This window comes from Microbacterium sp. KR10-403, assembly GCF_040196215.1.
In the GTDB taxonomy this organism is placed as follows: domain Bacteria; phylum Actinomycetota; class Actinomycetes; order Actinomycetales; family Microbacteriaceae; genus Microbacterium.
Genome location: NZ_JBEGDC010000002.1, coordinates 512,601 through 569,676 on the forward strand (window position 1 = coordinate 512,601; position 57,076 = coordinate 569,676).

General features: G+C 70.1%; 49 protein-coding genes and 1 tRNA gene (1 of these 50 running past the window's edge). 15 read left to right on the forward strand and 35 right to left on the reverse strand.

Annotated features, from left to right (window positions below; genetic code table 11):
- On the reverse strand, window positions 1-132 hold the 5' portion of the coding sequence (locus tag ABMQ42_RS06000) for a LacI family DNA-binding transcriptional regulator (protein WP_349721946.1). It extends 909 nt beyond the left edge of the window; only the first 132 of its 1,041 coding nucleotides appear in the window; the start codon lies at window positions 130-132; its stop codon lies beyond the left edge, outside the window.
- A gap of 389 nt (window positions 133-521) precedes the next feature.
- On the opposite strand from ABMQ42_RS06000, the gene ABMQ42_RS06005 reads away from it, so the two are divergent.
- From ABMQ42_RS06005 to ABMQ42_RS06020, 4 genes are read left to right on the forward strand one after another with little or no spacing between them, the layout of a single operon-like run.
- Window positions 522-2,393, forward strand: coding sequence for a sigma-70 family RNA polymerase sigma factor (locus ABMQ42_RS06005; protein ID WP_349721947.1), 1,872 nt, complete (start codon window positions 522-524; stop codon window positions 2,391-2,393).
- Window positions 2,394-2,444: 51 nt separating this feature from the next.
- On the forward strand, window positions 2,445-2,819 hold the full coding sequence (locus ABMQ42_RS06010; RefSeq protein ID WP_349721948.1) for a YrdB family protein: 375 nt from the start codon (window positions 2,445-2,447) through the stop codon (window positions 2,817-2,819).
- Window positions 2,816-4,207, forward strand: coding sequence for an FAD-binding oxidoreductase (locus ABMQ42_RS06015; protein WP_349721949.1), 1,392 nt, complete (start codon window positions 2,816-2,818; stop codon window positions 4,205-4,207). Before ABMQ42_RS06010 ends, ABMQ42_RS06015 begins: the two co-directional genes overlap by 4 nt.
- On the forward strand, window positions 4,204-4,644 hold the full coding sequence (locus ABMQ42_RS06020) for an NUDIX hydrolase (RefSeq protein ID WP_349721950.1): 441 nt from the start codon (window positions 4,204-4,206) through the stop codon (window positions 4,642-4,644). The genes ABMQ42_RS06015 and ABMQ42_RS06020 overlap by 4 nt, the downstream gene beginning before the upstream one ends.
- Window positions 4,645-4,771: 127 nt before the next feature.
- Here the strand turns inward: ABMQ42_RS06020 and ABMQ42_RS06025 are convergent, their stop codons facing one another.
- From ABMQ42_RS06025 to ABMQ42_RS06050, 6 genes are all read right to left on the reverse strand, one after another.
- Entirely contained in the window at window positions 4,772-5,551 is a 780-nt protein-coding gene (locus ABMQ42_RS06025) for a glucosamine-6-phosphate deaminase (RefSeq protein ID WP_349721951.1), read from the reverse strand.
- Window positions 5,544-6,476 (reverse strand): ROK family protein, encoded by a 933-nt coding sequence (locus ABMQ42_RS06030; protein WP_349721952.1) that lies wholly within the window; start codon window positions 6,474-6,476, stop codon window positions 5,544-5,546. The genes ABMQ42_RS06025 and ABMQ42_RS06030 overlap by 8 nt, the downstream gene beginning before the upstream one ends.
- Window positions 6,477-6,519: 43 nt before the next feature.
- The gene (locus tag ABMQ42_RS06035) at window positions 6,520-7,410 is read right to left on the reverse strand and encodes a carbohydrate ABC transporter permease (RefSeq protein WP_349721953.1); all 891 of its coding nucleotides are present in this window, start codon (window positions 7,408-7,410) and stop codon (window positions 6,520-6,522) included.
- The gene (locus ABMQ42_RS06040) at window positions 7,407-8,390 is read right to left on the reverse strand and encodes a carbohydrate ABC transporter permease (RefSeq protein WP_349721954.1); all 984 of its coding nucleotides are present in this window, start codon (window positions 8,388-8,390) and stop codon (window positions 7,407-7,409) included. Before ABMQ42_RS06040 ends, ABMQ42_RS06035 begins: the two co-directional genes overlap by 4 nt.
- A 30-nt stretch (window positions 8,391-8,420) precedes the next feature.
- On the reverse strand, window positions 8,421-9,752 hold the full coding sequence (locus ABMQ42_RS06045; RefSeq protein ID WP_349721955.1) for an extracellular solute-binding protein: 1,332 nt from the start codon (window positions 9,750-9,752) through the stop codon (window positions 8,421-8,423).
- Between the two features lie 92 nt (window positions 9,753-9,844).
- Window positions 9,845-11,029 carry an ROK family transcriptional regulator gene (locus ABMQ42_RS06050; RefSeq protein ID WP_349721956.1) on the reverse strand — a complete coding sequence of 395 codons (1,185 nt, stop codon included), beginning with the start codon at window positions 11,027-11,029 and terminating at the stop codon, window positions 9,845-9,847.
- 184 nt (window positions 11,030-11,213) lie between these two features.
- Between ABMQ42_RS06050 and ABMQ42_RS06055 the strand changes: the two genes are divergently transcribed.
- Entirely contained in the window at window positions 11,214-12,626 is a 1,413-nt protein-coding gene (locus tag ABMQ42_RS06055) for a L,D-transpeptidase (protein ID WP_349721957.1), read from the forward strand.
- A gap of 72 nt (window positions 12,627-12,698) precedes the next feature.
- Here ABMQ42_RS06055 and ABMQ42_RS06060 read toward each other — a convergent pair whose 3' ends face one another.
- A complete protein-coding gene (locus ABMQ42_RS06060; protein ID WP_349721958.1) occupies window positions 12,699-14,918 on the reverse strand; it encodes an NADP-dependent isocitrate dehydrogenase in 2,220 nt (739 codons plus the stop codon).
- 156 nt (window positions 14,919-15,074) lie between these two features.
- Here ABMQ42_RS06060 and ABMQ42_RS06065 point away from each other — a divergent pair, with 156 nt between their 5' ends.
- Window positions 15,075-15,527: a GNAT family N-acetyltransferase gene (locus tag ABMQ42_RS06065; RefSeq protein WP_349721959.1), complete on the forward strand. Its 453-nt coding sequence runs from the start codon at window positions 15,075-15,077 to the stop codon at window positions 15,525-15,527.
- 144 nt (window positions 15,528-15,671) lie between these two features.
- Here the strand turns inward: ABMQ42_RS06065 and ABMQ42_RS06070 are convergent, their stop codons facing one another.
- From ABMQ42_RS06070 to ABMQ42_RS06085, 4 genes are all read right to left on the reverse strand, one after another.
- On the reverse strand, window positions 15,672-17,480 hold the full coding sequence (locus tag ABMQ42_RS06070) for an ABC transporter ATP-binding protein (RefSeq protein WP_349721960.1): 1,809 nt from the start codon (window positions 17,478-17,480) through the stop codon (window positions 15,672-15,674).
- On the reverse strand, window positions 17,477-19,291 hold the full coding sequence (locus ABMQ42_RS06075) for an ABC transporter ATP-binding protein (RefSeq protein WP_349721961.1): 1,815 nt from the start codon (window positions 19,289-19,291) through the stop codon (window positions 17,477-17,479). The genes ABMQ42_RS06070 and ABMQ42_RS06075 overlap by 4 nt, the downstream gene beginning before the upstream one ends.
- 303 nt (window positions 19,292-19,594) lie before the next feature.
- Window positions 19,595-20,089, reverse strand: a complete 495-nt coding sequence (locus tag ABMQ42_RS06080) for a methylated-DNA--[protein]-cysteine S-methyltransferase (protein ID WP_349721962.1) — start codon at window positions 20,087-20,089, stop codon at window positions 19,595-19,597.
- Window positions 20,086-21,567 (reverse strand): AlkA N-terminal domain-containing protein, encoded by a 1,482-nt coding sequence (locus tag ABMQ42_RS06085; RefSeq protein WP_349721963.1) that lies wholly within the window; start codon window positions 21,565-21,567, stop codon window positions 20,086-20,088. The genes ABMQ42_RS06080 and ABMQ42_RS06085 overlap by 4 nt, the downstream gene beginning before the upstream one ends.
- A 278-nt stretch (window positions 21,568-21,845) precedes the next feature.
- On the opposite strand from ABMQ42_RS06085, the gene ABMQ42_RS06090 reads away from it, so the two are divergent.
- On the forward strand, window positions 21,846-23,264 hold the full coding sequence (locus tag ABMQ42_RS06090) for a dihydrolipoyl dehydrogenase family protein (protein WP_349721964.1): 1,419 nt from the start codon (window positions 21,846-21,848) through the stop codon (window positions 23,262-23,264).
- 3 nt (window positions 23,265-23,267) lie between these two features.
- On the opposite strand, the gene purH is transcribed toward ABMQ42_RS06090, so the two are convergent.
- The 3 genes from purH to ABMQ42_RS06105 are packed head-to-tail and all read right to left on the reverse strand — an operon-like array spanning window position 23,268 to window position 27,011.
- Window positions 23,268-24,878 (reverse strand): bifunctional phosphoribosylaminoimidazolecarboxamide formyltransferase/IMP cyclohydrolase, encoded by a 1,611-nt coding sequence (gene purH, locus ABMQ42_RS06095; RefSeq protein ID WP_349721965.1) that lies wholly within the window; start codon window positions 24,876-24,878, stop codon window positions 23,268-23,270.
- Window positions 24,879-24,900: 22 nt separating this feature from the next.
- Entirely contained in the window at window positions 24,901-25,509 is a 609-nt protein-coding gene (gene purN, locus ABMQ42_RS06100; RefSeq protein WP_349721966.1) for a phosphoribosylglycinamide formyltransferase, read from the reverse strand.
- Window positions 25,510-25,544: 35 nt separating this feature from the next.
- The gene (locus ABMQ42_RS06105) at window positions 25,545-27,011 is read right to left on the reverse strand and encodes a cell division protein PerM (protein WP_349721967.1); all 1,467 of its coding nucleotides are present in this window, start codon (window positions 27,009-27,011) and stop codon (window positions 25,545-25,547) included.
- Between the two features lie 161 nt (window positions 27,012-27,172).
- Between ABMQ42_RS06105 and ABMQ42_RS06110 the strand changes: the two genes are divergently transcribed.
- A complete protein-coding gene (locus ABMQ42_RS06110; protein WP_349721968.1) occupies window positions 27,173-28,636 on the forward strand; it encodes an NCS2 family permease in 1,464 nt (487 codons plus the stop codon).
- Here ABMQ42_RS06110 and ABMQ42_RS06115 read toward each other — a convergent pair.
- The 4 genes from ABMQ42_RS06115 to sucC form a co-directional block, all read right to left on the reverse strand.
- Window positions 28,594-29,904, reverse strand: coding sequence for a hypothetical protein (locus ABMQ42_RS06115; RefSeq protein ID WP_349721969.1), 1,311 nt, complete (start codon window positions 29,902-29,904; stop codon window positions 28,594-28,596). The two genes, ABMQ42_RS06110 and ABMQ42_RS06115, sit on opposite strands and share 43 nt — an antisense overlap.
- A 78-nt stretch (window positions 29,905-29,982) precedes the next feature.
- Window positions 29,983-30,423, reverse strand: a complete 441-nt coding sequence (locus tag ABMQ42_RS06120; RefSeq protein ID WP_349721970.1) for a nitroreductase family deazaflavin-dependent oxidoreductase — start codon at window positions 30,421-30,423, stop codon at window positions 29,983-29,985.
- A gap of 78 nt (window positions 30,424-30,501) precedes the next feature.
- Entirely contained in the window at window positions 30,502-31,404 is a 903-nt protein-coding gene (sucD, locus tag ABMQ42_RS06125) for a succinate--CoA ligase subunit alpha (protein WP_349721971.1), read from the reverse strand.
- A gap of 27 nt (window positions 31,405-31,431) precedes the next feature.
- Complete coding sequence (gene sucC, locus ABMQ42_RS06130) at window positions 31,432-32,595, reverse strand: ADP-forming succinate--CoA ligase subunit beta (protein WP_349721972.1); 1,164 nt, start codon at window positions 32,593-32,595, stop codon at window positions 31,432-31,434.
- A 159-nt stretch (window positions 32,596-32,754) separates the two neighbouring features.
- Between sucC and ABMQ42_RS06135 the strand changes: the two genes are divergently transcribed.
- Window positions 32,755-33,420, forward strand: coding sequence for a TetR/AcrR family transcriptional regulator (locus ABMQ42_RS06135; protein WP_349721973.1), 666 nt, complete (start codon window positions 32,755-32,757; stop codon window positions 33,418-33,420).
- An 86-nt stretch (window positions 33,421-33,506) separates the two neighbouring features.
- Window positions 33,507-34,850, forward strand: a complete 1,344-nt coding sequence (locus ABMQ42_RS06140) for a D-alanyl-D-alanine carboxypeptidase family protein (RefSeq protein ID WP_349721974.1) — start codon at window positions 33,507-33,509, stop codon at window positions 34,848-34,850.
- 82 nt (window positions 34,851-34,932) lie between these two features.
- On the opposite strand, the gene ABMQ42_RS06145 is transcribed toward ABMQ42_RS06140, so the two are convergent.
- From ABMQ42_RS06145 to ABMQ42_RS06185, 9 genes are all read right to left on the reverse strand, one after another.
- Window positions 34,933-35,667, reverse strand: a complete 735-nt coding sequence (locus ABMQ42_RS06145; protein ID WP_349721975.1) for a hypothetical protein — start codon at window positions 35,665-35,667, stop codon at window positions 34,933-34,935.
- 113 nt (window positions 35,668-35,780) lie between these two features.
- Window positions 35,781-36,323 (reverse strand): hypothetical protein, encoded by a 543-nt coding sequence (locus ABMQ42_RS06150; protein ID WP_349721976.1) that lies wholly within the window; start codon window positions 36,321-36,323, stop codon window positions 35,781-35,783.
- 217 nt (window positions 36,324-36,540) lie between these two features.
- Window positions 36,541-37,593 carry an ATP-dependent DNA ligase gene (locus tag ABMQ42_RS06155; protein WP_349721977.1) on the reverse strand — a complete coding sequence of 351 codons (1,053 nt, stop codon included), beginning with the start codon at window positions 37,591-37,593 and terminating at the stop codon, window positions 36,541-36,543.
- Between the two features lie 3 nt (window positions 37,594-37,596).
- Window positions 37,597-38,064 (reverse strand): nitroreductase family deazaflavin-dependent oxidoreductase, encoded by a 468-nt coding sequence (locus tag ABMQ42_RS06160; RefSeq protein ID WP_349721978.1) that lies wholly within the window; start codon window positions 38,062-38,064, stop codon window positions 37,597-37,599.
- Entirely contained in the window at window positions 38,057-39,085 is a 1,029-nt protein-coding gene (gene ligD / locus ABMQ42_RS06165) for a non-homologous end-joining DNA ligase (RefSeq protein WP_349721979.1), read from the reverse strand. The genes ABMQ42_RS06160 and ligD overlap by 8 nt, the downstream gene beginning before the upstream one ends.
- A gap of 40 nt (window positions 39,086-39,125) precedes the next feature.
- Window positions 39,126-40,493, reverse strand: a complete 1,368-nt coding sequence (locus ABMQ42_RS06170; RefSeq protein ID WP_349721980.1) for an MFS transporter — start codon at window positions 40,491-40,493, stop codon at window positions 39,126-39,128.
- Between the two features lie 16 nt (window positions 40,494-40,509).
- The gene (locus ABMQ42_RS06175) at window positions 40,510-41,664 is read right to left on the reverse strand and encodes an SseB family protein (protein WP_349721981.1); all 1,155 of its coding nucleotides are present in this window, start codon (window positions 41,662-41,664) and stop codon (window positions 40,510-40,512) included.
- A gap of 42 nt (window positions 41,665-41,706) precedes the next feature.
- Complete coding sequence (locus ABMQ42_RS06180) at window positions 41,707-42,261, reverse strand: sunset domain-containing protein (protein ID WP_349721982.1); 555 nt, start codon at window positions 42,259-42,261, stop codon at window positions 41,707-41,709.
- Window positions 42,262-42,396: 135 nt separating this feature from the next.
- Window positions 42,397-44,814, reverse strand: coding sequence for an ATP-dependent helicase (locus ABMQ42_RS06185; protein ID WP_349721983.1), 2,418 nt, complete (start codon window positions 44,812-44,814; stop codon window positions 42,397-42,399).
- Window positions 44,815-44,880: 66 nt separating this feature from the next.
- Here ABMQ42_RS06185 and ABMQ42_RS06190 point away from each other — a divergent pair, with 66 nt between their 5' ends.
- On the forward strand, window positions 44,881-45,312 hold the full coding sequence (locus ABMQ42_RS06190; RefSeq protein ID WP_349721984.1) for a VOC family protein: 432 nt from the start codon (window positions 44,881-44,883) through the stop codon (window positions 45,310-45,312).
- Between the two features lie 9 nt (window positions 45,313-45,321).
- On the opposite strand, the gene ABMQ42_RS06195 is transcribed toward ABMQ42_RS06190, so the two are convergent.
- Window positions 45,322-46,488: a hypothetical protein gene (locus ABMQ42_RS06195; RefSeq protein WP_349721985.1), complete on the reverse strand. Its 1,167-nt coding sequence runs from the start codon at window positions 46,486-46,488 to the stop codon at window positions 45,322-45,324.
- 101 nt (window positions 46,489-46,589) lie between these two features.
- Between ABMQ42_RS06195 and ABMQ42_RS06200 the strand changes: the two genes are divergently transcribed.
- The 3 genes from ABMQ42_RS06200 to ABMQ42_RS06210 all read left to right on the forward strand — a co-directional run bounded on the left by ABMQ42_RS06200 (window position 46,590) and on the right by ABMQ42_RS06210 (window position 48,104).
- The gene (locus ABMQ42_RS06200) at window positions 46,590-47,006 is read left to right on the forward strand and encodes a DUF8738 domain-containing protein (RefSeq protein WP_349721986.1); all 417 of its coding nucleotides are present in this window, start codon (window positions 46,590-46,592) and stop codon (window positions 47,004-47,006) included.
- A gap of 108 nt (window positions 47,007-47,114) precedes the next feature.
- Window positions 47,115-47,187, forward strand: a tRNA-Met gene (locus ABMQ42_RS06205).
- Between the two features lie 83 nt (window positions 47,188-47,270).
- Window positions 47,271-48,104, forward strand: coding sequence for an LLM class F420-dependent oxidoreductase (locus ABMQ42_RS06210; protein ID WP_349721987.1), 834 nt, complete (start codon window positions 47,271-47,273; stop codon window positions 48,102-48,104).
- A gap of 26 nt (window positions 48,105-48,130) precedes the next feature.
- Here ABMQ42_RS06210 and ABMQ42_RS06215 read toward each other — a convergent pair whose 3' ends face one another.
- The gene (locus tag ABMQ42_RS06215; RefSeq protein ID WP_349721988.1) at window positions 48,131-49,090 is read right to left on the reverse strand and encodes a patatin-like phospholipase family protein; all 960 of its coding nucleotides are present in this window, start codon (window positions 49,088-49,090) and stop codon (window positions 48,131-48,133) included.
- A gap of 49 nt (window positions 49,091-49,139) precedes the next feature.
- On the opposite strand from ABMQ42_RS06215, the gene ABMQ42_RS06220 reads away from it, so the two are divergent.
- Window positions 49,140-50,069, forward strand: a complete 930-nt coding sequence (locus ABMQ42_RS06220; protein ID WP_349721989.1) for a hypothetical protein — start codon at window positions 49,140-49,142, stop codon at window positions 50,067-50,069.
- Here the strand turns inward: ABMQ42_RS06220 and ABMQ42_RS06225 are convergent.
- The 5 genes from ABMQ42_RS06225 to ABMQ42_RS06245 all read right to left on the reverse strand — a co-directional run bounded on the left by ABMQ42_RS06225 (window position 50,038) and on the right by ABMQ42_RS06245 (window position 56,956).
- Window positions 50,038-50,811 (reverse strand): thioesterase family protein, encoded by a 774-nt coding sequence (locus ABMQ42_RS06225; RefSeq protein ID WP_349721990.1) that lies wholly within the window; start codon window positions 50,809-50,811, stop codon window positions 50,038-50,040. The two genes, ABMQ42_RS06220 and ABMQ42_RS06225, sit on opposite strands and share 32 nt — an antisense overlap.
- Entirely contained in the window at window positions 50,811-52,529 is a 1,719-nt protein-coding gene (locus tag ABMQ42_RS06230; protein WP_349721991.1) for an AMP-binding protein, read from the reverse strand. The genes ABMQ42_RS06225 and ABMQ42_RS06230 overlap by 1 nt, the downstream gene beginning before the upstream one ends.
- 42 nt (window positions 52,530-52,571) lie before the next feature.
- Complete coding sequence (locus tag ABMQ42_RS06235; protein ID WP_349721992.1) at window positions 52,572-53,639, reverse strand: WxL protein peptidoglycan domain-containing protein; 1,068 nt, start codon at window positions 53,637-53,639, stop codon at window positions 52,572-52,574.
- 63 nt (window positions 53,640-53,702) lie between these two features.
- A complete protein-coding gene (locus tag ABMQ42_RS06240) occupies window positions 53,703-55,616 on the reverse strand; it encodes a purple acid phosphatase family protein (RefSeq protein ID WP_349721993.1) in 1,914 nt (637 codons plus the stop codon).
- A gap of 137 nt (window positions 55,617-55,753) precedes the next feature.
- The gene (locus ABMQ42_RS06245; protein WP_349721994.1) at window positions 55,754-56,956 is read right to left on the reverse strand and encodes a HupE/UreJ family protein; all 1,203 of its coding nucleotides are present in this window, start codon (window positions 56,954-56,956) and stop codon (window positions 55,754-55,756) included.
- Window positions 56,957-57,076: the final 120 nt, after the last annotated feature.

Below are 57,076 nucleotides of genomic sequence, written 5' to 3' on the forward strand. Positions count from 1 at the left end.
GGTGCGCGTCTGCTCGGACACGCCCTTGCGGCCGTTGAGCGCGAACGAGACCGCGCTGATCGACACGCCGACGCGCTCGGCGATGTCCGAGATGGTGACCCGGCCCGAGGAGCGCGACGAAGTGGATGGCACATTGGCACCCTAGCCGCGCTGCGCGATGTCGGGGACCCGCCCCTCCGGGTCCCCGACACGCAGTCCCCCGGCATCCTTCCCCAGCGAATGCGTCGACCGAGGAGGCGGAAGCTGAACCCCCCTGGTGCGCTTCCGCCTCCTCTTGACTGTCTTCGGGTGACAGTCACCTGGACTCCGCCCCCCGGAAGAGAACAGGTTTGTCACCTGGAGAGACGCACATGCCGGCAGATCATGACGCGACTTTCCGAAAAAAGTTCTGCAGCCTCAGAGAACACCGAAAGACACGGGATTCCACCGCTCAGGGGATGGCGTCTCACGCGTCTCTGGGTGACAATGGAGGTTGCGCCGCGCTGCCCGAGCCGGCGCGCAGACACCGCCCAGGAGAGACGATGAGATCTCGTCGCAGCGGCGCGCATCGCCCTGCGCTCGATGAGACGGCAGACGCCGAGCTCGTCGAGCGTTCCCGCGCGGGCGATGCCGACGCCTACGGCGAGCTGTGGCGACGGCACTATCCCTCGGGCATCGCGGTGGCGCGCTCGGTCACCTCGTCGATCGACGCCGACGACATCGTGCAAGAGGCCTACACCCGCATCTACCGTTCGCTGCAGCGCGGCAACGGGCCCACCGGCGCCTTCCGGCCCTATCTGTTCACCAGCATCCGCAACACCGCCGCCGCCTGGGGACGCACGCGTCGCGAGACGGCGACGGACGAGTGGGATGCCGTGCCCGACCCCACGTCGGAAGAGCAGGCCGCCGATGAGGCTCTCGACCGCGGCCTGACCCATCGCGCGTTCCGCAGCCTGCCCACCCGCTGGCAGGAGGTGCTCTGGTACACCGAGATCGAGCAGATGAAACCGGCCGAGGTCGCACCGCTGCTCGGCATGAAGGCCAATGCGGTGGCGCAGCTGGCCGTGCGCGCACGCGAGGGACTGCGGGCCGCGTGGATCCAGGCCCACCTGCAGTCGGTCGCCGACGGCTCCGACTGCCAGTGGACGATCGAACGTCTCGGTGCGTACTCGCGCGGCACTCTCGGCAAGCGCGATCGGGGAAAGATCGACGCCCACCTGCACGACTGCGCGCGCTGCGCCATCGTGGCGGCCGAGGCGAAGGACGTGTCCGACCGGCTCGCACTCGTGCTGCTGCCGCTCGTGCTCGGCGCCGGTGCGACGGGGTATGCCGCGTGGCTGCAGCTGGGCGCGCCGGTCGTCGCGGTGGCCGGGATGCCGTCGGCCGTGGTGCAGGGTGCGGTCGTCGTCGGTGCGGGCGCCGCCGGCGGGGCCGGCGCGGCCGGTACGGGGTCGTCGGCTGGAGCGAGTACGGGCGCATCGAGCGGAGGCGGTCTGTTCGCCGGGGCCGGCGCGATGGCGGGGCTCGTGACCGCCGGGGTGCTGGTGGCCGGAACCCTCGCCGTGGCGGCCATCGTCGTGCCGCGGGCCCTGACCACTCCGGCAGGGAGCACGGGGGCCGAGGCGTCCTCGGCGTTGACGCTGCCCGACACGTCGGACGCGAACGTCGTCGGCAAGGCGCCCGACCCCGACAATCTGCCGTCCGCCCCCGAGGAGAAGAAGCCCAAGACCCCGACGCCGCCGGCACCGCGCGTGACGCCGGACCCGGCGCCCACACCTACGCCGGAGCCCCCGGTCGCCGACGAGCCCGAGACGCCGTCGACACCGATCGCGCAGCATCCCGTCGTCGTCGCACCCGCCGCGCCCGTCGAGGACGATTCCGACACGACCACACCGACCGAGCCCGCGGCGCCGGCCGCCCCGACGCCGACACCCACGCCGAGCGAGACGGCCGAGCCCACCCCGACGCCGAGCGAGACGGCGGAGCCCTCGCCCGCCCCCTCACAGTCGGCCGAGCCGACGCCCGCCCCGAGCGAGACGGCGACGCCGGAGCCCACGCCCACTCCCACACCGGATCCGGGTGAGACGACCCCGCCCGATGACGGCGACGATGATGCCGTGATCGAGGGCACGCCCACCCTCGTCGGTGCGAAGATCCACAAGCTCGTCGATGACGGCGTTCTCGTCAGGGTGGCCGTCACCGGCATGTCGGGAGCCGACGTGCGCATCCTCGTCGACGGGACCGCGGCGGATGAGCACGCGCTCGACGCGACGGACGGCAGCTCCACGTTCGACGTGACCGTTCCCGCACGACGACTCATCTCGGCGACCGTCGCGGCTCAGTACGTCGACGGCGAGCAGAGCGGAGAGATCGCAGAGGAGTCGCTCCTCACGCTCCTGGCGCGCGGCTACTAGCGGATAGACCGCCCGGCGAAACCCCGATCCGGCCCCGGGTAGACTGGGGGCATGTCCTCCCCCGACCATGCCGCGCCCACTCCCGGCGTGCGCACTCCGTTGACGGCGGTCGACATCCTCGCTCTCGTGTGCGAGCTGTTCGCGTTCTTCACCCTGGCTTTCTGGGGCTTCGCCGGTTGGGCGTTCCCCTGGAACATCGTGTTCGGGCTCGGGCTTCCGATCGTCGCGATCCTGCTGTGGGCGCTGTTCGTGTCGCCCCGCGCCGTGATCCGCGTGCATCCGTTCGTCCGTGCGATCGTCGAACTGCTCGTCTATCTGAGCGCCACGGTCGCGTGGTGGGATATGGGCCAGGCCTGGATCGGGCTGGTCTTCGCCGTGGTGGCCGTCACCGCCGGAGTCATCGCAGGGCGCCGTCGCTTCGTATGACGTCCGCGGGCGGGGCCGACGGTGCGCAGAGCACCGAGACCCTCGCCCGCCTGCATGACGCCCTGGGCGACCGGGTCGACACCTCCCCCGACGCCCTGAACGCGGCACGAGCCGACAAGTCCGGGCACGGCGCCCCGGGCACTCCGCTGGCCGTCGTGCACGCGGCATCCATCGACGATGTCCAGGCCGTGATGCGCATCGCCACCGCCACCGGCACCCCGGTCGTGCCCCGCGGCGCCGGCACGGGACTGGCCGGCGGCGCGAACACCGGCAGCGGCGAGATCTCGCTGTCGCTGCGCCGTATGGACCGCATCCTCGAGGTGCGCTCCGACGATCTGCTCGCCGTGGTCGAACCGGGCATCCTCAACGCCGATCTCAACGACGCCGTGCACGAGCACGGCGTGTGGTGGGCGCCCGACCCGGCCAGCCGCGCGATCTCGACCGTGGGCGGCAACATCGCCACCGGCGCCGGCGGCCTGCTCTGCGCGAAGTACGGCGTCGTCCGCGACGCGGTGCTGGCGCTCGACGTCGTCCTGGCCGACGGCCGCCTCATCCACACCGGACATCGCAGCGTCAAGGGCGTCACCGGACTCGACCTGACCAGCCTGTTCATCGGCTCGGAGGGCGTGCTGGGCGTCGTCGTCGGCGCGACGCTCAAGCTGCGCCGGCTCGTTCCCGGTCAGGTGCACACTCTCGCCGCCGTCTTCACCGACGTGCGCGCGGCCGCCGCGGCCAGCGCGGCCGTCACGGCCGCAGGGCTCCAGCCCTCGGTGATGGAGCTGATGGATGCCACGTGCCTGGCCGCCGCGCACCGGCTGCTGCAGCTGGATCCGCCCGCGGGCGGCGCGCAGCTGACGGTTCAGGCCGACGGCGCGGCATCGGCCGACGAGGCCGCCGAGATCGCGCAGGTGCTGCGCGATGCCGGCGGCGCGGTCGAGGTCTCGCGCGACGAGGCCGAGGGCGAACGGCTGCTCGCCATCCGGCGCGCCATGCACCCCGCGATGGAGACCCTCGGCACCACTCTCATCGAAGACGTGTCGGTGCCGCGCAGCCGCCTCGCCGAGATGTTCGACGAGATCGCACGCGTCGAGCGCGAGCACGGCGTCGTGATCCCCACGGTCGCGCACGCCGGCGACGGCAACCTGCACCCCAATTTCATCTTCGACGGCGACGAGGTGCCGCAGCCCATCTGGGACGCCGCCGACGACCTCTTCCACGCAGCCCTGCGCCTGGGCGGAACCCTCACCGGCGAGCACGGCATCGGCGTGCTCAAGAGCCGGTGGCTGGCTGCTGAACTGGGCGACGACCAGTGGCAGCTCCAGCGACGCATCAAAGACGTCTTCGACCCCCAGGGGATCCTCAACCCCGGAAAGGTGTTCGCCCCATGACCGCCCAGATCCATGTCAGCGCCGCCGTCGTGATCGATGCCGGGGGCCGTGCGCTCCTGGTCCGCAAACGCGACACCGCCTACTTCATGCAGCCGGGCGGCAAGCCCGAGCCGGGTGAGAACCCGGTGCAGACGCTCGTGCGCGAGCTGAAGGAAGAGCTCGGTGTGCGGGTGCGCACCGGCGCCCTGCGCGCGCTCGGCCGCTTCCGCGCCGTGGCCGCCAACGAGGTCGGTCACGACGTGATCGCCGACGCGTTCAGCCTGCATCTGGCGCCCGCCGCGGTGCGGCCGGCCGCCGAGATCGACGAGGCGCGCTGGGTCACCCCCGACCAGCTCGACACGCTCCAGGTGGCGCCGCTGAGCCGCGACATCCTGCTCCCCCTGGTGTGGCGCGCGCGCCACACCAGCAGCGGCCCGGTGGTCGTCCCCGCACTCTGACCCGCCACGCCGCGGTCCCCTCGCCCAAGGCGAGGGGAATGGCCGAGGCGAGGACCGGGATGCGACATCGGGTCCTCGCCTCGGCAGATCTCCTCGCCCGAGGCGAGGGGCAGCGGGAGTGCGGCTCTTACAGCCCCTGCCAGTCGGGCTTGTTGTCCCACGCGTACCGGTAGTAGTCGGCGCGGCGCAGGCGCGATGCCGCGGCCTCGTCGACCACCACGCTCACGCGCGGGTGCAGCTGGATGGCCGAGCCGGGCAGCGATGCCGAGACCGGACCCTCGACGGCGCCGGCGACGGCATCGGCCTTGCCCTCGCCGAAGGCAAGGAGCACGAGATGCCGGGCCCGCAGGATCGTCCCGAGCCCCTGCGTGATGCAGTGGGTGGGAACCTGGTCGACGGAGTCGAAGAACCGGGCGTTGTCCTTCTTCGTCTGCTCGGTGAGCGTCTTCACGCGCGTCGACGACGCGAACGACGACCCCGGCTCGTTGAAGCCGATGTGGCCGTCGGTGCCGATCCCGAGGATCTGCAGCTCCACGCCTCCGGCCGCGGCGATGGCCTTCTCGTAGTCGTCGCCGGCGTGCTGGATGGTCTCCAGGGCGCCGTTGGGCGTGTTGATGCGCGCGGGATCGAGCCCGAGCGGCTCGACGACCTCGCGACGGATGACGTTGCGGTAGCTCTCCGGGTGCTCGGGGTCGATGCCGACGTACTCGTCGAGCGCGAACCCGCGCACCTTGGAGACGTCGACGCCCTCGAGTCGCGGACGCAGCGCCTCGTAGACGGGCAGCGGGGTCGAGCCGGTTGCCAGGCCCAGCACCACCTCGGGGTCGGCCGCGATGAGCGACGCGATCTCATCGGCGACGAGTGCGCCGGCAGCCGCGGCGTCGGGAACGATGATCACTTCAGCCATGCTTGACAGTCTCCCTTGTTTCCCTTGTGCGCGTCGACCCCACCAGCGCCGCCCCGAGCGCGGCCGCGGGCGATCCCGCCGGCAGCAGCTGGATGCGATGCACCAGCCCGAGGGAACGCATGAAGTCGGATGCCGCGGAGCTCGCCTCGAGCGAGGCTCCGACGCCGTTCAGCAGCCGGTCGCCCAGGCCGCTCAGCCCACCGCCGATCACGACGACGTCGACATCGGCGGTCAGGACCAGGATCCGCACCGCGGCGGCCACGCCGGCCATCAGGCCGCTGCGCAGCTCGACCGCACGCGGATCGCCCGCGTCCGCGGCATCCAGCATGTCCACCACCGGCAGCGGCGACGGCCGTCCCCAGCGCCGGGCGATCGCCGCTCCACCGGAAAGCGCCTCGACGCAGCCGCGCTGTCCGCACGTGCACGCGGGCCCGTCCGGGTCGACGGCGATGTGCCCGACCTCGCCGGCCGTGCCGTGCGCGCCGCGCCACAGCACGCCGTCGGTGACGATGCCCGCGGCGATGCCGGTGCCCAGATTCAGGTAGGCCATCGTCCCGCCGGAGGTCTCGCGCAGCGCGTCGGCGCCCAGCGCCGCCGCCTTCACGTCGTTCTCCACCCCCACCGGCACGCCCAGCTGCGGCATGACCGCCGCCGCAAGGTCGAAGTCGGCGATCCCCAGATTCACCGCGTGCAGGACGTGGGTCGATCCGGGGTGCACCTGGCCCGGCATCCCGACGCCGACCGAGGTGATCGCGGTGCGGTCGACGCCCGCCGCCACCAGGGCGTCGACCGCGTCCAGCACGGTGCGCGTGACGCCGTCGGGTCCCCATCCTGTTGCCAGACGCACGCGTCCTGCGATCACGCCCTCCGCGTCCACCGCGACGGCGTCGGTCTTGGTCCCGCCGATGTCGAGCCCGAGTCTCATCGGCCGTCCTCCCCACGGGAGGCGGCTGTCGTCATGCCGCGCATCAGCCCTTGACCGCCCCTGCCGACATGCCCGAGACGAGGTGCCGCTGGATGATGAGGAAGAAGATGACCACGGGCAGTGCGAACAGCACCGAGGCCGCCATCTGACCCGCGAAGTCCGGCGGCTGGCCCGGGATCTGGAACGACACGAGCCAGATCGGCAGCGTGTACATCGCCGTGTCCTTCATGAACGTGTAGGCGAGGATGTACTCGTTCCAGGCCGAGATGAAACCGAAGATGCTCGTGGAGATGAGGCCGGGCACCACGAGCGGGAAGAGGATCTTCCACAGGATCGTCCAGGTCCCCGCACCGTCGACCTTCGCGGCCTCTTCGACCTCGACGGGGATCGTCACGAAGAATCCGCGCAGCGACCAGATCGAGAACGGCAGCACGGCGGCGACGTACGCGAGGATCAGGCCGATGTACTTGTTCAGCAGGTTCAGCTCGTTGAAGATCAGGAACTGCGGGATCAGCAGCGCGGTCCCCGGCAGCATCTGCACGGCGAGGATCAGCACCATGATCGTGCGGCGTCCCTTGAACCGGAAGCGGCTGAGCGCCGCTGACGCGAACAGCGCGATGAGCATCGCGAAGACGAGCGCCAGTCCGACGACGATGATGCTGTTGCGCAGGTTCACGAGGAAGCTCGTCTGCGTGACCGCGCTCACGAAGTTCTGCAGCGTGGGGTTCAACGGGATGAACTGCGGCGTGGGCGTCATCACGTCCGAACGCTGCTTGAAGGCGGTGATCACCATCCAGTAGACGGGGAACACCCAGATGAGGGAGAACACGATCGCGATGATCGTCGCCCCCACCCGGCGCTTCCGCTTCGGACGGCGGGGCGCGGCCGGCGAGAGAGTGGTGACCAGTTCGGTCTCGGTGACGTTGGCGCTCACAGGTCTTCTCCCGAACGAAGCAGGCTCCGGATGTAGAAGCCGCTGATGATCATGAGCATGAAGGTCGTCACGACGGCGATCGCCGCACCGGTGCCGACTCGGAACTGGTTGAACGCCGTCAGGTATCCGAAGATCCCGAGTGTGGCGGTGCCGTTGTCCGGCCCGCCCTGGGTCGTCAGCCAGATCTGGTTGAACACGTTGAAGTCCCAGATGATCGACAGGATCGTGATGAGCAGGATGGTGGGCTTGAGGTAGTTGAGGACCACCGAGAAGTAGATGCGCCACTCGCCGGCGCCGTCGATGCGTGCCGCCTCGATGAGCGAGCCGTCGACCTGCGTCTGCGCGGCGTAGGTGGTCAGCGCGATGAACGGCACGGCCTGCCAGACCACCAGCATCCAGATGTTGATGAGGGCCAGCGGGGTGCTGTTCCACCAGGAGAGGTCGGTCTGGTTGCCGAAGACGCGCAGCTGGGTGATGATCCAGTTGATGACGCCGTATCCGGGCTGGAACAGCCAGTTCCACACCTGCGCCGAGGCGACGTTGGGCATGCCCCACGCGAAGATCAGGACGATCGTCACGATGTAGCGCATGACGGTGCCGAGCTTGGTCATGAGGTTCGAGACCCCCACGCCGATCACGAGGCTGCCCAGCACCAGAGCGGCCGTGAAGAAGAGGGTGAGGACGGTGGACTGCCAGAACTGCGGATCCGTCAGGATCTTCACGTACTGGTCGAAGCCCACCGCGTTGTATTCGCCGGTGAACAGCGTGCGCTGGTTGTAGTCGGTGAACGAGGTGTAGATCAGGAAGATGATCGGCGCGACGATCAGTGCCAGCAGGACGATGCCGGCGGGCGACAGCAGCCAGAGGGGTGCGAGGCGCGAGCCTTGCGTGGACGAACGGCGAGGGGGCCGTGGCCGCCGCCCCGCGGGGGCGGCGGCCACTCCCTCACCTGCGACGATCGCCGCAGTGGAGGTACTCAATTCGGGTCTCCTCGTCTTGAGGGCGGACTGCTACTGGTTCAGCGTGGAGTTGACCGTGTCGTCCCACGACGTGGCCGCGTCCGACACCGACTTCGCACCCGAAGCCATCGACTGGAAGAACTGCTTCATGCCCGGGTCCTCCAGCTGCGCCCAGCTGCCCGATGCCGGAGTCGCCTTCGAGTCGTTGACGGCCGCCTCGAAGAACGGCTTGGCCAGGTCGCTGGCCGCGTCGGCCGCGGTCTGTGCGCCCTCGGTGCTGTTCGGGATCCAGCCGTCCTTGACGACGTTCGTCTTCTGGATGTCAGGGCTGGCGGCGATCTTCACCCAGACACGGGCCAGGTCCTGGTTCTTGCTCTTGGCGGCGATGCCCCAGTCGGAACCGGCCAGCATGACCGGCTGGGTCTTGCCGGAGACACCCGGCATCGCGAACGTGCCGAAGTCGTCGTCGGTGAGCTTCTTGTTCAGCGTCTGGATGTGCGCGATCGACCAGTAGTTGGCCACGATGGCGCCGGCTTTGCCGTCGGCGAACACCTGGTCCTGGTCAGGCTTGTCGGTGTTCAGCGTCTGGCTGGCCTTCGACGAGTACGCGTTCTGGAACTGCTGCCACGCGGTCAGGCCGGACTGCGCCTCGGAGCTCGAGAAGCCCGCGACCCACTTGCCGTTCTCGAGCGTCGCGATGTCCCCACCGGCATCCCAGACCCACTGCATGCCCGCGTACCAGTTCTGACCGGGCAGGTAGAACGACGAGAAGTCCGTCGACGGGTTGGCGGCCTTGACCTTGTCGAGGTCTGCCTTCAGCTCGTCGTAGGTCGTCGGCGCCTCGGTGACGCCCGCCTTCTCCCAGATGGTCTTGTTGTAGATGACACCGCGAGCGGCGCCGAACGACGGAACGGCGTACAGCTTGCCGTCGACCATGGCCGGGTCGGCGAGGCCGCCGAGCCAGGTCTGGCCCTGCGCGAAGGCGTCCTTGTAGGCGGTGAGGTCAGCGAGGCCGCCGCTGGCCGCGAAGGTCGAGACCTGCGTGTTGCCGATGTCGATGACGTCCGGCGGCGTGTCGGTGGCCAGGGCCGTCGTGATCTTGGTGGCGATGTCGGTCCACTGCTGCGTCTCGACCTTGACGGTGGCGCCGGTCTCGGACTCGAACTCTTTGTTGATGGCCGCGATCGTGTCGTCCGACAGGTCGCCCGTCATCGACCACACCGTCAGGGTGCGGCCGCTGCCGTCGACCTTGCCGATCGTGCCCGCGTTGGCCGACGAGTCGTCGCCACCGGTGTTCCCGCTGCCGCCGCTCGAGCAGGCGCTCAGCGCGAGCGCGGCAGCGATGCCGGCGGCTCCAACCGCGACGATGCGTGATGTGCGCATTCTGTCTCCTTGTTTCTTTGCTTCTCTTGGTGAGGGTGGGAAGGTCGGGTGACCTACCCGGGGGGAATGGTGGGATGCCGGCGGCACTGGGCCTAGGACACCCCGAGTTGTGCGGACAGGACCATGACCGCGGCGCCGCGCAGGACGATGTCCTCGCCTTGTGCGGTCATGCGCACCCGGATGCCCTCATGGATCTTCGCGAGGGTCCGGGTCCGTAGTGTCTCGACGGTGGCCGCGGTGAACGGTCCGTCGAGCAGATCTGCCGGGCCGGAGAGGATGACCTCCGACAGGTCGAGAGCGCCGACGACCGGCGCCAGCGCGATGCCGAGTCGTTCGCCCGCATCGCGCAGGATCTCGTCGTGCGGAGCGGCGGCCTCGGCCAGCCGGGCCGTCAGCGAGGGCACGGAGATCCATGCTTCGAAGCACCCCACCTTGCCGCAGGAGCACACGGGCCCGCCGTCGGTCGCGACGGTGACGTGCCCGATCTCGCCGGCGGCGAAGCGGCTGCCGATCATCGGGCGCCCGCCGGAGAGCAGGCCCGAGCCGACACCGCGCCCGACCTTGACCAGCATGACGTCGTCGCGCGCACCGCCGAACGTGTACTCAGCGAGCACCGCCGCGTTCGCGTCGTTGGCGACCACGACCGGCACGTCGAGCGCATCGTGCAGCGCGCCCTCGAGGTCGAACCCGGTCAGCCCGAGGTTCGGAGCGGTCACGACCACACCGGCGTCGTCGACGACACCGGGGCTGCCCACGCCCACGCCCAGCACGGGGGCGTGGCAGTCGTCCACCAGCTCGCGTGCGAACGCGAGGATCGTCCCGACCACGTCGCCGTCGGCACCGGGGTGCGGAATCTCGCGCCGCACGACGATCGTGCCGTCGAGGGTCAGCACTCCCCCGACGAACGACGAGGTGCCCGACAGGTCGAGGCCGACGATGCGGTGCCCCTCGTGGTCGAGATCGACGAGGATCGCGGGCTTGCCGGGACGCGACACCTCGCGCACGCCCTTCTCGGCGACGAATCCGTCGGCGATGAGCTCTGCGACGAGGTCGGAGATCGTCACCCGGGTCAGCCCGGTCTCGCGCGAGAGATCCGCGCGGCTCATCGCTCCGGCATGGAACAGCGTCTGAAGGACGAGCGATCGGTTGTGCGCACGGGCGTGCTCGGGAAGCACCTTGGTGCCGTGCCGCGGATGCCGCGTGGCGGTCATCGACGACGACTCGGATCCCGCGCTTCCGAAGGCGGAGGGGCCGCGCTGCACTCCCGTGGTGGACATGTTTGTTAGTACACCTTACGAACACGCCCACCGCAAGTCTTCGGCGCAATATTGCATAGCAAGTTTACAAAAACGTTACCGTTTCTTGATCCGCCCACACCGTCTGCACAGGGTTCCGGCCCGCCCGCGCACAGTCCGGTCGATTAGCATGATGACCGGGGGAACATCACCGGGGGTGGAGTCCGTGGCAGATCAGTCACAGCAATCAGGTGCCGACAGCACATCGACGCAGGGCGTCGCATGGGCGCCGGCGCCGCCGCGCAAGCGCAAACGTCATCTCGGCCTGTGGATCGGCACGCCGATCGGCGTCGCCGTCGCAGGCGTCGTCGCGGCATCCCTCATCCTCATCGCACCGGGCACGGCGGTCGCCGGCGTCCAGATCGGCGGGATGACGCCCGGCAGCGCCGCGGCCGCCATTCAGGAGAAGCTCGAGAACACGACCATCGAGCTGTCGGGCGACGGCATCGACGCCACCCTCACCGGGGCCCAGCTCGGCGCGACGGTCGACGCCTCGTCGCTGGCCTCGGCCGCGTACAGCGAGCACCCGATGTGGAAGGTCGGGTCGTGGTTCTCCGACACGAAGCAGGCCCACGTCACGCTCGACCATGACGCCGCCGAGGCGGCGCTGCGGGCCGCGGCGCCGGCACTGTTCGAAGACGCCGTCGACGCGGCCGTCACCTACGACGCCGACAGCGAGAAGTACACCGTGACCGCCGCGAAGAAGGGCGCCGGCGTCGATCTCGACGCGGTCGCCTCGGCGCTGCAGTCGGCCTTCGATGCCGGGCACACCACCGTCTCGGTCGCCGCGACCCAGGTCGCCACCGACCCCGCGATCTCGACCGCCACGGCGAAGGCCACCGCGAAGACGCTGAACAGCGTGCTCGGCGACGCGGGCTTCTACGTCGGCAAGGAGCGGACCGTCCCCGTCGACCGCGAGGTCGCGGCATCCTGGCTCACCGTCACCCCGCGCGACGGGTCGTTCGACATCACCGCCGACGCGACGGCGATCGACAAGGTCGTCTCCACGCTGGCGAAGAAGATCGACCGCGCCCCGCAGAACGGCACCGTGATCACGAACACCTCCGGCACGGTGCTGTCCACCGAGAAGGAGACGCTCGACGGCCGCAAGCTCGGCGACACCAGCGGCATCGCCGCGGCCTTCGCGACCCAGCTCGCGTCGGGCGACGGAAAGTACGAGCTCACGGTCTCGGTCGACAAGGCGACCACCACGAAGATCTCGCGGTACGCCGTCGTCGACCTGAGCGAGCAGCGCGCCTACTTCTACCAGAACGGCAAGCTGTGGAACAGCTACCTCGTCTCCACGGGCCGCGCCGGGCACGCCACCCCGACCGGACACTTCACTGTCTTCGCCCACGTCGGCATCCAGGACATGGGCTGCGTCGCCGGCTACGACTACTGCACGAAGGACGTCCCGTGGGTCACGTACTTCGCGCCCGACATCGCCTTCCACGGCACGTACTGGCACAACAACTTCGGCCACGTCATGAGCCACGGCTGCGTGAACATGCCGATCAGCATCGCCAAGACGATCTACTACTGGGCTCCCAACGGCATGGAGGTCACGGTCCAGCCGTGACCTGAGGTCGCCGGGCCGCAGACGAAGAGAGGGGCGGATGCCGCAGCATCCGCCCCTCTTCCGTGTCCGGTGTCAGACCAGGCCGTCGACGATCGCGTTGAGCGTGTCGGACGGACGCATCGCCTTCGTGACGAGCTCGGCGTCGGGACGGTAGTAGCCACCCAGATCCACGGGCTCGCCCTGCACGGCCAGCAGCTCGTCGACGATCTTCTGCTCGTTCGCCGCGAGAGCCTCGGCGACCGGTGCGAACGCGGCCGCGAGCTCGGCGTCGTCGGACTGCCCGGCCAGCTCCTGCGCCCAGTACAGGGCCAGGTAGAAGTGACTGCCACGGTTGTCGATCGTGCCGAGCTTGCGCCCCGGCGACTTGTCGTTCTCGAGGAACGAGCCGGTCGCCCGGTCGAGCGTGTCTGCCAGCACCTGCGCCTTGGCGTTGCCGGTGACGGTCGCGTAGTGCTCGAGCGAGGCGGCCAGTGCGAAGAACTCGCCCAGCGAGTCCCAGCGCAGGTAGTCCTCGCTCACCAGCTGCTGCACGTGCTTCGGTGCCGATCCCCCGGCGCCGGTCTCGAACAGGCCGCCGCCGGCGAGCAGCGGGACGATCGAGAGCATCTTGGCGCTGGTGCCGACCTCGAGGATCGGGAACAGGTCGGTGAGGTAGTCGCGCAGCACGTTGCCCGAGACCGAGATGGTGTCCAGGCCCTGGCGCATGCGCGCGAGCGAGTACCGGCACGCCTCGGCGGGAGGCAGGATCGAGATCTGCACGCCCTGCGTCTCGATGGTGGCCAGCGCCTGGTAGACCTTCGCGATGATCTGCGCGTCGTGGGCGCGGTTGACGTCGAGCCAGAACACCGCAGGCGTCCCGGTGGCACGGGCGCGGTTGACAGCGAGGTGCACCCAGTCGACGACCGGCACGTACTTGGTCTGCGTCGCACGCCAGATGTCGCCGGCGCCGACCTCGTGCTCGATGACCACATTGCCGTCGCCGTCGACGATCTCGACGCGCCCGGAGGCTTCGATCTCGAAGGTCTTGTCGTGGCTGCCGTACTCCTCGGCCGCCTGTGCCATGAGGCCGATGTTCGACACCGAGCCGATCGTGGCCGGGTCGAGCGGGCCGTTGGCGATCACGTCGTCGATGACGGCCTGGTAGACGCCCGCGTACGACGAGTCGGGGATCACGGCCAGGGTGTCGGCCTCCTCGCCCTCGGCGCCCCAGAGCTTGCCGCCGTTGCGGATCAGGGCCGGCATCGAGGCGTCCACGATCACGTCGGACGGCACGTGCAGGTTGGTGATGCCCTTGTCGCTGTTGACGTACGACAGCTCGGGGCCGCGCTTCAGATCGGCGGTGATCGCCGCGGCGATCTCGTCGCCGCCTTCCACGCCGGAAAGGCCCGCGAGAATCGACCCGAGACCGTTGTTCGCGCTCAGACCTGCGGCGGCGAGCTTGTCGCCGTAGCGCTCGAACACATCGGCGAAGTACGCCTTCACGACGTGGCCGAAGATGATCGGGTCGGAGACCTTCATCATCGTCGCCTTCAGATGCACCGAGTACAGCACGTTCTCGTCGGCGGCGGTCTTGAGGGTCTCGGCGAGGAACGCATCGAGGGCGGATGCCGACAGGAAGGTGCCGTCGATGATCTCACGCGGCAGGACCTTGAGGTTGTCCTTGAGGATCGTCTCGGTGCCGTCCGCGGCGATGTGACGGATCGTCAGCACGTCGTCGTGTGCCGCGACCCATGACTTCTCGTTGTTCTTGAAGTCATCGTGGCCCATCGTCGCCACGCGCGTCTTCGAACCGCCCGGGAACGGCTTGTTGGTGTGCGGGTGCTTGCGCGCGTAGTTCTTCACGGCCAGCGGTGCTCGGCGGTCGCTGTTGCCCTGTCGCAGCACCGGGTTCACGGCCGAGCCCTTCACCCGGTCGTAGCGGGCGCGCACGTCCTTCTCCTCGACGGTCGACGGCTCGTCGGGATAGTCGGGGATGTCGTAGCCCTTGTCCTGCAGCTCGGCGATGGCCGCCTTCAACTGCGGGATGGACGCCGAGATGTTCGGCAGCTTGATGATGTTGGCCTCGGGCAGCGTCGTCAGCCCGCCGAGCTCGGCCAGCGCGTCGCCAACCTGCTGCTCGGGCGTGAGGTTCTGCGGGAACGCGGCGAGGATGCGGCCGGCCAGCGAGATGTCGCGGGTCTCGACGTCGATCCCGGCCTGCCCGGTCACGGCCCGGATGATGGGCAGGAGGGACGCGGTCGCCAGCGCGGGCGCCTCGTCCGTATAGGTGTAGATGATGGTGGAGTCGGTCACCGCTCGCCTCTTCGTTCGCTTGCTTCGATCGGGGTCACCCCAGCCTACCGCGACCGAAGAATTATCTTGATATCGAGATATCTCGCGGCCCCTCTCAGGCCATATTCACGGAGTCCGACGTGCCTCGGTCCGCGAATCTTGGATACGCTGACGTTTATGGGTGAGCTGAGACTGGTGGAACTGTCCGCGTCGACCATCGTGGCGGTCAACAACTTCTCGCTGAAGCCGGGCCAGGAGGAGTTCCTCTCCCCGGTCTCCTACGGCATCGCCGCGACCGTGGTCAATCCGCAGACGTCATGGCAGCGCGTCGTGGTCGACGGCGACGAGGTCGTCGGCTTCGTGAGCGCGAACTTCGACGCCGATTTCCCGCAGGAGCACTTCCGCTCCGTGCTGTGGCGCATCAACGTCGACGCCGGCGAGCAGGGCCGCGGTGTCGGACGCTTCGCGGTCGACGGCCTGCTCGAAGAGGCGCGCAAGCGCGATATGGATCACGTGAACGTGATCTACGAGGCCGGCAGCGGCGGCCCCGAGAAGTTCTTCGAGCGCGTGGGCTTCACCCCCGTCGGCGAGACGGAGTACGGCGAGGTCATCGCCGAGATCCACCTCTGACGCCCCCTCAACCGCGAGAGAACAACTGACGGACGAGGATGCGGGTATTACCCGTACTCTCGTCCGTCAGTTGTTCTCTCAGCGATGGGTGAGGGCCGGGATGCGGGGCCGGGGCCGCAATGCGGCACCCGGGCCCCGACCGGATCAGACCAGCGACTCGCGCCAGGCCGCGTGCAGAGCCGCGAACTTGCCGGTGCCGCCGATCAGCTCGTCGGGCGCACCGTCCTCGATGATGCGGCCGTGCTCCATCACCAGCACCCGGTCGGCGATCGCGACCGTCGACAGGCGGTGCGCGATGATGATCGCCGTGCGGTCGGCCAGCAGGGTCTGCAGGGCGTCCTGCACCTGCCGCTCGCTGGGCATGTCGAGCGACGCGGTGGCCTCGTCGAGGATCAGCACCGCCGGGTTCGCCAGGAACGCCCGCGCGAACGAGATCAGCTGACGCTGACCCGCCGACACGCGACCGCCGCGCTTGTTCACGTCGGTGTCGTATCCGTCGGGCAGCGCTTCGATGAAGGCGTCCGCCCCCACCGCGCGCGCCGCGGCCCTGATCTCGTCGAGCGTCGCGTCCGGCTTGCCCAGTGCGATGTTGTCGGCGACCGTCCCGCTGAACAGATAGGCCTCCTGCGTCACCATGACGATGGCGCGACGCAGGTCCTTCGGGTGCAGCTCGCGCAGGTCGACGCCGTCCAGCCGCACCGCGCCGCGCGTCGGGTCGTAGAAGCGCGACACGAGCTTGGCGAGCGTCGACTTGCCGGCACCCGTCGTGCCCACCAGCGCGATCGTCTGGCCCGCGGGCATGTCGAGTGAGAAGTCGGGCAGGATGACCTTGCCCGCGCCGTACGCGAACTCGACGTCGTCGAACTCGAGGTGTCCCTTGGCCTCCCACAGGTCGACCGGGCGCACCGGGTCGGGCACCGAGGGCTCCTCCTCCATCACGCCCGACACCTTCTCGAGCGCGGCGGTGGCCGACTGGTACGAGTTCAGGAACATCGCGACGTCCTGCAGCGGGCTGAAGAAGTTGCGGATGTACATGACCGCCGCCAGCAGCGAACCGATCAGCAGCGTGCCGTCGACCACCCGGAACGCGCCCCAGAGCAGCACGACCGCCATCGTCACGTTCGCGAGCAGGATGAGCCCGGGCTCGAAGATGCCGAACAGATTCACCAGGCGCAGGTTCACGCGGCGGTACTCCGACGAGATCTCGCCGAACTCCGCGTCGTTGCGGCGCTCCTTGCGGAACGCCTTGACGGCGCGGACGCCGGTCATCGTCTCGACGAACTGCACGATCAGCCGCGCCGAGACCACGCGTGAGGCGCGGAAGCCCTTCTGCGACTGGCCGTAGAACCAGCGCATGAGGAACGCGAGCGGAATGCCCATCACCACGAGCACCGCGCCGCTGCGCCAGTCGAGCAGGCACAGCGAGATGAACGTGAAGATGCCGAACAGCACGCCGGAGACCAGCTGTGTCAGCCCGCCGTCGAGCAGCTCGCGGATCGACTCGAGGTCGCTCGTCTGCCGCGAGATGATGCGCCCCGAGGTGTAGCTCTCGTGGAACTCGAGGCTCAGTCTCTGCGTGTGGCGGAAGATGCGCGTGCGCAGGTCGAGCAGGATCGTCTGGGTCAGCTTCGCCGACAGCAGGACGAACCAGCCCATGAGCAGCGCACCCAGGACGCCGACGACGATGTACGCGATGGTGATGCCGAATGCCGGCATCCACTCCGCCTCCAGCGCCATCGGCAGGGCCGTGTTGATGCCGTACGCGATGAGCGTCGGACCGATCACCTGCAGGGCCGTGGAGACGACGATCACCACGCCGCAGAGGATGACCAGCCAGCGCATCGGCGACAGGAGGGAGCCGAGCAGGCGCAGCGAGCGCTGGCGGATGGCGCGGCTCTCGGCCTTCGTGTAGTCGTTGCGGTCCTCGCCGCGGGTTCCGACGACGGTGCTCACAGGTTCACCTCCGCGTTTCGCACGCGCTGATCCTCGACTTCGAGGCTCGAGATCACGTATCTGTAGTGCTCACTGGAATGCAGCAGCTCGGCGTGCGTGCCGACCGCCGTGATGCGCCCGTCTTCGAGGAGCGCGACCCGGTCGGCCAGCGCCACCGTCGACGAGCGGTGGGCGACGATGAGCGCCGTGGTGGTCGCCAGGACGCGCCGCAGCGCCGCCTCGACGAGCGCCTCGGTGTCGACGTCGAGAGCCGACAGCGGGTCGTCGAGCACCATCACCGTGGGCGCCGCAGCGACCGCGCGCGCGAGCGCGAGGCGCTGCCGCTGACCGCCCGACAGGCTCAGGCCCTCTTCGCCGACGGTCGTGTCGACGCCCTCGGGCAGCTCGTACGCGAACTGCGCCTGCGCGGTGGCCAGCGCCTCGTCGAGCACGGCCTTCGCCTCGGGACTGTGGATGTCGAGATCATCGCGTCCGAGCAGCACGTTCTCGCGCACCGAGGCGGAGAACAGCGTCGCGTCTTCGAACGCCATGGCGATGTGGCGGCGCAGCTCGTCCAGGCGCAGCGACCGCACGTCCACTCCGTCGAGCTCGACGGCACCGCCGGTGACGTCGTACAGGCGCCCCGGCAGGGTGGTCAGGGTCGTCTTGCCCGAGCCGGTCAGGCCGACGAGCGCCATGGTCTCGCCCGGGCGCAGCACGAGGTCGACGCCGTCCAGCAGATCAGGCTCGTTCGGCCCCGCGTCGGGGTAGTGGAAGTGCACGTCGCGGAACGCGAGCTCGCCGCGCGGCTCGGCGACGGTCTCGGGCTGCTCCGGGTCGGTGATCGTGTTCTTCTCGGTGAAGACCTCGAAGATGCGGTCGGTGGCCGTGCGCGCGTCCATCAGGAACGAGAACAGGAATCCGAGCGACTCGAGCGGCCAGCGCAGCGCGGTGGCCATCGAGAAGAACGCGAACAGCTCACCGACCGTCAGCTCGCCCTGCGCGCTGAGCCAGATGCCCAGCAGCAGGCACACGCCGAACGCGAGCATCGGCACCGAGTCGAGCCAGAACCACAGCAGCCCCACCTCGCGCGCCTTGCGCATCTCCGTGCCGCGCAGCGTGTCGGCCTGGCGCGTGAACTTCTGCAGCGCGTGCTTGCCGCGCCCGAAGGCCTTGAGCACGCGGATGCCGTGCACGCTCTCCTCGACCGAGGTGGCCAGGTCGCCGGCCTGGTCCTGGCTCTGCCGGGTGAGCGCCCCGTAGCGCTGCTCGAACCGGTAGCCGAAGAACCACAGCGGGATGGAGATGATGATGAACGCCGTGCCCAGCGCCCAGTGCCAGCGGAACAGCAGCACGGTTCCGATGACGATCGTGAGCACGTTGACGACGAGCATGATGAGGCCGAAGGCGATCCAGCGGCGGACGAGGTTGATGTCCTGCATCATGCGCGAGAGAAGCTGGCCCGACTGCCACCGGTCGTGGAAGGCGACCGGCAGCCGCTGCAGGCGCTCGTAGAAGTCCTGGCGGATGCGGTACTCGACCTTGGTGGCCGGGCCCAGCACGAACGCGCGGCGCAGGAAGACGAAGACGGCCTCGCCGATGCCCAGGACGAGCACGAGCAGGCACGCCCACCCGATGAGCGGGATGTTCTTGTCGGCGATGGGACCGTCGACGACGCCTTGCAGCACCAGCGGGATGATCAGCGTCATGAGTGCGCCGGCGAGCGCGGTCGCCAGGCCCGCGATCAGGCGCGGCAGCACGGGTCGGACGAACGGGATGAGCCGCGCGAGAGCGCGCGGAGTGGACAGTCGTGGCGTAGACGTGGAAGTCATGATCCTTATGGAGGGGGTGTGGAGAGCAGACAGATGTCACCGGGAGAGGGGCGGTGACGGAGCGGCGCACAGAGCTGCGCCGGAGGGGTGTGGCGGTGCCGGACGGCGGTTGTCCGGTGCTATCCCTCGAACGGGGCCCCGACCGCGAACGGACGGAAGACGACCGGCTTGACGTCGATGACGGCCTGGTACATGACTTCCTCCTCGGATCGCGGGACAGGGCTGCCACGTAAGGACGCGACAGCCCTCCAGCCTATACCTGAAGATTCCCTGTGCACAACACCGGTTTCCGTCGAGTACCGGTCAGGCCGCGGACTCCCGCGCGAGCAGCCGGCGCTTCACCTCGACGCCCCACGCGAAGCCCCCCAGCGATCCGTCGCCGCGCAGCACGCGATGGCACGGCACGAACAGCGCGGGGGCGTTGCGCGCGCAGACGGATGCCACGGCCCGCACCGCCTGCGGACGTGCCAGCGCGGCCGCGAACTCGGTGTAGCTGAGCGGGCGCCCCGGCTCGATCTCGCGCAGCGCGGCCCAGCCCTCGTCCTGCAGGGCCGTGCCGTGCTGCCGCACCGGGACCGCGTCGATCGCCGCGAGGTCACCGGCGTAGTAGCCGCGGACGGCGGCCGCGGCATCCACCTCCCCCTCCTCGACCGCGGAGGGGCGCAGGCTCGGGTGGATGCGCTCGACGAGTGCCGGCACGTCGTCGGTCCACCCGGAGGCGAGCACGGCGCCGTCGGCGTCCGCGATGATCGTGAACTCTCCGTCGGGGGTGTCGAGGGTCTGCGTGAGGGCGGTCATGATTCCTCCTGGTTGACGATGGGGGCGACGACGGGGGTGGATGCCGCACGCCAGAAGTGCGCGGTCAGATAGCTGCGCCAGGGTGCCGCACGATCCGCCCAGGCGATGAGCGGCTTCGCGTCGCCGGGCAGTCCGAGGCGCGCCGCCCCGGCACGGGCGGCGACATCGCCGGGCAGGAAGACGTCGGGGTCGCCGGTGATGCGCATGCGCACATAGTCGGCGGTCCACGGGCCGATGCCGGGCATCGCCAGCAGCGCCGCACGCTGGGCGACGGGGTCGTCGCCGGCGCTGAGCGCGAGCGTGCCGTCGGCCAGGGTTGCGGCCGCTCCGGTGATGGCGTGGATGCGCGCGCCCGGCCCGCGCAGCACCTCCGCGCCGTGCGCGGCGATCGCGGCCATCGTCGGGAACAGCAGCGAGCCGTCCGGCTGCCGCTCCCCCAGCGCCTCGGCCAGCCGGGTGAGTGCCGTGCGGGCGGCGGCGACCGAGATCTGCTGGCCGATCATGGCGCGGATGAGCATCTCCCCGGCGTCGACCGCACCGGGCACCCGGATGCCGGGCGTGGCCGCCACGGCGGGCGCGAGCTCGGCATGACGCGACAGCGCCGCGTCGATGCCGACGGGGTCGGCGTCGAGGTCGAACAGCCGGCGCGCCCGGGCCATCAGCGTCGGCAGATCGGCCAGGTGGGCGATCCGGGCGTCCAGGCGCAGCAGCGCGCCGTCGGTGCGGATGCGCATCCAGCCGGGGCCGTGCGGCAGCGCGAGCGTGCGGGCGTACGCGTCGCCCGAGGCCTCTTCGACCCCGGCGACGGCGCGGGCTGCCATCCATGCGAACAGCCCGTCGAGGTCGATGGGCGCGCGGTGCGCGAGCACGAGGTGGATCTCGCCGGGCTCGCCGGCCCCGGGGAGTGCGTGCCGCCGCGCGCGGAGCGCGAGCGGCGGCATCCCGAACACCTCCCGGATCGTGTCGTTGAACTGGCGGATGCTGGCGAATCCGGCCGAGAACGCGACGTCGGCGGCCGGCAGGTCGGTGCCCACGAGCAGCATGCGGGCCGTGTGCGCGCGATGCGCACGGGCGAGAGCGAGCGGGCCCGCGCCGAGCTCGGCGGTGAGGATGCGGCCGAGCTGGCGTGACGAGTACCCGAGGCGCCGGGCGAGGCCGGGCACGCCCTCGCGCTCGACGACGCCGTCCTGGATGAGGCGCATGGCCCGGCCCGCGGCATCCGTCCGCAGATTCCACTCCGGCGAGCCGGGCGCCGCGTCGGGCAGGCACCGCTTGCAGGCGCGGTAGCCGGCTTCGTGCGCGGCCGCGGCCGTCGGGTAGAACGTGACGTTCGACGGCTTCGGGGTGCGCGCCGGGCAGCTCGGGCGACAGTAGATGCCGGTGGAGCGGACCGCGGTGATGAACTGCCCGTCGAAGCGCGCGTCCCGCGCGTCGATGGCGCGGTAGCGCTCGTCGAAGGTCATCGCGGTGAGGCTCATGGGTCCAGCCTGACATGCTCGCGCACCCGTGGCTCGCGGAAATCGGACATCGCCGTGGCCGGACTCTCGTTCCGCGCCGTCAACCGCCAAATTCATATGAGTTTGTCCCGAGCACATCAATCTGCCGGGCAGTTTGGTGTTCGCCCGACAGACTCATGTGAATTTGCCGGCCTTGGCCCGGAGCCCCGCACGAGACGGCGTCGCGCCCGGTGCGCGACACCCCGCACGCCCGCGCCAGGGGGTTCCGCCGCGCCGGAGGCGCGCCTAGCGTGAACGCCATGGACACTTACGACCTCATCGTGATCGGTGCGGGACCCGTCGGCGAGAACGTCGCCGACCGGGCCGTGCAGGGCGGCCTGTCGGCCGTCATCGTGGAGAGCGAGCTCGTCGGCGGCGAGTGCTCGTACTGGGCGTGCATGCCGTCGAAGGGCCTGTTGCGCCCGGCGGCCGCGGTGCGCGCCGCCCGCGACGTCGACGGCGCACGCCAGGCGGTGACCGGACCGCTCGATGCCGCCGGGGCCTTCCGCCGCCGCGACGCCCTGACACACGACTGGTCGGACGAGGGGCAGGTCGAATGGCTGCGCGACGCCGGCATCGACCTGGTGCGCGGCCACGGCCGCATCACCGGCGAGCGCGAGGTCACGGTCACGCCGGCCGACGGTCCCGCGCGCGTGCTCCACGCCCGGCACGCCGTGGCCGTGTGCACCGGCACACGCGCCGTGATCCCCGACATCCCCGGCCTGCGCGATGCGGAGCCGTGGACGAGCCGCGAAGCGACCTCGGCGCACGAGGTCCCCGAGACGCTCGCGGTCATCGGGGGCGGCGTGGTCGCCTGCGAGATGGCGACGGCGTATGCGGCGCTGGGCAGCCGCGTCACGATGATCGTGCGCTCAGGCCTGCTCGGCCGCGTCGAGCCGTTCGCCGCCGACGCCGTGCGCGAGGAGCTCACGCGCAGCGGCGTCGACATCCGTACCGGCACCACCACGAGCGCACACCGCGAGTCCGACCGCACCGTGACGCTCGCGCTCGACGACGGCAGCACCGTGCACGCGACCGAGGTGCTCGTGGCGACGGGGCGGGCACCGCGCACCGAGGATCTCGGGCTGGATGGCGCGGGCCTGACCCCCGGCGCCTGGATCGACGTCGACGACACGATGCGCGTGCCCGGCGTCGACTGGCTGTACGCCGTCGGCGACGTGAACCACCGCGCGCTCCTCACGCACCAGGGCAAGTACCAGGCACGGGCAGCCGGTGACGTCATCGCCGCGCGTGCGAACGGGCAGGCGGTGGATGCCGCACCCTGGGGCCGTCACGTGGCCACCGCCGACCACGATGCGGTACCGCAGGTGGTGTTCACCGATCCGGAGGTCGCGGCGGTCGGCATGACCGAGGCGGACGCCCGCGCCGCGGGCCGCGGCATCCGGGTTCTCGACTACGACCTGTCGTGGGTCGCCGGCGCCGCCACGCACGCCGACGACTACCGTGGGCAGGCACGCGCGATCATCGACACCGAGCGCAAGGTGCTGCTCGGTGCGACGTTCGTCGGGCCCGATGTCGCCGAACTGCTGCACGCGGCGACGATCGCCGTCGTGGGCGAGGTGCCGCTGTCGCGGCTGTGGCATGCGGTGCCCGCGTACCCGACGATCAGCGAGGTGTGGCTGCGCTGGCTCGAGGCCGCCGGCCGTGAGACCGCCTGAGGCTCAGTGGAAGAAGTGCCGCTCGCCCGTGAAGAACATGGTGATGCCGCGCTCGCGCGCGAGGTCGATCGTCTCCTGGTCGCGCACCGATCCCCCCGGCTGCACGATGGCGCTGACCCCGGCGTTGATGAGTGCCTCGGGGCCGTCCGAGAACGGGAAGTACGCGTCGGATGCCGCGACCGAGCCGGCCGCGCGGTCGCCGGCCCGCTCGACGGCCAGCTTGCACGAGTCGACGCGGTTGACCTGGCCCATCCCGATGCCGACGGTCGCCGAGTCCTTCGCGAGCACGATCGCGTTCGACTTCACGGCGCGGCACGACTTCCACGCGAAGATGAGATTCTGCATCTCCTCATCGCTGGGCCGCTCGCCCGAGACGAGGTCCCAGCCGGCCGCGACCGACGCGAAGTCGTCATCGGGGAAGCGGTCGGCGTCCTGCAGCAGCAGACCGCCCGAGACCAGGCGGACGTCCATGGGCTCCTGCTTCCAGTCGGTGGGCAGGCGCAGCACGCGCATGTTCTTCTTGAGCGTGAACAGCTCGAGCGCCTCGGGCGCGAAGTCGGGCGCCACGATGACCTCGGTGAAGATGTCGCGCAGGTTCTCGGCCATCTTCAGCGTGACCGTGCGGTTCGCCGCGATCACGCCGCCGAACGCCGACAGCGGGTCGCACTCGTGCGCGCGCAGATGCGCGCTCGCAATCGGGTCGAGCGCGTTCGGCGCCGCCACGGCGATGCCACACGGGTTGGCGTGCTTGATGATCGCGACCGCCGGCAGCACCATGTCGAACGCGGCCCGCAGGGCGGCGTCGGCGTCGACGTAGTTGTTGTATGACATCGGCTTGCCCTGCACCAGATCGGCCTGCGCGATGCCGTGCCCGCCGACGCGCGTGTAGATCGCGGCGCGCTGATGCGCGTTCTCGCCATAGCGCAGCGGCGCCAGCCGCTCGGCCTTGATCGTGAGGTGCTGCGGAAGATCGACGCCCTCGGCGAGGGTCTCCTCCGAGAACCAGGTCGCCACCGCCCGATCGTAGGTCGCCGTGTGCGTGAACGCGCGGGCCGCCAGCTCCCTGCGCTCACCCAGCGTGGTGCCGCCGCCTCCGAGCGCCTCGATGACGGCGGGGTACGACTCGGGCGAGACGACGACCGCGACGTTCGCGAAGTTCTTCGCCGCAGCGCGGACCATCGCCGGTCCCCCGATGTCGATCTGCTCGACGATGTCGTCGGGCGCCGCCCCCGAGCGCACCGTCTCGACGAACGGGTACAGGTTCACGACCACGAGCTCGAACGGCGCGATGCCGAGCTCGGCGAGCTGGTCCTCATGGGTCTGCAGGCGCAGGTCGGCCAGCAGCCCCGCGTGGATCTTCGGGTGCAGCGTCTTCACGCGCCCGTCGAGCATCTCCGACACCCCGGTGACGGCCGACACGTCGGTGACCGAGAAACCCGCGTCGCGGATCGCGGCCGCCGTCGACCCCGTCGACACGATCTCGACGCCCGCGGCGACCAGCGCCTCGGCGAGCGGGAGGAGATCGGTCTTGTCGCTGACCGACACGAGCGCCCGGCGGACGGGCACGACATCGCGTTCGCGGTACAGGGACGGGTCGTGGCGGGGGCCGGCCATAGAAGCTCCTTCTCGGAAACGGTCAGGGGGTGTGGGAGGCGGGGGTGGATGCCGCGGCCAGGTCGAGCTCGCGGGTCGCGACGCGGCGCACCACATCGATGAGCAGGCGCCGCTCGACCGGCTTGATGCGCTCGTGCAGGGTGTGCTCGTCGTCGCCCGGAAGCACCGGCACGCGCTCCTGCGCGAGGATCGGCCCCGAGTCGACGCCGTTGTCGACGACGATGACGCTGGCGCCGGTCTGCGAGGCACCCGCCGCCAGCGCATCGCGCACGCCGTGCGCACCGGGGAACTCGGGGAGGTACGCGGGGTGCGTGTTGATCAGACGCGGAGCCCAGGCATCCACCACCGCCGCCGGGAGCAGCCGCATCAGGCCCGACAGCACGACCAGGTCGGGGTTCCACACGCGCAGCTGGGCATCGAGCTCGGCCCCCCACTCCTCGCGCGTCGCGTAGCCCGAATAGGGCACGGTGAAGGTCGGGATGCCGTAGGCCTCGGCATGCTCGAGGCCGTCGGCCTGGCGGTCGGCGCCCACCACGACGATGCGGGCGGGATAGTCGGGATCGTCGGCGGCGTCGAGCAGGGCCCGCAGATTCGAACCGGTTCCCGAGATGAGTACGGCGACCGTCAGCACCCGCTCAGTCTACCCATGCGATCAGATCGCCCCGATCAGGGCTTGATCTCGCCCGGCCCGCCCAGAAAACCGGGGTCGATGGGGGCGGTCTCGATGTCGTCTTCGCCCGCGGCGGCGGCCTCCGCGCCCTCCACCTCCGCGCCGGGCGCGCCCACGCCCGGCGCGCCCGCACCCGGTGTACCTGCACCCGGCGCGCCCGCACTCGCATCCGCCCCCGCACCCGGCGCGCCCGGCGCCGAGGTCGCACGCGTTTCCGCGAGGTCGCGCGTTTTCTCGCGAGATCGCACGGCCTCGCGGGGCAGGTCGGGCTCCGGTTCCCATGCCGGAGTCAGCAGCAGGATGCCGGCGCCGACGAGCACCTCGACGCCCACGGCCAGTGCGACCCAGCCGGGCTGAGGTCCGATCTGCGCGAGCCGCCCGGGCCCGAACGCACCCGACGACACCCACGCCAGCACCCCCGCGCCCGCCGCGGTGAGCAGCGCCACTCCCCCGGCGGTTCCGGCGCGCACCGATGCGGGGGCCTCGTCGTCCAGCATCCGGCCCCGCAACGTCCATCCCGCGACGACGCCGGCGCCGATCGGCAGCAGCACGATGACCAGCAGCCACGGTGACGAGGTCTCCGGCAGCGCACCGAGCACCGGAATGCCCGGGACGACGCCCGACTGCGTGCCGGCGGGCGAGAATGCCGTGCCCGCGCCGACGGCGAACCCCGGCCCCGCGACGAACGACATCGCCCACACGATCAGCGTCGGCAGGTAGGCGAGCTGCGCGAGCGAGACGACGACGACGCCCATCACGTCGACGTTCGACGACTGATAGAGGGCGACGACGCGGTCGCCGCCGAACAGCAGCGCCGCCACGACGCCCAGCGCGCCGATGCCGACCAGCGCCACCAGGGCCGCGCCCGCTCCCCGCAGCGCGAGCGCGGGCACATCCGGCCACAGGCCCGGCAGGTCGGCGATCGCCTCGCGCACACGGCCGACGGCCCCGGGGTCGGAGTGCCACACCGCCCCGACGGCGCCGACCACGGCGGGAATCGCGAACACCAGCACGGGCAGCAGGATCGCCTGCCACACGGAGGCGACCACGACGGGACCGCCTGCGGTCAGGCAGACGACCGTGCTCACGACGGCGAAGGCGATCGCGCCCCCGCCGAGTCCGACTCCCCACGAGCCGCTGCGGCCGGCGCGGATGCCCGAGCGCACCCCGCGGTAGGCCGTGAAGCACGCGAACGCGAGCGGGGCGAGCGAGACGGCGAAGGATGCCGCGGCGTCGGGCAGACCGAGGGTCGCGAGGTATTCGGCCGACAGGTGCACGGTGAACGGCACGAGGTGGCCGAGCTGCCACACCGCCGCGGTCGCGGGCCACAGGGCCGACCAGTCGGGCGCGCCGATGCCGAGCACCCACAGGAGTGTGAGGGTCGCCAGAACCACCGCCAGCCCGGTGGCGGCGGCGATGAGCGCGTCGAACGCGGAGAGCAGGGCGATGAGCAGGCGGTGCATGGGCGGAATCGAGACTACCCAGAGCCGGGGCATCCACCCTCCGGGCGCGCCCATCGGACCCGAACCGTCCTGCCCGCGCGCGCGATACCCCCGCCCAAGCTGGACGGATGCTGTGAAAACAGCCCCGTGACTGTATGTTTCTTTCGGAGGTCCCCCATCACATGAGCACTACCCCTGCGCCCGAAACCATCGTGGACGACACCCGTCCGCCCAAGAACGGCTTCGACAAGTACTTCGAGATCACCAAACGCGGGTCCACCCTCGGCACCGAGGTCCGCGGCGGCATCGTCACGTTCGTGACGATGGCCTACATCGTGATCCTGAACCCGATCATCCTCGGCGGCACGAAGGACGTCGCCGGCACGATCCTCGACGGTCAGCAGCTGGCCGCCGTCACCGCCCTCACCGCGGGCGTGATGACGATCCTGTTCGGCCTCATCTCGCGCCTGCCGTTCGCGTTCGCCGCGGGCCTGGGCATCAACTCGTTCCTCGCGGTCAGCGTGGTCGGCCAGCTCACCTGGCCAGAGGCCATGGGCCTGGTGGTCATCAACGGTCTGATCATCGTGCTGCTGAGCGCCACCGGCCTGCGGCGCATGATCATGAACGCCGTGCCGATGGAGCTGAAGATCGCGATCACGGTCGGTATCGGCATGTTCATCGCGTTCATCGGCCTGGTCGACGCCGGGTTCGTGACCGCGACGGGTCTCTCCTCTCCCCCGGTCGGACTCGGCGTCGGCGGTTCGGTCGCCACGATCCCCGTGCTGCTGTTCGTCCTGACGCTGCTGCTTGCCGGCATCCTCATGGCGCGCAAGGTGAAGGCCGCGCTGCTGATCGCCCTCGTGTCGGGCACCGTCATCTCGATGATCATCGAGGCCATCTGGCACATCGGCGCACGCAGCGACGACAACCCCGGCGGCTGGGGCATGTCGGTGCCGACCCTGCCGACGCAGTGGTTCAGCCTGCCCGACCTGAGTCTGGTCGGCCAGGTCGACCTGGTCACCAGCTGGGGCCGCATCGGCGTGATCGCCTGCGTCATGCTGGTCTTCACGCTCGTCTTCACGAACTTCTTCGACGCGATGGGCACCATGACGGGCCTGGCCGAGGAGGCCGGCCTGGCCGACAAGAAGGGCGACTTCCCCCGGCTGAAGTCCGCGCTGATCATCGAGGGCGTCGGCGCGGTGGTCGGTGGTGGCACCTCGGGTTCGTCGAACACCGTGTTCGTCGAATCGGCATCGGGCATCGGCGAGGGCGCCCGCACCGGCGTCGCGAACCTCGTGACCGGCGTGCTGTTCCTGCTGGCGATGTTCATCACCCCGCTGACGTCGATCGTTCCCAGCGAGGTCGCCGCGGCCGCGCTGGTCATCGTCGGTGCGCTGATGATGTCGCAGATCCGCCGCGTCGACTTCAGCGACATGTCGGTGCTGATCCCCGTGTTCATCACCGTGGCGATCATGCCGTTCACCTACTCGATCGCCAACGGCATCGGCGCGGGCTTCATCGCCTGGGTCGTCATCCGCTCGCTGTCGGGCAAGGCGCGCCAGATCAGCCCGCTGCTGTGGATCGTGGCCGCCGGCTTCGCGATCTACTTCGCGCGCGGACCGATCGAGACGCTGATCGGCGGCTGATCCGCCGCATCCCCGTCCACGGTCTCGGTGGCCGCGGCATCCCCGTCATCCGTCCGTCTCAGCAGCTCGACGAGCAGCACCACGACGACGAAGCACACCAGTGCCGTGACGACGGATGCCGCGGCCACCGGTCGTTGCAGGAACACCGCCAGCGCGCACAGCACCGCGGCCAGCGCCACGACGAGCCCCCGCCAGCGGTCGAGCACATGCCCGAACCGCCCCGTCCCCGCCCCGTGCGCGTCGGCGAAGCGGCGCACCGCGGCGAAGACGTCGTCGGCCATCGAGCGCACGCCCGTCGCCGACCGTGACGAGCCGGCGAGCCAGGCGGCGACGGCCGTGACCGCCGCGAGGAGCAGCAGTGCCGCCGTCGTCGACGAGACGGCCTCGGTGAGCTGCCCGTAGACCGCATCGGCCGTCTCGGCCGGCATCGGGGAAGGGCTCACCGACGCGACGAACAGCGGCCGGCCCACCGCGACCGCGACCGCCAGCAGCGCCAGCACGACCGCGGCGGCGAACGCCGTGCGGGCGAGCGCGCGCACCCGGCGGTGCGCGACCGCGATGCCGGCCGCGATCAGTCCCAGCACGAGCCACGGCAGCCAGTCCCCCGCCGCGACCGCGGCCCCGTAGACCGTGCGCACGAGTGTCAGCGAGTCGGACGTCGTGATCGGGACGGTCCTGGTGACCTGCGGGATGAGATCGGCGATGCCCACACCCTGTGCCTGAAGAGTCTGCTTCACCTCGGCCACCACCACGCCGATGTCGATGGACAGTGTGCCGTCATCGCTCAGTTGCAGCACGGTGCCCGGCTGCCCCTGGATGATCGCCACGGCACGGGAGTGCGCCTGACGCAGCACCTGCTCCCAGACGTCGGCGAAGCCGTCGGAGGTCACGACCCCGTGCACCGTCGAGGAGATGAGACTCTCGACGCCCTGCACGGCGGGCGCGCGCAGCAGACGGAGTGCGCGGCGGGCGGCGGGGGCGAGGTCCAGCTGTTCGAGGCCGTCGAACAGCGCGTCGACCGTGCCCGCGGCATCCAGCTTCTCGTCGATCGCGGCGATCGTCCGCTCCTCGACGAACGCCTGCACGGCCGGATCGTCGGCCAGTGGCGCGAACGTCGCCACGAAGCTGTCGGTGTCGACGAGCTGCACGCGCACCCACGTGCCCAGCACCGCGACCGGGACCAGGATGACCGCCAGCACGAGCGCGATCGCCGAGACGACCGAACGCGCCCGTGTCGAGCGCCCGCGCGGTTCGGCGTCATCATGCATGCCGTCATGCTCGCACACCGCGTGGGGTCACCGACCGGTACGGCCTCACCTGGCTGATCGGCTACCAGGGCTGAGCGGTCACTCCGCGAACGGTTCGAGCACGAACACGGCGATGAGCCGGTCGGTCTTGGTCTGGTATTCCGCATAGGGTGGGAAGGCCGCGACCGCGCGCTCCCACCACGAGTCGCGCTCAGCGCCCGCGGTCTCGTGCGCGAGGTAGTCGCGCTTGTCAGAGCCGTCCTGCAGCTCGACCTGCGGGTTCTTGCGCATGTTGCCGGCCCACTTCGGCTCGTCGGGCGCGCCGCCCTTCGAGGCGACGACGGCGTAGCGGCCGTCGTGCTCTACGCGCATGAGCGCGGTCTTGCGCAGGGCCCCGGTCTTGGCACCGACGGTGGTCAGCACGATGATCTTCATCCCGTGTAGCTCGCCGCCCTCCGCGCCGTCCGAGGCCTCGAATCTCTCGGCCTGCTCGCGCGCCCACTCGGCCGTGCTCGGCAGATAGTCTCCGTTCAAAGGCATAGCCCCACGCTACTGCGCACAGACGACGGAGGGGTGGATGCCGCGGGCCGCGGCATCCACCCCTCCTGAAGACGCGCGTCAGAGCGCGGTGATGATCTCGCGCATGAGCTCGGCGGTCTCGCTCGGCGTCTTCCCGACCTTGACGCCGGCGGCCTCGAGGGCCTCCTTCTTGGCCTGCGCGGTGCCCGCCGAGCCCGAGACGATGGCGCCGGCGTGGCCCATGGTCTTGCCCTCGGGCGCGGTGAAGCCGGCCACGTAGCCGACGACCGGCTTGGTGACGTTGGCCTTGATGAAGTCGGCCGCGCGCTCTTCGGCGTCGCCGCCGATCTCGCCGATCATGACGATCGCCTTCGTCTCGGGGTCGGCCTCGAAAGCAGCGAGCGCGTCGATGTGCGTGGTGCCGATGACCGGGTCGCCGCCGATGCCGATCGCGGTCGAGAAGCCCAGGTCGCGCAGCTCGAACATCATCTGGTAGGTCAGCGTGCCCGACTTCGACACGAGGCCGATGGGGCCCTTGCCGGTGATGTTGGCCGGGGTGATGCCCACGAGCGACTCGCCGGGGGTGATGACGCCCGGGCAGTTCGGCCCGATGATGCGGGTCTTGTTGCCCTTGCTCTGTGCGTACGCCCACGCCTCGGCGGTGTCGCCGACCGGCACGCCCTCGGTGATGACCACGAGCAGCGGAATCTCGGTGTCGATGGCCTCGACCATGGCGTCCTTCGTGAACGCCGGGGGCACGAACGCGATCGACACGTCGGCGCCGGTCTTCTCGATGGCCTCGGCGACCGAGCCGAAGACGGGCAGCTCGACCGGGTTGCCGTCCTTGTCGACGTGCGAGACCGTGGTGCCGGCCTTGCGCGCGTTCACGCCGCCGACGACGTTGGTGCCGGCCTTGAGCATGAGCGCGGTGTGCTTGGTGCCCTCGCCGCCGGTGATGCCCTGGACGATGACCTTGGAATCCTTGTTGAGGTAGATCGACATTCTCTTGTCCTTATCTCGTCTGCAGGCTCAGGCGTTCGCCAGCTCGGCGGCCTTGTCGGCGCCCTCGTCCATGCCTGCGGCCAGGGTCACGAGCGGGTGGTTGGCGGCGGCGAGGATCTCGCGGCCCTCTTCGACCTGGTTGCCGTCGAGGCGCACGACCAGCGGCTTGGTGGCGGTGTCGCCGAGGATCTCGAGCGCCTTCACGATGCCTTCGGCGACCGCGACACACGAGGTGATGCCGCCGAACACGTTCACGAACACCGACTTGACCTGCTCGTCGCCGAGGATGACGTCGAGGCCGGCGGCCATGACGGTGGCGGAGGCGCCGCCGCCGATGTCGAGGAAGTTCGCGGGCTTCACGCCGCCGTGCTTCTCACCGGCGTAGGCGACCACGTCGAGTGTCGACATGACCAGGCCCGCGCCGTTGCCGATGATGCCGACCTGGCCGTCGAGCTTGACGTAGTTCAGGTCGTGCTGCTTGGCCTTGGCCTCGAGCGGGTCGGCGGCCGACTTGTCTTCGAGCGCCTCGTGGTTCGGGTGACGGAAGGCCGCGTTGTCGTCGAGCGACACCTTGCCGTCGAGCGCGATGATGTCGCCCTCTTCGGTCTGCACCAGCGGGTTGACCTCGACGAGCGTCGCATCTTCGCCCTTGTAGACCTCGAAGAGCTTGACGAAGACCTCGGCCACCTTGGGTGCCAGCTCGTCGTCGAACTTCGCGGCCTTGGCGATCTCGAGCGCCTTGGCGGCGTCGATACCGGTCAGCGGGTCGACCTCGACCCGCGCGAGGGCCTCGGGCTTCTCGACGGCGAGCTGTTCGATCTCCATGCCGCCCTCGACCGAGCACAGGCTCAGGTACGAGCGGTTGGCGCGGTCGAGCAGCACCGAGAAGTAGAACTCCTTGGCGATGCGGGCGCCGCCGGCGACCATGACGCGCTTGACGACGTGACCCTTGATGTCGAGGCCGAGGATGGCCTGGGCCGCCTCGTACGCCTCGTCGGGGGTCTTGGCGACCTTGACGCCGCCGGCCTTGCCGCGACCGCCGGTCTTGACCTGCGCCTTGACGACGACGACGCCGCCGAGCTTCTCCGCGGCCGCCTTCACCTCGTCGGGGGTGTCGGCCACGATGCCGGGAAGCACCGGCACTCCGTACTGTTCGAACAGGTCTCGTGCCTGGTACTCGTAGAGATCCACGTGCAATCCTTCGTTGGGACGAATGTGGGGTGATGAGGCGAAAAACGTCTCGACGTCGAGATAAATCGACCGTCGTCCAGCCTACTACCCGAGGCTGAGAGGCCCGATTCGGCTCCCAGAGAGCGGGATGCGGCATCCATCGCCCACTACTCTCGGAACATGGCCACCTCTTCGCGCACCGCCGTGATGACCGCGGCGCTGGATCTCTTCGACCGACAGGGCTTCGAGGCGACGTCGGTGGAGCAGATCGCGCAGGCCGCGGGTGTCTCGCGCTCGACGTTCTTCCGGCAGTTCGGCGGCAAGGACGACGTCGTCTTCGCCGACCACGAGGTGCTGCTGCAGATGCTGCGCGACTATTTCGCGGCCCCGCACGACGATCCGTGGCAGGCGGTGCGGGATGCCTGCCTCAAGGTGTACCGGCACTTCGCCGCCGACCCCGACCTGGCCCGTCGACGATACGCCGTGGTGCGGCAGGTGCCCGCGCTGCGCGAGCGCGAGATCGTGACGGTCTTCCGGTACGAGCGGTTGTTCGACGAATACCTGCGGGATGCGCTGCCCGGCCTCGACCCGGTCGACGCCGTGAGTTTCGCCGCCGTGGTCACCGCGATCCACAATCACGTGCTGCGCCGGCTCATCTGCGGCACCAAGCGGGTGCCGGCGTCGGTACTGGCCGCCGCGCTCGATGAGGCCCTGCGCCGGTTCGGCGTGCTCGGCGATGCCGAGGCGCCCGCCGCCGACGATGTGGTGGTCGCAGTGTTCCCGCGGCGGATGCCGACGGCCGAGGTGGCGCGCCGCCTGCGCGCCGAGCTGCCCGGCGCGTCCTGACGCGTTTCCCGCCGGGTACGGCATCCCCCTGACGCAGGTGCCTGATATACATCTCATAGGCGACGCGAAGGGGAACGGTGACGCCGATGACGGAGTTTGGGACCGAAGCCGGCGACCTCACCGACTTCGCGACGCTTCTCGCGACCGCCGACACCGCTGCGCCAGACCGCGACGATCCGGGCCGTCGGCGGCGTCGGCGCCGCGGCGGACTCATCGCGCTCCTGGTGGTGGTCGTCGTCCTCGGCGCCGTGGGCGGCTACGCCGGGTGGGCGCTCAACGCACCCCTGCCGTCGCCGGTCGCGACAGTGCACGAGCCGGCCGTTCCGGTGCCGGCCGCCGCGACCGTGCCGCTGCCGTCGGACGGGGCATCCGCCATCAGCCTCTCCGGAGCCGACGACTACTTCTCCGCAGCGAAGACGAAGATCGATCTGACGAGCGGCACGACCACGCCGCTCACCATCGCCAGCGTCACGAAAGTCGTGACGGCGCTCGTCGTGCTCGAGGCGAAACCGCTGCCGAAGGTCGACGACCACGGGCCCACGATCACGTGGAGCAAGGCCGACCGTGCACTGTACGACAAGTATTACGTGATGGGAGCGACGATCGCACCGATGCCCGCCGGCAGCTCGATGTCGGAGTACGACGCGCTCGCGACGATGCTGCTGCCGTCTGCGTGCAACTACGCGGAGGCGCTGGCCACGTGGGCGTACGGGTCGCAGTGGTCGTTCGTCTCCGCCACGCGCGCGTGGCTCGCCGACCATGGGCTGAAGCACACGACGATCGTCGAACCCACCGGGCTCAGCCATGAGAACCGCAGCACCCCCGCCGACTTGATCAAGCTCGGCAAGCTCGCGGCGGCGAACCCCGTGGTCGCCGAGATCGCGGGCACCATCCGTCTCGACGTTCCCGGTGCGGGCTCGATCGGCAACACCAACGACCTGCTCGACGTCGATGGGGTGACCGGGTTGAAGACGGGGAACCTCGGGTACGGCAAGTTCAGTCTGCTGTACACGGCGGATGTCAAGGTGCCGGCCGCCGGAACCGTGCACGTCGTCGGGGCCGTGCTCGGCGGGGCGACTCGCGAATCCGTCGACGACGATGTGACGGCGACGCTGGACGGCATCCGCGACGGCTTCCACCCCGTGGCGCTGGCGAAGAAGGATCAGCGGGTCGGCACCTACACGACCGCGTGGGGCTCGTCGGCACAGTTGGTCGTGAGCGAGGGCGCGTCGATGGTCACGTGGTCGGATACGCCGATCTCCGTGTCGATGAAGAGCACCGCACCGAAGCACTACGCGGACGGCGAGGTCGTCGGCGAGCTCACCTGGAAGGCCGGCCCGAGCACCGAGACCGCGAAGCTCGCGATCGACGGAACCATCGAAGAGCCCGACGCCTGGTGGCGGTTGACCCACCCGTCCGAACTGGGCTGACGTTCGTCGGGCAGGTGGTCGCTGCGGGTGTCGGGTCCCTGGGCGAGCGGAGCGAGACGAAGGGCCGGTGGGTGCGTGGGTGTCAGCAGCCTTGTCCGTGGGGGTCTTCGGTGCAGGTGTGGGCGACCAGGGCGGTGTGGGCTTCGTAGATGCGGATGCTCTGGGCGGGGCTGGTCGCGGTGATGTACCCGGTCACGGGCCGCCAGGTCCCGTCGCCGAAGTCCACGGCCGGGGCGTACGCGACGGTCACGGTTGCGGTGTACCGGCCGCGGTCGGTGTAGGCGTGGCTGGTGGCGGTGGGGGTGAACTGCACGTCCCCGCTGGCCTGCCAGGTGGTGCCGGGGGTTCCGGTGGTGCTGGTGGTGCCGTCGCCGTGGGTGAACGTGTAGTGGTCGGGGGTGAACCGGACTCTCACGGTGAACCCGAGCAGGACCCCGTGCAGGGTCTGTGTGCGGGTGGTGGCGACCAGGTTGGTGGGAAGCCCGGCGATCCCGACCCGGTCCGGTTCGCTGGCCAGGCCCGGGGTGTCGGGGCGGAACGAGGCCAGGTCGGTGATCGTGACGGTCGGGATGCTGCGGGCCGTGCCCGGCTCACCCGTGTCGGTGTCGGGTGTGGGTGTGGTGGTGCAGGGGATGGCCGGGGACTCGCAGTCCACCGCCGTCGCGTCCAGGACCTCGGGAGGATCCGGAGCGGGCGCTGCCCGCACGGGAGCAGACCCGCCGCCGTTCGTGCCGTACATGCCGTTCGCGCCGTTGCTGCCTGATCCGGGTGCTGACTCCGTCCGGCCCGGGCTCGTGCGCGACGCCGAGACAGTCACCTCATCATCACTGGGGCATCCAATCCATTGGTGTGACTGCGCACAGGTGGCGCTCTCAGCATGAGCGGAAGCCATCGGCAGACCCAACAGGCTGAAGAGCAGAACAGCGACAGCTAACTGGATGCGCATGACGAGTCGTCGACGTTCGAGATTGACTCGATCTTGAGTCTGTGTGCAGCGAAGGGCGCCACGACGAACCCGATCTCGACTGCGTATCGGTCGGGCCGATCGGGGCTGACTTGCGACTCCCCGGCCGTGTTGGTGACGGAGACGTTCGATATGTCGACGCAGGCATGCCCCATGACAGGCGCGACGACGTCGGGCCGGTACCGCACCGCTGTGTACGCGACGACGTGGGTCTCACCGCTGACAAGCAGGCCATCGGCATGCATGCCTGTCAACGATTTCTTCTCATCAGCGAGGGCGTCACCGGTCTCCCACTTGTAAACGTCCTCGAAGGTGGCGGGGTCGCTGAGGTCGACGTTGTTGAGCGCGTCGACGTAGGCGCGGTAGGTCTTCTCGGCCGCGGCGAAGGCCTCGTCTTCGCTGGCGAACGCGGCGGTCTTGGTCGGTGTGGGCTCCGCGGAAGGCGCGCATCCGGCGATCAGCGCGGTGGCGCACACGAGGGCGGCGGCGAGCCCGAGGCGAGAAGACACAAGCCCACCGTAGCGATTTCCAGTCTCTGGCCGCCCGAGTTATCCACAGCCCGGGGCCGCAGGCCGCGGCATCCGCTCTCCCGGCACGGCGACCGCTCACAGAGTTCGGACGATCGCACCAAGTTCGGACGCAAAGCGCCACACGGCTCCGAAGAAGGCGCGACCTTCCGAAGACGCCGGCCACCGACGCAGCACGAGGCGAATGGCCGCGCGGTTCTCACCCGGCGCGCACGACCTCCGAGAACGGGTAGTCGAGGGTCTGCTCGAGCTGATCGAACGTGCAGGAGCGCGGGTCACGATCGGGCCGCCAGCGCCGGAAGCTCGGGATGTGCCGGAACCGGTCGCCCTCCATGTGGTCGTACGCGACCTCGACGACCAGCTCGGGCCGAAGCGGCACGAACGAGAGGTCTTTTCCGGCGTTCCAGCGGCTGACGGCGCCGGGAACGCGATCGCCCGAGCCGACCTCCCCGCCCCACGGATGGTCGGCCAGGTCGACGTCGCGATACGGCGCCAGCTCGTCGAGCAGTTCGCGCCGGCGTGCCATCGAGAACGAGGAGGTCACGCCGACGTGCTGCAGATGTCCGTCGTCGCGATACAGCCCGAGCAGCAGCGATCCGACCACGTCGCCGGTCTTGTGCCGACGGAAACCCGCGACCACGCAGTCGGCCGTGCGCTCGTGCTTGATCTTGAACATCGCCCGCCGGTTCGGCTGATACACGCCGTCGAGCGGCTTGGCGACGACGCCGTCGAGCCCGGCGCCCTCGAACGCTTCGAACCACTCTCCCGCGAGGGCGAGGTCCGCCGTCGCCGGCGTCACGAACACCGGGTCTGCCGCACCGGCGAGCGCTTCCACGAGCCGCGCGCGCCGCTCCGCAAACGGAAGTCCGGTCAGGTCATCGCCTCCCAGCGCCAGCAGATCGAACGCGACGAGTGCCGCGGGCGTCTGTGCCGCCAGCATCCTGACCCTGCTGTCGGCGGGATGGATGCGCTGCTGCAGCGCCTCGAAGTCGAGCCGGTCGCCTGTCACCACGACGATCTCGCCGTCGATCACGCACCGTTCCGGCGTGTTCGCCCGGATCGCCTCGACGAGCTCGGGAAAGTAGCGGGTCAGCGGTCGCTCGTTGCGGCTGCCCAGCACCACCTCGTCGCCGTCGCGGAACACGATGGTGCGGAACCCGTCCCACTTCGGCTCCACGTGCCCGACGTCGGGGATCCGCGCGACGGCCTTGGCGAGCATCGGCGCGACCGGCGGCATGACGGGCAGGTCCACGGGTCAGTCCCCCTCGCGCGGCGGTGTGAACTCCACGAGCGGTATCTTCGCGTCGCCGCCGGCCGCGGCATCCATCGCCCCTTTCAACCGCTTCCACGCGGCAGGGTGCTGCGCCGCATAGAGCACGAGTGCGGCGGCGGAGTCGTCCGGCGAGAGCAGCCGGACGTGCGCGCGCACGCGGCGGGCGCGGCCGGTGCTGAGGTAGGCGACCCCGTTCGCCTTCAGGTTGCGGTACCACTGCGCCTTCGTGCCGAATCCGGATGCCACGACCAGGCGATTGCGGCCGCGGTCGACGACCTCCACCACGACGTAGCGCGGCTCGTGTGACACCCGCCCGAGGTGCTCGATCATGACCAGCCGCGTGCCGAAGATCCAGCCGAGCCCGGCCCGGTACAGCCCGATCGGCGCCCGCACCAACCACTGCGCCCGCAGCAGGTCGAGGATCACCCGATCGATGCGCTTCTCACCCATCGTCGCTCTTCTTCGCACGGCTCGGCTGCACCCGCGGGGGCTCGCCGGGCATCTTCGGGAACTCGGGCGGGAACGGCAGCTCGCCCAGCCCGTCGTCGAGGTCGCGCTGCCACCACTCGAGCAGGGTGTCGATGCGGCCCGGTTTCGCGGCGAGCCCTTCCCACGGGTCGCCGGTCTCGGCGAGCCGCTGCGGGATCGTGCGCACCGTGAAGGCAGTGGGATCGGCGGACGCCAGCTCATCCCAGGTCAGCGGCGTCGACACGGTCGCGGTCGGCAGCGCCCGCGGACTGTAGGCACCGGCCATCGTCCGGTCGCGATTGGCCTGGTTGAAGTCGACGAAGATGCGCCGGCCGCGCTCCTCCTTCCACCAGTCCATCGTGACCTGCTCGGGCATGCGGCGCGCCACCTCGCGCCCGGCCGCGATCACCGCGTGCCGCACATCGAGGAACTCGTGCGCCGGCTCGATCGGGCAGAACACGTGGAGTCCACGATTGCCGCTCGTCTTGATCCACGCATCCAGCCCCGCTTCGGCCAGCACATCGCGCACCGCCGGGGCGACGGCCGCGGCATCCCGGAAGTCCGTCCCCGGCTGCGGATCGAGGTCGATGCGCAGCTCGACGGGGCGATCGGTGTCGCCGGCGAGCGACGTCCAGGGATGGAACACCACAGTGTTCATCTGCGCGGCCCAGACCACGGCCGCGATCTCGGTGAGGACGAGCTGTGGATGCCGTCGCCCGCTGTTGTACGCGACGGTCACGGCCTCGACGAACGCGGGCGCCCCCTTGGGCGGGTTCTTCGAGAAGAACGACTCGCCGTCGATGCCGTCCGGAAAGCGCTGCAGCGACACCGGACGATCGCCGTTCGCACGCAGGAACGGGCCCGCGACCGTGATGAAGTACTCGGCGAGCTCGCGCTTGGTGATGCCGAGCTCTGGCCACACGACGCGATCGGGGCTCGACAGCGCGACCTCACGATCGCCGTGAGGCCCGGGCACGGTCAGGGTGATCCGCGGCGAGGCCATTCCCCCACGCTAACGATCACCTCGGACACGCGACAGGGGGTCAGTGCGCCCGTCGAGGCAGGCGCCGGTCGAACACGACCAGCAGCAGCACGGCGACACCCAGACCGATCATGACGAACGCCGCGAAGTGGAGGCCGGCGTCGGTCGCGCGCCCGGGGAAGGCGAGCGCGATCAGCGCCGATGCGAAGATGGCGCCGAGGTAGCTCGAGGTGCGCAGCAGACCGGAGGCCACACCGATGTCGTCGGCGGACGTCTGACCGTACAGAGCGGCCTGGTTGGCGGTCGAGTTCATGCCCATCACGACACCGAACACGAGGCTCAGCGCCACCAGCAGAACGACGTTCGTGTGCGCGTCGACCAGGGTCACGGCCGCCGCGCCCACGACGATGGCGATCGCGCTGAGCAGCAGCGGCCCGCGCACGAGCGCGCGGGGCGCGATCACCGCGGCGCCCACGGCCGCGACGGCGCTCATCGGCAGCATCACGAGTCCGCTCACGCTCGGGCCGAGTCCCCGTCCCTCTTCGAGCCACTGCACATAGCCGTAGAGCACGGTGTAGGCGGCCATCAGCGTGAGCGCCTGGCGCAGGTAGGTGCGTACGAGCGGACCGTTGCGCGCCAGCATCCGGACATCGATGAAGGGATGCCGCGCCCGCAGCTCCCACGCGATCAGGCCCGCGAGCGCCAGCACGAAGACCGCGGCGAACCACCAGTTCGGATGGCGCACGTCGGAGAGCAGGACAATCAGCGCGACCACGGCGCCCGCGAACAGCGCCATTCCCACGGGGTCGAGCGCACGCGCCAGTTCACGGGCGGAGCTGCGCGTGCGCGGACCGTCCGCCGGGATCCACAGCAGCGTCATCGCGATGCCGGCAAGCCCGAGCGGGATGTTGACGGCGAAGACCGCCGGCCATCCCCAGACACCGACGAGCACGCCGCCGAGCGGCAGTCCGAGCGCCGCGGTGACCTGTCCGGCGATCGAGATGCCCCCGAGGACGCCGCCCGGGATGCCGGTGCCCGCGCTCTCGGCACGCGCGCGGATCATCGCCATCGCCGACGGGTAGCCGGCCGCCGTGCCGATGCCGACCAGAGCGCGCGAGGCGATCAGCCAGGAGAAGCTCGGTGCGAACACGCCGACGAGGCCCGCCGCGGTGACGATGCCGAGTCCCATCAGGAACACGCGGCGTGCGCCGAACTGGGCGGCCAGCCGTCCCATCGCCGGCTGCGCCACGGCACTGGCGACGTACACCGCCGCCACGAGCGTCGCGGTCTGGCCGGCGCTGACACCGAACCCCGTGCCGATCGCGACCAGTGATGTCGCGATGATCGACGAGTTGATCGGGTTGAGCGACGTGCCCCACAGCAGCGGCGCGACGAAGCGCGCCCGGAACGGCGTGGCGTCCCGGGTCACTCCGAGGTCGGCAGGCTCAGTCGGCGTCGCCGGGTGCTTCCGCCGCGGCGTCCGCCGGCTCCTCTTCGATCTGCTGCGCGGCTTCCGGCTCGGGCAGGGCCATGACGGCCGAGAGCTGGTCGCGCTCCAGGCGCAGCCACGGGCCCACCGGGTCGATGACGACGCCGTCGATGCCCTCGTCGCCGCGCAGCGCCTGACCCAGCTGGGCGGGGCTGAACGGCATCGGCCGGTCGTTCCGGCCGAGGGCGACGACCTCGAGCGGATGCGAGAAGAGGGGCAGGATGCGCTCCCCCGCGTCGGTGCGCGACTCGGCCACGCCCCAGTCGTCGTCTTCCGACGCGCGGTTCACGGCGATCCACAGCGGTGCGGTCGTGAGCGCCTCGGCGACCTGCGCCGCGGTCTCGTCGGTGCGCTGTCCGCTGACGAGCTTCTTGAGGGTGCACTGCGGGTCCCACTCGGAGACCATGCGTTCGATGAGCGCGCGCGGCAGTACGACGGCGGCCGGTGCCGACGCGTGGTCGACCATGACGCCGGCGAACTCGCCCTGCAGCACGTACTGCAGCACGGCGGCGCCCGGCTGGCCCATCGCCGAGGTCTCGGTGTCGCCGTCTGCCTGAACGGCGGCGGCGAGCGCCGCGCCCGAGCTGTACAGCATGACGAACTGGCCCTCTTCGCGGGTCGCGATCGCGAGCGGCAGCGCCTCGCCGGCATTCATGAGCTCTTGCGCGTTACCCTTGACGCGCAGGTAGACGTTGCCCTGCAGCAGCTGCCGGGCAACCCCCAGGATGTCGTGCGGCTCGGGGTTCTCGTTCAACGCCGCGAGGGTGCCGCGCAGAACGACGTTGTCGGGCAGGCCGGGGATGGTCTCCTCGGGCGCCGGCGGCTCGCCGGTGGGCGCGGGCGCCGCGGGCGGCGCCGCCTGTGCCGTCGTGTCGGCACCGAAGCCGCCGTACGAGGTGGTCGAGATGCCGACCTGCGGCACGTTCTCGGCCTCGGCGGGTGCGGCCTCCGGTGCGCTCTCCTCAGCCCGTGCGCCGTCTTCGACCGCTGCGGTCTCGGCGGCCACGGCATCCGTCCCCTCCGTCGCCGGAGAGTCAGTCGTCGGTTCCTCGGCGACCTTGTCGTCGTTGCCGGTTCCGGTCGTCTTCGAGCCGCGGGAGAAGAGTGCCATTACGCCAGCCTAACCCGACGCCGAGCCCTGCCCGCGCCCCGATCAGACCTTCGCCTTGCGGTATCCGGCGCTGACGGCGGCACCCTGGGTGCGGAAGCAGTCCTCGGGCTTGGTGGCCTTGTAGAAGCGCTGACCGGGCATGTGGTAGATCATCGAGCTCGCGTTGCCCTTGATGGGCGCCCACGCCGGGCAGTTCCACGCAGACACCGGCTTCGTGCGGGAGGGGTAGCCAATCGTCGCCGTCTTCTTCGACGTCTTCGACACCGTCTTGTAGCCGGACTTCTTGCCCGTGACCTTGACCGAGATCTTCTTGCCCGCGAGCGTGGCACTGAGCTTGAGGGTCTTCTTCGTGGCCTTCGAAATGGCCTTGCCGTTCGCGTACCACTTGTAGGTGAAGGTCGTGCCCTTCGTCCACGTGCCGGTCTTGGCGGTCAGTGTCTTGGTCACCTGACGCGTACCTGAGATCGTCGGCGTCGACGTCTTCAGCTTGTGCGGTGCCGCCGCGATGACGATGCCCGCCGTCGCCGACGCGGACTGTGCGGTCGGTGTGGCCGCATACGACACCGTGGGAGCCGCGAGAGCGATCACCGATGCCACCAGCACTCCCGTCAGCGCAACCCCAATGGTGCGCGCGCGCGTGAAGATCCCCACTTTTCCCCGTTCCCCAGAATGGTGGCCGAGTCAGCCTCGGCCCTGTCGTCGATTCTGTCAGAAAGGAACCTGAGGCAGCGCTCAGAGCTTCTCGATCGGCGCGATCTTCACGAGCAGCTTCTTGGCGCCGGCGGTGTCGAACCGCACGTGCGCGACGCGCTTGGGACCCTCGCCGGTGATGGCGTCGACGATGCCCTCGCCGAAGTCCTCATGGCGGATGCGGTCGCCGCTGGCCAGCTCCATGTCGCCGTTGTCACGGACCTTCGCGGGGATGCGATTCGGGAACTTCTCCATCGCCGTCGACTTCGGCGTGAGCGCCGGCTCGTCGCGACGGCCCCAGCCGGAGCCCGGCCGCCGGGCGTTCAGCGCGCGCGACTGGGTGCCCCCGCGCGAGTTCACGTCGCCCGGCGACTGCCGCCAGTCGATCAGCTCGAGGGGGATCTCCTGCAGGAAGCGACTGGGCATCGCGACCGACACCTCGCCGAACTGCGCGCGGGTCATCGCGAGGGTCAGGTACAGCCGCTGACGCGCGCGCGTCACGCCGACGTAGAAGAGGCGCCGTTCCTCGCTCGGGCCGCCGGGTTCGCCCGCCGAGATGCGGTGCGGCAACAGGTCTTCTTCGACGCCGGTGAGGAACACCGCGTCGTACTCGAGCCCCTTCGCTGTGTGCAGGGTCATGAGCGACACCGTGCCGGTGGCGTCGTCGAGGCCGTCGGCGTCGGAGACCAGCGCGACCTCGGTGAGGAAGTCGAGGATCGTGCCCTCGGGGTTGTTACGGGCGAACTCGCGCGCGACCGCGACGAGTTCGTCGATGTTCTCGAGCCGCGCCTCGTCCTGCGGATCGCGACTGGCGCGCAGCGCATCTCGGTATCCACTCTTGTCGAGCAGCACGCCGAGCCCCTCGGCCACGGCGGTGGGCGAGGCGATCTCGCCCGATGAGGGCAGCATGATCTCGGATGCCTCGGCCAAGACGGCATCCAGTCGGGTCACCGCGGTCTGCAGTTTGGGGCCCAGTCCCAGCGCCGACGCGTTGCCGAGCGCATCGCGGAACGTGATGCCCTCTTCCGCCGCGTACCGCGCGATGGTCTCGACGGTCACGTCGCCGATGCCGCGCTTGGGCTTGTTGACGATGCGGCGCAGTGCCATCTCGTCGGCGGGATTCGCGACCGCGGTCAGATAGGCGAGCGCGTCTTTGATCTCGGCGCGCTCGTAGAAGCGGGTGCCGCCCATGATCTTGTACGGGATGGCGGCACGGATGAAGATCTCCTCCAGTGCACGCGACTGCGAGTTGGTGCGGTAGAACACCGCGATCTGCCCGTACGGCATGCCGCCGCGGCGCAGCACCTCGATCTCGTCGGCGACGAACTGCGCCTCGTCGTGCTGCGAATAGCCGGTGTAGCCGACGATCTTCTCGCCCTCACCCACGTCGGTCCACAGCTTCTTGTCCTTGCGGTCGAAGTTGTGGCTGATCACCGCGTTGGCCGCGGAGAGGATGTTCTGCGTCGAGCGGTAGTTCTGCTCGAGCAGCACGACCTTCGCCCCCGGATAGTCGCGCTCGAACTCGGTGATGTTGCGGATGTCGGCGCCGCGGAACGCGTAGATCGACTGGTCGGAGTCGCCCACGACGGTCAGCGACGCGGGCTCGACCTCGGGAGCGTGCTCGGGCTCGAAGATCATCATGCCGCCGGCGGCATATGGCTCTGCGGCTTTGCCGACCACTGGCCGTGTCAGCTCGTGGATGAGCGCGTACTGGGCGTGGTTGGTGTCTTGATACTCGTCGACGAGGATGTGCCGGAACCGGCGCCGGTACACATCGGCGATGTGCGGGAACGCCCGGAAGAGATACACCGTCTGCCCGATGAGGTCGTCGAAATCGAACGCGTTCGCCTTCTGCAGGGCCCGCTGGTAGTCGCCGAACACCTCGATGAACTTGCGCTCGGCCGGGTCGGACATGTTGGCGTCTCGCGCGTAGGCGTCGGCGTCGACGAGCTCGTTCTTCGACTTCGAGATGCGGCTCTGCACCGACGCGGGCGTGAGGCCGAAGGCGTCGGCCTCGTGCTCCTTGACCAGCCGCTTGATGAGTGCGCGCGAATCGCCCGAGTCGTAGATGGTGAACGACTTCGTGAACCCGAACTGCTCTGCCTCACGGCGCAGGATGCGCACGCACGCCGAGTGGAACGTCGAGATCCACATGCCCTGGGCGTGCTGGCCGACCAGCTGCTCGACGCGCTCGCGCATCTCGCCGGCGGCCTTGTTCGTGAACGTGATCGCGAGGATCTGGCTCGGCCAGGCCTCTTTGTTGCGCAGCAGCGAGGCGATGCGGTGGGTGAGCACCCGCGTCTTTCCGGAGCCGGCGCCGGCCACGATGAGCAGGGCGCGGCCGCGGTACACGACGGCCTCACGCTGCTGCGGGTTCAGCCCCCGCAGCAGGTCTTCGTCGGGACGGCCGGCGGCGGGGGAACCCCCGCCGAGAACGATGGGCGTGGAGGCGTCTGTCATGTCCCCTCGAGTCTAGGCGCGGCCGCCGACAGCGTCGGTGTCGGCGGCCCTCGCTACTGTGCGGGGATGGACGCACGCATCACCTTCATCACGCTCCCAGTGGCCGACATCGCGGCGTCGCGCCGCTTCTACGTCGACGGCCTCGGGTGGCAGCCCGCCTTCGAGGCCCCGGGCGGGGTCATCTTCTTCCGCGTCGGTCCCACGGTCATGCTGTCGCTGTGGAACCGCGCCGAGTTCGAAGAGGAGGTCGGTCCGCTGCCGGCGGGCGGCGGCATCCCACCGCTGACCCTCTCGCACAACATGCCGGACGTCGCGGGGGTCGACGAGGTGATGAGGGATGCCGCGGCCGCCGGCGCGCAGATCGTCAGGCCCGCGCGGCACCGCGAGTGGGGCGGCTATTCGGGGTACTTCGCAGACCCCGACGGCTTCCGCTGGGAGGTCGCGTACAACCCGCAGCCACTGGGCGTCGAGCTCATGCAGGCGGCCGGGCTGGTGTGATGCGGCGGATCAGAGCGCCACGACGCGGTCGCGCGCCGGCCGCGCCAGCACAGCGCCCACGACGGTCACGATCACCCCGGCCGCCACCAGCCACCAGGCGGCGGCATCCGGCACCGTCATCGGCCCCGGAATGTGGAGGAATCGCGCGAGCGACCACGGCAGCGGCTCGAGCTGGGCGTTCCAGACGGTCAGCGCATGTCGCACGCCGACGATCGCGATGACGAGCGCCGGCAGAGTGAGGCCTGCGCCGATCGCGACGAGCACGCCCCCGGTCGCGCGGCGCTTGCCGAGCTGCACGCTCAGCGCCCAGCCGGCGGCGACGAACGCCCACACGAAGAGGGCGAAGGCGAACGCGATGTACAGGGCACGCAGGGTCGGGCTCGTCCAGAACACCGACCACGAGCCACCGGGGCCGGCGAACGACAGCCCGATGAGCGTGACGATGCAGCGCAGGATGACGACACCGCCGACCGCGGCGATGACGGGCCAGGGCGAGCGCCGCCCGACCACGAGTCGCAGCACGAGCGCGAACACGGTCCATGCGCCGATCACGACGGCGAGGTGCACCCCGCCGAAGAACGAGGTCTGCACGGCGCGGGTGGCCACGAGCAGCGCCACCGGAATGATGAACAGCAGCCAGCGGTCGAGTGCCAGCATCCCGAGAGTCGATTCCCGTGCGCGCCACGGACGTGTGCTGGCCAGCCACGTGGCGCGCGCGGCGGCCGCACCCGGGCGCCGCACCAGACTCGTGCGGGCCGAGAGGATGCCGATGACGACCCACGTGACCGAGAGGATGAGCAGCACGCGGGCGAACCACGCCATGATCAGGTCGCGCTCGGCGATCGGCGCCGGGGCGGCGTGGGCGAGATCCTGGGCGCGCTCGGCGACGGTGACGGCTCCGGAATGAGAATCGCCGGCCGGGTCGAAACCCGTACCGGCGATGTCTGCAGAAGAGAGGATGTCGAGCCACGCGGCCATGTCGCGGTGCTCGGCTGTGACGTGGATGACGCCGATGCCGCCGTTGCCGGGTGCGGCGGCGGCGAGCGCCGGCGACGATCCGGTGGTGCGGGAGGTGGATGCCGCGGCCGACAGCAGCACCGCGAGGCCCACCCCGATCGCGAGCAGGGCGACGGCGACGACGACCGCGAGGATGCCCCGTCGTCCCGCCGTCGTCATGGATCGATTTTAGCTATCCACATGGGCGCTTCCTGACCACGGGCCGAACGCGCGCGGCGGAGCCCGGAGACCTATCCTGGGAGCGGACGAAGGAGCCGATGATGAGAGCACGCGCCGCAGCCCTCGCCGTGGGTCTCGCTCTGCTGGCCCTGACCGGATGCGCAGGAGGTTCCGTGGCCGAGTCTTCACCAACAGGTGCGGTGTCGCTTCCTCCGCACGGCGCCGTCACGCCGTCGGCGTCGCCGACGGGCACGCCCGTGGACGTGCCGGCGGCGAAGTGGGACGCCATCGCGCAGGATCTCGCCGACCGCGGCGTGACGGGGACGCCGACGCTCGTGTCGTCGGAGGCCGTCACCTGGAACAACGGGGCGCTCGGGTGCCCGAAGCCGGGCGGCACATACACGCAGGCGCTGATAGACGGCATGCGCGTGGTCGTGTCGGTCGAAGGGAAGACGTACGACTACCGTTTCGGCGCCGACGATGCGGCGAAACTGTGCGTGCAGGGGGTGCACGGCTGACCGCTCGCGCGTCACACAGTGTCACCGCGGTTCATTCGGGGTCACCCCGGTTCATGCGATGTCACCATGCGTGCGCATCGCCGCGACGCGTGCCTAACCTGGGCGCATCGCGACGATCCGGGTGGTCCCGGGCGCCGGTTCATACCCGGTCGTGTTGCGGGTTCGACTCCCGCCGTCGCGTCGACGGGTCACGGCATCCACTCCCCGACGTCCGCGCGCACGCTTAGGCTGGCGATGAACAGGCACATCAGCGAGGAGGCACGCATGACGTGGACCGAACGTCTGGGACGGATCGGGGTCTGGCGCGGGGTCGGCGACGTCGATGTCGCACTCGCGCAGACGATCGAGGGCCTGGGATATGGAACGCTCTGGCTGGGCGGGTCGCCCGGCGCGGATCTGCGCGCGGCGGAGGAGATCCTCGATGCGACGACGACCCTCATGGTCGCCACCGGCATCGTCAACATCTGGAAGGCCGACGCCGCCGAGCTCGCGCGGTCTTACCAGCGTGTCGCGGCGAAGCACCCGGGCCGTCTGATCCTCGGCATCGGATCAGGCCACCGCGAGGCGACGCCCGAGCGCGTGCGCCCGCTGGCGGCGATGGCGCAGTACCTCGATGTGCTCGACGAGGGCGGCGTACCCGTCGGCGACCGCGTGCTCTCGGCGCTCGGCCCCAAGATGCTCGCTCTGGCGGCCGAGCGCAGCGGCGGCACGCATCCGTACCTCACCGTGCCCGGGCAGACCCGTGAAATGCGCGAGGTGCTCGGTGCGGGGCCGCTCATCGCGCCCGAGCAGACCGTCGTTCTCGACGACGAAGCAGAGTCGGCGCGCGAGACGGCGCGCGCCTTCCTCGGTCGCTACCTGCAGATGTCCAACTACACGACGAGCATGCGCCGCGGCGGATTCACCGACGCCGACGTCGCCGACGGCGGCAGCGACGCGCTGATCGACGGGATCGTCGCGCACGGCACGGCGCAGGATCTCTCGGCCACCGTCGACGCACACCTCGACGCCGGGGCCGACCACGTGTGCATCCAGGTGTTGCCCGTCAGCGGTGACATCGTGCCGACGCTGCGCGCGGTGATGGCTGCGCGCGGCTGAGCCCCCTGCGGAAGCGCGACGACTCGTCAGTCGTCGCTCCGGATGCCGCCCCAGAACTCCGTGAGCCGTTCCGCCAGTGCCCTGCCCTGCGCGTATCCGGCGCGCGCCGCCGGCACCCGGTGGGTGACGTCCGTCGGATTCGCGAACAGGTGCGCGTCGGCGGCGCCCGGCACGAGCACCTCGACCCGGCTTCCCGCCGCGCGCAGCGCCGCGACCTGCGCGGCCAGGCTCAGTCCCCATTCCTCGGGATACCGCGACATCCCGCCGAGCGGCGACAGCACGAGCACCTTCTCACAGCCCGCCGCGAGGTCGGCGTTCTCGGCGAACGAGCGATATCCGCCGTCAATGAAGCGACCGTCGCCGATGGCGTAGGCGAAGGCCCCGCCCGCACAGCTGGCCGCGACGGCATCGACGAGGTCGACGCCGCTGTCGTTGTCGAACGTCACCGGCTCACCCGTGCGCGCATCGACGGCCGTGAGCAGGATCCGGCGAGCAGGCCACCGCGCACCGCCGACCCGCGCGGCCACCGTCTCACGCCAGCGCGAGGAGCGCGCAGCATCCACCCCCGCGTCCGTTCCGTCATCGGCGGCGAGCGCAGCGGCGCCCATGCGCCGGCGCATGTCCGCGGCATCCGCCGACGAGGCGATCACGGCCTGGAACGCCTCCAGATGATCCGTCATCGGCGGCCGCGCGCCGCCCCGCGAGCGCTCCGTCGGCCGACCAGCACCGGCACCAGCACCGGCACCAGCACCGACCGTCGCTGCGTACAGCTCCGTCGGCGATGCCGCTGCGAGCTGCGCCGCTGCCGTCGACCCTGCCGACGTGCCGATCGTCAGGTCTGCATCGGTCACATCGAGCCCGGCATCGGCGAGCCCGGCGACCACGCCGATGAGCCACGCGTTGCCGGTCGCCCCGCCACCGCCGAGGACGAGCGCGCGCCCGGACAGTACTTCTGACGCGGCGCCGGCGTCCGAGGAGGAATCCATGAGAGCCCCTTTCGCTGTGCGGCCCACGGAGTGTGCGAGCATACAGGAGATGGACGACGACGACCTCGAAGAGCTGCGGATGCTGCGCGCCCGCGCCTATGGACCGTCGGCCGACATCCAGCGTGATCCGACCGCGCTGCAACGGCTCCACGAACTCGAAGCCGCCGTCCGCGACACCGCCGCACACCAAGCCGCCGCACGCCACACCGCCGCACGCCACACCACCATCGCCGACGCCTCATCCCCCCACGGCTTCTCCGACACCGCGCACCCCGGACCGCCTCCCCCGCTGCCCCCGGATCTCCGCCGAGCACCCGCAAGCCCCGCCCCCGCAAGCCCTGCATTCGCGGTCCGCACACGTGCACAGTCCCCGGCCCCGCGCCCCCGCCTCACCGAGCCCACAGTGACCGTCGCCGATGCGCCGGCCGCGGCATCCCGCCCCCGCGTCGCTCCGCGCCGCTGGTACCTCTCCCGCGGCTTCGCCGTGCTCTGGCTCGTCTCGCTCGTCGCCGTCGCAGCGGTCGCGACCGGCGTGACGTTCGCGGCGACCTGGATCGCGCCGATCGCACGCCACGGCGACACTCGGCAGATCGCGACCCTCGCACCCGACCCGCAGTTCACCTGGGCGTCGTTCATGGCCGATTCCCACGAGGATGCCACCGGGTTCACCTTCCACGGGATCTCGATCATCGCGATGGACGGCGATGACGTCGGGGCCGGTGCGAAGAACGCGACGTGCGTGATCGCCTATGCGACCGACACGGTCACCGACGACGGCAGCATCGAAGGGTCCGTCTGGTCGGGCTGCGGCGCCGGCGGCTTCCCGCCGACCCTCCAGTTCACCGTCGACGAGACCGCGCCGGAGGAGCTCCACGACGCCGTCGGCGCCGGCGTCTCGCTGCAGTTCGTCTATGACGGGAAGCGGGTGGGCGTCTTCACCGACGGCCTCAGCGCGGCCTCACCGTCAGCGACTGACTGACCGTCCCCAGGGGCCCTGCGTCGTCGTGCACGACGGTGTGCGTGAGGCCGAGCCCGGTCGGGCCGAAGCTGACCGTCGTGTCGGCGGCGAACCACTCCCCCTCGGGCGCACGCAGCAGGTGCGCGGTGAGGTCCACGTTCGGAAAGTGCACGTCGTCGGGCGCGGCCCGCACCGTCAGCCCGTTGAAGATGTCGACCATCCCCAGCAGCCGCGCCGTCGCGCTCACCCTCTCATCGGCGAGCACGGGTACGAGCGGGCGCATCCACGCCCATGCCCGCCCCGGCTCGACCTGGTGCCGCAGGGTCTCCACGGTGGTGACGAACCGTCCCGGCCAGACCTCGGAGGTGTCCCACTGGGCCAGATCGTCACGTCGTGGCGGCGGCGTCAGCCGCGACCCGGCGAGCGCCGTCGTGTCGGCGGTCCGCAGGAACCATCCGCGCCCGATGACCGCGGGCCGTCCGTCGTGGCTGAGCGTCGCTTCGACGAGCTCGATGGTGCGCCCCGGCCTGACCACCCGGGTCGTCAGCTCGACGACGTCGATCGGCATCACGCCGAGGATGTCGAACGCGACCCGCGACATCTGCAGCGGCGCGTCGGTCCGCGACACGTGGTCGCGTTCCATCGCGTGGACGATGAGCCCGAGCGAGGGGGCGACGTGCTGCTCCTCCTCGTTCCAGGCTCCCTGCACCTGCCGGGTCGCGCGGAACGTCGTCGGCCCGAGCCTCTCGAAGTAGGCCGGCATCAGCGGTAGTCGCGGTCGCGGTGCTGCCCGGCGTCATCGCCCGACTCGACGCGCTCCGCTTCGCGGGCACGCAACTCCACCCGCCGGATCTTTCCCGAGATCGTCTTGGGCAGATCGGGCACGAACTCGATGATGCGCACCCAGAGATGTGCCGACAGCCGCTCGTGCGCGTGCGCGAAGATCGACCGGGCCGTCTCCTCCGGCGAGGTCAGCGCCGCCTCGGTCACCCGCACATATGCCTTGGGCACCGCCAGCCGCACCGCGTCGGGGCTCGGCACGACCGCCGCCTCGACGACGAGATCGTGCTCGAGCAGCACCGATTCGAGCTCGAAGGGCGAGATCTTGTAGTCCGATGCCTTGAAGACGTCGTCGGCGCGACCGACATACGTGAGGTAGCCGTCCGCATCGCGCGCGGCGATGTCGCCGGTGTGGTGGTAGCCGCCGGCACGCGATGCGTCGGTGGCCTCCTGGTCCTTGTAGTACCCCTTCATCAGCCCCAGCGGACGCTGCGCCAGGTCGAGGCAGACCTCGCCCTCGGTCTCGGCGAGCTCACCGGTCGCCGGATCGACGAGCACCACCGGGTAACCGGGCGTCGGACGGCCCATCGAGCCGTCCTTGACGATCTGCCCGGGCGAGTTGCCGACGCAGCACGTCATCTCGGTCTGCCCGTACCCGTCGCGGATCGTCGATCCCCACGCGTTGCGCACGCGGCTGATGACCTCCGGGTTCAGCGGCTCGCCCGCGCCGACGAGCTCGCGCGGCGGATGGGTGAGCTGAACCAGATCGGCTTGGATCAGCATCCGCCACACCGTCGGCGGAGCGCAGAAGGTGCTGACGTGGTGCACGTCCATGACGTTCATGAGCACGCCGGCATCGAACCGGTCGTAGTTGAACACGAACACCGTGGCCTCGGCGAGGAACGGCGCGTAGAAGCTGCTCCACGCGTGCTTGGCCCACCCCGGCGAGGAGATGTTCAGGTGCACGTCGCCGGGCCGCAGCCCCAGCCACCACATCGTCGACAGGTGACCGACCGGGTACGAGATCTGCGTGTGCTCGACGAGCTTCGGCCGGTTCGTGGTGCCCGACGTGAAGTAGAGCAGGCTGGTGTCGTCGGCCGGCGTCGGCCCGTCGGGTGCGAATGCCTCGGGAGCGGTGGTGGATGCCGCGAAGTCATGCCATCCCTCGGGTGAGCCGTCGCCCACGCCGATGCGAAGGACGTCCGGGCTGATGGCGGTGAGACGGTCGGCCAGCGACGTGCGCGACACGATCGCGTCGACCTCGCCCTTCTCGACACGATAGGCAAGGTCGGATGCCGACAGCAGCGTCGAGGTCGGGATCGACACGGCGCCCGCCTTCGCGATGCCGAGCATGACCTCCCACAGCTCGATCGTGTTGTCGAGCATGACGATCACGTGCGCTCCGCGGCTGATGCCGAGCGAGACGAGCCAGTTCGCGACCTGATCCGATCGCTGCGCGAGAGCGCCATAGGTCCATGACTGCGCGGTGAGGTCGGCGCTCACGATCGTGACCGCGGCCCGGTCGGGATTCTCGCCGGCGACGACGTCGAACCATTCCAGAGCGAAGTTGAAGGTCTCGGGTCGCGGCCACGAGAATCCGTCGACGGCCCCGTCGTAGTCGGTGGCGTACGAGAAGAGACGGTCGCGCGCCGCGCGGACGGCATCTGTGGCGGGGGTGGCGGCACGGCCTTCGTACGTCATGTCTCGATCTCCATCGACCTCGGGATACGGGTGTCCGGAAGCCTACTCCGCGGCGGCGAGCGCCTGCGCCACAGCCTCCTTCACCCGGGCGTCCTCCCGCGACTGCGCGACGGCACGGCGCCGGCGCGCCAGCCGCGGCAGCACGATGACGGCGGCGACCGCCAGAAGGAGCAGCGCGAGCAGCGTCCACGGCACGGCCCACCCCACGGTCGCCGCCGACACCGGCGCGAGATCGTTCGTCGTGCCCGCGGCATCCGTCACCGTGGGCGTCACGCTCGCCGTCCCGGTCAGCAGCACGAGCGGCGCGACACCCGCCACGGTCACGTGCTGCGTCCAGCTCTCGCCGGGCAGAAGATCGGGTGCGGCATCCACCGCCCCGGAGTCGGACGGGAGCATCCCCAACGGCCCGGCGACCGTGACGACGTCGTGCGCAGACAGCACCGTGTTGCCCGTGTTGTGCAGTGTGTAGCTGACCTCGGCGTCGCCGCCGGCGAACGGGTTGAGTCCGCCGTTCCAGCTCACGTGCACGTCTTCGACGGCGAGCGCGGGGGCGAGATCGCCACCCACGCGCAGATTCATCCGGATGCCGAGACGGCGGTCGACGTTCACGCCGACCGTGTCATCGGCCTGGGTGAGCGAGGTGACGATCCCGCCGGCGTAGTCGCCGGGCGTCGCGTTCTCCGGCACGCGGAGCGTGAAGGGCACCGTGACGGTCTTGCCCGGCTTCACGGTGATGTGGTCGGTCTTCGTGCGCACCCACGCGCCGAGGCCCGTGGAGGTGGCGTCTCCGGTCACGACGTCGAACTGCCCGCCGTCCGTCGTGAAGCCGTCGGCCGCGTAGACGCCGAGGTCGAGGGTCTCGGTCCCCCGGTTCGCGACCACGAGTTCGTCGTCGATGGTGCCGCCGGGGTTCACCGTGTAGGTGTAGTTCGTGCGCTCGGCTCCGCGGTCATTGGATGCCGTGCGCACCGTCCACGTGACGTCGTCGTCTGCCGCCCGCGCGGACGACGGCACGAGCAGGCCGCCGGCGATCAGCAGCGCCGTCGAGGCGATCACGGAGAGGAGCACGGCGGCGCGTGCGCGGACGGGGATCAGGGGGCGGAGCGGCATGTCTTCCTCGAGGGTGTGGGGTGCCGTCGCGGGGAGGGATCACCTCCCCGCGACGGCGGTGGATCAACCGGCGAGGCCGGTGAGGGTCAGGGTCGCGCGGTAGCTTCCCTTGTCGATCTGGTTCGGCAGCTTCAGGTCGAGGTCGGCGCCGAGCGTGGCCTCGCCGCGCTCGTGCCCCTTCTCGGCCAGACCCAGGACCCGCGAGACCGACAGGCCGTCGCCGCGGTCATAGCCCGACGCGATCGAGGTGCCGTGCGTGGCCCCTCCGCCGGCCGTGACGACCTTCGGCGTCCAGCCCAGGTACTTGCCCGAGAACGACTTGCCGCCGTCGGTGAAGTCGCCGACGTTCGCCGCGATCGACCACGACGCCTGCGACTTCCGGGTGTCGGTCACGGTGATGGGGTTGATCTCGCCGGTCGCCTCGAAGTACGCGTCGTCCTTCTCGGTGGCCGTGCCGAGGTCGACCAGGCCGTTGTGCCCGTCGATCGTCCAGCCGAACTCGCCGGGTGCGGCATCCGGAACGTCCACCTGGATGTCCTGCGCGTCCCCATGGTTCGGGTGGATGGTCACCTCGTCGACGACCGAGCCCACCGGGTTCGACTCGTGCGCCTCGCTGCGGATGTCCTGGACGACGAGCTTGTCCTTGTTCACCGACACCTTGACGTACGAGCGCGACTTCTCCTGGCTCTGCACGGAGTTGTACCAGTAGTTCTGGGCGTTCAGCGGGTCCGCGCCGTTGCCCGCACCGCTGGTCCCGCTGTTGTCGGGGGCGGTGATGTTGTAGTACTTCGAGCCCGAGGCGGAGTTCGCCGTCATGTAGATGACGCCGCCGGGGCCGACGAACAGGTCGTCGTCACCGGGCTGCTCGTCGGCGTTCGCCTTCACACCGTTCTTGATCTCGTAGGAGCGCGTGTACACGTGGTCGTGCCCCTGCAGGACGAGGTCCACGCCGAGCTTCGAGAACGTGGTCGGGAAGTCCACGCGGCGCACCTTGTTGTCGGCGTCCTTCGCGTGCGAGGCCGCCGAGTAGATCGAGTGGTGGTAGACGAGCACCGTGTACTTGGCGTCGGCGCCGTGGTTCTTCACGACGTCCGTCACGTAGTCGACGTGCGCCTCGTCGCCGCCGCTGGCACCCGACGTCTTGTAGCTGTTGCTGTTCAGGTCGATGAACAGCACATCCTTGTAGATGAACCAGTAGTCACCGCCTGAGGTGTTCGAGGCCGGGTCGCCGTTCGCGTAGTACGCGGCGCTGCGGTCGGTGTTGGGCGTGTAGAGGTGCTGCTCGTACGCCTTGCCGCCGACGTCGTGGTTGCCGATGGTGGCGACCCACGGGTACTGGCGCAGCTTGTCGGAGGCCAGGAACGCACTCCACTGCGTCTCGGTGTTCGCCGACTCGACCTGGTCGCCACCCGAGACGAGCAGCTCGGTCTTCGGGTTGGCCGCCAGCGCCACATCGAGCGTGTCGGCCCAGCCGGCGCCGTCGCTCTCCACGTTCCCGGACGCCCCGATCTGCGGGTCGCCGAAGAACAGGAAGTCGAAGTCGCCCTCGAACGACTGCGTCGCGAACGAGTACGACGGCGACCACGCGCCCGCCGAGCCCACCCGGTACGAGTACGCGGTGTTCTCGGAGAGGTTCGTGACCGTGGCGTGGCGGTTGTATCCGCCGCTGGAGGCGATGTTCGCCGTGCCGGTCGCCGAGAAGGAGAGAGCGGATGCCGGGAACTCGCCGTCGACGAGCGACGCCGTCGGGGCGACCTGCACGACCTGGTCGGTGTCTTCCGACGAGTACCAGGTCACGATGCGCTGCGACTCGTCGGCGCCCACGCCCAGGATGATGCCGGTCGCCTCGGCCGTCTCGGCGGCCGAGGCCGGCAGCGCGACGACGCCGCCGAGTGCGAGCGACGCACCCAGCGTCGCCGCGGTGATCCACCCGGCCGCGCGCACGCGCGATCGGGTCGATGCAGAGTGGGAGAACATGCAGTTTCCGTTTCTGTCGGTGTTGAGGGGATGCCGCGGCCAGCGCCGGGCACCCCTCACGATTCGGGTGCCAGGTGTCCGGTTCGTGAACTCTTCCCGCCCGTTCCGTATCCGGGCGGGGAATCCTCCCGGCGTTCTCACAGGCCCAGGACCCGCTGCACGAACCAGAAGAGTCCCACCGCCGCCACGCCGGCGGCGAGAAGCCCCGTGACCCACAGCTCGACGCGCGGTGCCCGGCGCCGCAGCAGCGCCAGCAGCGGGAAGACCAGGATGATGATCGCTATCTGCACGGCCTCGATGCCGAGGTTGAAGACCAGCAGCGACCACAGCAGCGTCCACGACCAGGGCTCGTCGATGCCCAGGGCCGATGCGAAGCCCAGCCCGTGGACGAGCCCGAATCCGAACACCACGGCCAACCGCACCCATCCGGCACGATCGAGCCCGAGCGGTCCGCTGCGGCGGTCGAGCTCGATGGCCTCCTCGCCGCGTCGCCAGATGCGCCAGAGGTACCACGCCGCGACGATGGCGATCGACAGCGCGATGATCGGCTCGACGACGGCGGCCGGCGCCGACACGAGACCCGTGGCCGCCAGGATGAAGGTCACCGAGTGCGCGAGCGTGAACGCGGTGGCCGCGAGCACGATCTCGCGCAGCCGGCGTGAGCCGGCGATCAGTGCGAGCAGGAAGAGGATGTGGTCGATGCCGGTGAGCAGGTGCTCGGCGCCGAGCGAGAAGAACTCCCAGAACCGCTCGCCGAACGACTGCTCGGTCGAGAACGAGGTGCGGTCGCCGTCCAGGGCCGCGCTGCCCGACTGCAGGTCGAGGTCATAGCCGACGATCGTCTTCGTGCCCGTGACGTACCCCTCGTCATCGCCGAACAGCGTGCTGGTGATGACATGTCCGTCGCTGGTGGGCGCGCAGTCCTCGTGGAGCACGACGACGGCGTACGGCACTCCCTCCTGCTGCGTCATCGTGATGGGCTCGGTGCGGGACGGTGCGCAGACCCTGCCACCGGCCGTCACTGTGAAGCGCCCGGCGACGTAGTCGAGCACGGTGTCGGAATGCGCCTCCAGCGCCGCGGCCTGGGCCGTGGCATCCTCGTCCTCGAACGCGGCGGTGCCCTCACGGAAGAGCTCGTCGTCACCGGCGGCGTCGGCTGCCGAGACCACGAACAGGTCGTACTCCAGCTGCAGCTCGACGCGCACGTCGCCGGAGCCCGCCGACGACACGTCAGCGAACACCACCGAGGTGAAGCCATGGGCGGATGCCGCGGTGACGGCGCCGAGCAGCGCGCAGAGCGACAGCGCGGCGATGAGGACGGTGCGCACAAGTGCGTGCATGGGTCTCCTTCGTTCCCGTGCACAGTGCCGTGCGCGGATGAACGGGCGGCGAACAGGCGGAGAACGATGCCGCATCCGGCATATATGCTCCGGCGCCATGCTCGAGAGTGGAGAGCGGAC

Bases quoted from the DNA above. Each gene is read 5' to 3' on its own strand.
- ABMQ42_RS06005 (WP_349721947.1), top strand. From the start codon at position 522: ATGAGATCTCGTCGCAGCGGCGCGCATCGCCCTGCGCTCGATGAGACG.
- ABMQ42_RS06010 (WP_349721948.1), top strand. From the start codon at position 2,445: ATGTCCTCCCCCGACCATGCCGCGCCCACTCCCGGCGTGCGCACTCCG.
- ABMQ42_RS06015 (WP_349721949.1), top strand. From the start codon at position 2,816: ATGACGTCCGCGGGCGGGGCCGACGGTGCGCAGAGCACCGAGACCCTC.
- ABMQ42_RS06020 (WP_349721950.1), top strand. From the start codon at position 4,204: ATGACCGCCCAGATCCATGTCAGCGCCGCCGTCGTGATCGATGCCGGG.
- ABMQ42_RS06025 (WP_349721951.1), bottom strand. From the start codon at position 5,551: ATGGCTGAAGTGATCATCGTTCCCGACGCCGCGGCTGCCGGCGCACTC.
- ABMQ42_RS06030 (WP_349721952.1), bottom strand. From the start codon at position 6,476: ATGAGACTCGGGCTCGACATCGGCGGGACCAAGACCGACGCCGTCGCG.
- ABMQ42_RS06045 (WP_349721955.1), bottom strand. From the start codon at position 9,752: ATGCGCACATCACGCATCGTCGCGGTTGGAGCCGCCGGCATCGCTGCC.
- ABMQ42_RS06050 (WP_349721956.1), bottom strand. From the start codon at position 11,029: ATGTCCACCACGGGAGTGCAGCGCGGCCCCTCCGCCTTCGGAAGCGCG.
- ABMQ42_RS06065 (WP_349721959.1), top strand. From the start codon at position 15,075: ATGGGTGAGCTGAGACTGGTGGAACTGTCCGCGTCGACCATCGTGGCG.
- ABMQ42_RS06075 (WP_349721961.1), bottom strand. From the start codon at position 19,291: ATGACTTCCACGTCTACGCCACGACTGTCCACTCCGCGCGCTCTCGCG.
- ABMQ42_RS06080 (WP_349721962.1), bottom strand. From the start codon at position 20,089: ATGACCGCCCTCACGCAGACCCTCGACACCCCCGACGGAGAGTTCACG.
- ABMQ42_RS06085 (WP_349721963.1), bottom strand. From the start codon at position 21,567: ATGAGCCTCACCGCGATGACCTTCGACGAGCGCTACCGCGCCATCGAC.
- ABMQ42_RS06090 (WP_349721964.1), top strand. From the start codon at position 21,846: ATGGACACTTACGACCTCATCGTGATCGGTGCGGGACCCGTCGGCGAG.
- purH (WP_349721965.1), bottom strand. From the start codon at position 24,878: ATGGCCGGCCCCCGCCACGACCCGTCCCTGTACCGCGAACGCGATGTC.
- ABMQ42_RS06105 (WP_349721967.1), bottom strand. From the start codon at position 27,011: ATGCACCGCCTGCTCATCGCCCTGCTCTCCGCGTTCGACGCGCTCATC.
- ABMQ42_RS06110 (WP_349721968.1), top strand. From the start codon at position 27,173: ATGAGCACTACCCCTGCGCCCGAAACCATCGTGGACGACACCCGTCCG.
- ABMQ42_RS06115 (WP_349721969.1), bottom strand. From the start codon at position 29,904: ATGCATGATGACGCCGAACCGCGCGGGCGCTCGACACGGGCGCGTTCG.
- ABMQ42_RS06120 (WP_349721970.1), bottom strand. From the start codon at position 30,423: ATGCCTTTGAACGGAGACTATCTGCCGAGCACGGCCGAGTGGGCGCGC.
- sucD (WP_349721971.1), bottom strand. From the start codon at position 31,404: ATGTCGATCTACCTCAACAAGGATTCCAAGGTCATCGTCCAGGGCATC.
- ABMQ42_RS06135 (WP_349721973.1), top strand. From the start codon at position 32,755: ATGGCCACCTCTTCGCGCACCGCCGTGATGACCGCGGCGCTGGATCTC.
- ABMQ42_RS06140 (WP_349721974.1), top strand. From the start codon at position 33,507: ATGACGGAGTTTGGGACCGAAGCCGGCGACCTCACCGACTTCGCGACG.
- ABMQ42_RS06160 (WP_349721978.1), bottom strand. From the start codon at position 38,064: ATGGGTGAGAAGCGCATCGATCGGGTGATCCTCGACCTGCTGCGGGCG.
- ligD (WP_349721979.1), bottom strand. From the start codon at position 39,085: ATGGCCTCGCCGCGGATCACCCTGACCGTGCCCGGGCCTCACGGCGAT.
- ABMQ42_RS06175 (WP_349721981.1), bottom strand. From the start codon at position 41,664: ATGGCACTCTTCTCCCGCGGCTCGAAGACGACCGGAACCGGCAACGAC.
- ABMQ42_RS06185 (WP_349721983.1), bottom strand. From the start codon at position 44,814: ATGACAGACGCCTCCACGCCCATCGTTCTCGGCGGGGGTTCCCCCGCC.
- ABMQ42_RS06190 (WP_349721984.1), top strand. From the start codon at position 44,881: ATGGACGCACGCATCACCTTCATCACGCTCCCAGTGGCCGACATCGCG.
- ABMQ42_RS06195 (WP_349721985.1), bottom strand. From the start codon at position 46,488: ATGACGACGGCGGGACGACGGGGCATCCTCGCGGTCGTCGTCGCCGTC.
- ABMQ42_RS06200 (WP_349721986.1), top strand. From the start codon at position 46,590: ATGAGAGCACGCGCCGCAGCCCTCGCCGTGGGTCTCGCTCTGCTGGCC.
- ABMQ42_RS06210 (WP_349721987.1), top strand. From the start codon at position 47,271: ATGACGTGGACCGAACGTCTGGGACGGATCGGGGTCTGGCGCGGGGTC.
- ABMQ42_RS06215 (WP_349721988.1), bottom strand. From the start codon at position 49,090: ATGGATTCCTCCTCGGACGCCGGCGCCGCGTCAGAAGTACTGTCCGGG.
- ABMQ42_RS06220 (WP_349721989.1), top strand. From the start codon at position 49,140: ATGGACGACGACGACCTCGAAGAGCTGCGGATGCTGCGCGCCCGCGCC.
- ABMQ42_RS06225 (WP_349721990.1), bottom strand. From the start codon at position 50,811: ATGCCGGCCTACTTCGAGAGGCTCGGGCCGACGACGTTCCGCGCGACC.
- ABMQ42_RS06230 (WP_349721991.1), bottom strand. From the start codon at position 52,529: ATGACGTACGAAGGCCGTGCCGCCACCCCCGCCACAGATGCCGTCCGC.
- ABMQ42_RS06235 (WP_349721992.1), bottom strand. From the start codon at position 53,639: ATGCCGCTCCGCCCCCTGATCCCCGTCCGCGCACGCGCCGCCGTGCTC.
- ABMQ42_RS06240 (WP_349721993.1), bottom strand. From the start codon at position 55,616: ATGTTCTCCCACTCTGCATCGACCCGATCGCGCGTGCGCGCGGCCGGG.
- ABMQ42_RS06245 (WP_349721994.1), bottom strand. From the start codon at position 56,956: ATGCACGCACTTGTGCGCACCGTCCTCATCGCCGCGCTGTCGCTCTGC.